This window comes from Pseudomonas sp. LAIL14HWK12:I7 (assembly GCF_000483465.1).
Lineage (GTDB): Bacteria > Pseudomonadota > Gammaproteobacteria > Pseudomonadales > Pseudomonadaceae > Aquipseudomonas > Aquipseudomonas kermanshahensis.
The window spans coordinates 9,382-67,052 of the sequence record NZ_KI519608.1 but is presented as its reverse complement, the minus strand read 5'-3'; the positions used below and the strand labels follow the sequence as shown (position 1 = coordinate 67,052).

44 protein-coding genes (1 of these 44 running past the window's edge) are annotated in these 57,671 nt (G+C 61.8%); 17 read left to right on the top strand and 27 right to left on the bottom strand.

Annotation, left to right across the window (positions count from 1 at the left end; all coding sequences use genetic code 11):
• Both D886_RS0126555 and D886_RS0126550 read right to left on the bottom strand, forming a co-directional pair.
• Window positions 1-1,748, bottom strand: the 5' portion of a protein-coding gene (locus tag D886_RS0126555; protein ID WP_027596786.1) for an AAA family ATPase. The gene continues 166 nt to the left of window position 1, outside the view; only the first 1,748 of its 1,914 coding nucleotides appear in the window; the start codon lies at window positions 1,746-1,748; its stop codon lies off the left edge, out of view.
• Between the two features lie 81 nt (window positions 1,749-1,829).
• Window positions 1,830-2,729, bottom strand: a complete 900-nt coding sequence (locus D886_RS0126550; protein WP_027596785.1) for a helix-turn-helix domain-containing protein — start codon at window positions 2,727-2,729, stop codon at window positions 1,830-1,832.
• Between the two features lie 152 nt (window positions 2,730-2,881).
• Here D886_RS0126550 and D886_RS0126545 point away from each other — a divergent pair, with 152 nt between their 5' ends.
• From D886_RS0126545 to D886_RS0126530, 4 genes are all read left to right on the top strand, one after another.
• Window positions 2,882-4,240 carry a glutamine synthetase family protein gene (locus D886_RS0126545; protein ID WP_027596784.1) on the top strand — a complete coding sequence of 453 codons (1,359 nt, stop codon included), beginning with the start codon at window positions 2,882-2,884 and terminating at the stop codon, window positions 4,238-4,240.
• Between the two features lie 128 nt (window positions 4,241-4,368).
• Window positions 4,369-5,457, top strand: a complete 1,089-nt coding sequence (locus D886_RS0126540; protein ID WP_027596783.1) for a polyamine ABC transporter substrate-binding protein — start codon at window positions 4,369-4,371, stop codon at window positions 5,455-5,457.
• Window positions 5,458-5,471: 14 nt separating this feature from the next.
• The gene (locus D886_RS0126535; RefSeq protein ID WP_027596782.1) at window positions 5,472-6,767 is read left to right on the top strand and encodes an FAD-binding oxidoreductase; all 1,296 of its coding nucleotides are present in this window, start codon (window positions 5,472-5,474) and stop codon (window positions 6,765-6,767) included.
• A 197-nt stretch (window positions 6,768-6,964) separates the two neighbouring features.
• The gene (locus tag D886_RS0126530) at window positions 6,965-7,642 is read left to right on the top strand and encodes a DUF3313 domain-containing protein (RefSeq protein ID WP_027596781.1); all 678 of its coding nucleotides are present in this window, start codon (window positions 6,965-6,967) and stop codon (window positions 7,640-7,642) included.
• 141 nt (window positions 7,643-7,783) lie between these two features.
• Here D886_RS0126530 and D886_RS0126525 read toward each other — a convergent pair whose 3' ends face one another.
• Window positions 7,784-9,160 (bottom strand): L-serine ammonia-lyase, encoded by a 1,377-nt coding sequence (locus tag D886_RS0126525; protein ID WP_027596780.1) that lies wholly within the window; start codon window positions 9,158-9,160, stop codon window positions 7,784-7,786.
• A 146-nt stretch (window positions 9,161-9,306) separates the two neighbouring features.
• On the opposite strand from D886_RS0126525, the gene D886_RS0126520 reads away from it, so the two are divergent.
• Window positions 9,307-10,242, top strand: coding sequence for a LysR substrate-binding domain-containing protein (locus tag D886_RS0126520; RefSeq protein WP_027596779.1), 936 nt, complete (start codon window positions 9,307-9,309; stop codon window positions 10,240-10,242).
• A 32-nt stretch (window positions 10,243-10,274) separates the two neighbouring features.
• Here D886_RS0126520 and D886_RS0126515 read toward each other — a convergent pair whose 3' ends face one another.
• The 11 genes from D886_RS0126515 to D886_RS0126465 all read right to left on the bottom strand — a co-directional run bounded on the left by D886_RS0126515 (window position 10,275) and on the right by D886_RS0126465 (window position 22,424).
• Window positions 10,275-11,690 (bottom strand): undecaprenyl-phosphate glucose phosphotransferase, encoded by a 1,416-nt coding sequence (locus tag D886_RS0126515; protein WP_027596778.1) that lies wholly within the window; start codon window positions 11,688-11,690, stop codon window positions 10,275-10,277.
• A gap of 211 nt (window positions 11,691-11,901) precedes the next feature.
• Window positions 11,902-12,666, bottom strand: a complete 765-nt coding sequence (locus D886_RS0126510) for a WecB/TagA/CpsF family glycosyltransferase (protein ID WP_027596777.1) — start codon at window positions 12,664-12,666, stop codon at window positions 11,902-11,904.
• Entirely contained in the window at window positions 12,666-13,853 is a 1,188-nt protein-coding gene (locus D886_RS0126505) for a glycosyltransferase family 2 protein (protein ID WP_027596776.1), read from the bottom strand. The genes D886_RS0126510 and D886_RS0126505 overlap by 1 nt, the downstream gene beginning before the upstream one ends.
• Window positions 13,850-15,052, bottom strand: coding sequence for a glycosyltransferase (locus tag D886_RS0126500; protein ID WP_027596775.1), 1,203 nt, complete (start codon window positions 15,050-15,052; stop codon window positions 13,850-13,852). Before D886_RS0126500 ends, D886_RS0126505 begins: the two co-directional genes overlap by 4 nt.
• A gap of 49 nt (window positions 15,053-15,101) precedes the next feature.
• A complete protein-coding gene (locus tag D886_RS0126495) occupies window positions 15,102-16,103 on the bottom strand; it encodes a VirK/YbjX family protein (RefSeq protein WP_027596774.1) in 1,002 nt (333 codons plus the stop codon).
• A gap of 7 nt (window positions 16,104-16,110) precedes the next feature.
• Window positions 16,111-17,088, bottom strand: a complete 978-nt coding sequence (locus D886_RS0126490) for a glycosyltransferase family 2 protein (RefSeq protein ID WP_027596773.1) — start codon at window positions 17,086-17,088, stop codon at window positions 16,111-16,113.
• A gap of 5 nt (window positions 17,089-17,093) precedes the next feature.
• Window positions 17,094-17,624 (bottom strand): serine O-acetyltransferase, encoded by a 531-nt coding sequence (locus D886_RS0126485; protein WP_027596772.1) that lies wholly within the window; start codon window positions 17,622-17,624, stop codon window positions 17,094-17,096.
• 8 nt (window positions 17,625-17,632) lie between these two features.
• On the bottom strand, window positions 17,633-18,589 hold the full coding sequence (locus tag D886_RS0126480) for a glycosyltransferase family 2 protein (protein ID WP_027596771.1): 957 nt from the start codon (window positions 18,587-18,589) through the stop codon (window positions 17,633-17,635).
• Complete coding sequence (locus D886_RS0126475) at window positions 18,582-19,199, bottom strand: acyltransferase (RefSeq protein ID WP_027596770.1); 618 nt, start codon at window positions 19,197-19,199, stop codon at window positions 18,582-18,584. The genes D886_RS0126480 and D886_RS0126475 overlap by 8 nt, the downstream gene beginning before the upstream one ends.
• Before the next feature lie 106 nt (window positions 19,200-19,305).
• The gene (locus tag D886_RS0126470) at window positions 19,306-20,772 is read right to left on the bottom strand and encodes an FAD-dependent oxidoreductase (protein ID WP_027596769.1); all 1,467 of its coding nucleotides are present in this window, start codon (window positions 20,770-20,772) and stop codon (window positions 19,306-19,308) included.
• 275 nt (window positions 20,773-21,047) lie between these two features.
• Complete coding sequence (locus D886_RS0126465) at window positions 21,048-22,424, bottom strand: oligosaccharide flippase family protein (protein WP_027596768.1); 1,377 nt, start codon at window positions 22,422-22,424, stop codon at window positions 21,048-21,050.
• Window positions 22,425-22,518: 94 nt separating this feature from the next.
• On the opposite strand from D886_RS0126465, the gene D886_RS0126460 reads away from it, so the two are divergent.
• From D886_RS0126460 to galE, 3 genes are all read left to right on the top strand, one after another.
• Window positions 22,519-24,045 carry an O-antigen ligase gene (locus D886_RS0126460; protein ID WP_027596767.1) on the top strand — a complete coding sequence of 509 codons (1,527 nt, stop codon included), beginning with the start codon at window positions 22,519-22,521 and terminating at the stop codon, window positions 24,043-24,045.
• Entirely contained in the window at window positions 24,045-26,651 is a 2,607-nt protein-coding gene (locus tag D886_RS0126455) for a cellulase family glycosylhydrolase (protein ID WP_371098778.1), read from the top strand. Before D886_RS0126460 ends, D886_RS0126455 begins: the two co-directional genes overlap by 1 nt.
• A 108-nt stretch (window positions 26,652-26,759) precedes the next feature.
• Window positions 26,760-27,728, top strand: a complete 969-nt coding sequence (gene galE, locus D886_RS0126450) for a UDP-glucose 4-epimerase GalE (RefSeq protein ID WP_027596765.1) — start codon at window positions 26,760-26,762, stop codon at window positions 27,726-27,728.
• A gap of 134 nt (window positions 27,729-27,862) precedes the next feature.
• Here galE and D886_RS0126445 read toward each other — a convergent pair whose 3' ends face one another.
• The 7 genes from D886_RS0126445 to D886_RS0126415 all read right to left on the bottom strand — a co-directional run bounded on the left by D886_RS0126445 (window position 27,863) and on the right by D886_RS0126415 (window position 35,208).
• The gene (locus D886_RS0126445) at window positions 27,863-28,669 is read right to left on the bottom strand and encodes a CpsD/CapB family tyrosine-protein kinase (protein ID WP_027596764.1); all 807 of its coding nucleotides are present in this window, start codon (window positions 28,667-28,669) and stop codon (window positions 27,863-27,865) included.
• Between the two features lie 11 nt (window positions 28,670-28,680).
• Window positions 28,681-30,240 (bottom strand): Wzz/FepE/Etk N-terminal domain-containing protein, encoded by a 1,560-nt coding sequence (locus D886_RS0126440; RefSeq protein WP_027596763.1) that lies wholly within the window; start codon window positions 30,238-30,240, stop codon window positions 28,681-28,683.
• A 20-nt stretch (window positions 30,241-30,260) separates the two neighbouring features.
• Complete coding sequence (locus D886_RS0126435) at window positions 30,261-31,376, bottom strand: hypothetical protein (protein ID WP_027596762.1); 1,116 nt, start codon at window positions 31,374-31,376, stop codon at window positions 30,261-30,263.
• A 23-nt stretch (window positions 31,377-31,399) separates the two neighbouring features.
• The gene (locus D886_RS0126430; RefSeq protein WP_027596761.1) at window positions 31,400-31,957 is read right to left on the bottom strand and encodes a polysaccharide biosynthesis/export family protein; all 558 of its coding nucleotides are present in this window, start codon (window positions 31,955-31,957) and stop codon (window positions 31,400-31,402) included.
• 347 nt (window positions 31,958-32,304) lie between these two features.
• Entirely contained in the window at window positions 32,305-32,481 is a 177-nt protein-coding gene (gene eppA / locus D886_RS28440; protein WP_077068395.1) for an EPS-associated small membrane protein EppA, read from the bottom strand.
• 410 nt (window positions 32,482-32,891) lie between these two features.
• Window positions 32,892-34,010 carry a glycosyltransferase 61 family protein gene (locus tag D886_RS0126420; RefSeq protein ID WP_027596760.1) on the bottom strand — a complete coding sequence of 373 codons (1,119 nt, stop codon included), beginning with the start codon at window positions 34,008-34,010 and terminating at the stop codon, window positions 32,892-32,894.
• A 43-nt stretch (window positions 34,011-34,053) separates the two neighbouring features.
• Complete coding sequence (locus D886_RS0126415; RefSeq protein WP_027596759.1) at window positions 34,054-35,208, bottom strand: hypothetical protein; 1,155 nt, start codon at window positions 35,206-35,208, stop codon at window positions 34,054-34,056.
• A 428-nt stretch (window positions 35,209-35,636) separates the two neighbouring features.
• Between D886_RS0126415 and D886_RS0126410 the strand changes: the two genes are divergently transcribed.
• A complete protein-coding gene (locus tag D886_RS0126410; protein WP_256215391.1) occupies window positions 35,637-39,368 on the top strand; it encodes a leucine-rich repeat domain-containing protein in 3,732 nt (1,243 codons plus the stop codon).
• A gap of 20 nt (window positions 39,369-39,388) precedes the next feature.
• Here the strand turns inward: D886_RS0126410 and D886_RS27365 are convergent, their stop codons facing one another.
• Window positions 39,389-40,831, bottom strand: coding sequence for a bifunctional diguanylate cyclase/phosphodiesterase (locus D886_RS27365; RefSeq protein WP_256215390.1), 1,443 nt, complete (start codon window positions 40,829-40,831; stop codon window positions 39,389-39,391).
• Between the two features lie 186 nt (window positions 40,832-41,017).
• On the opposite strand from D886_RS27365, the gene D886_RS0126400 reads away from it, so the two are divergent.
• Both D886_RS0126400 and D886_RS0126395 read left to right on the top strand, forming a co-directional pair.
• Window positions 41,018-42,637 carry an NADP-dependent glyceraldehyde-3-phosphate dehydrogenase gene (locus tag D886_RS0126400; RefSeq protein ID WP_027596757.1) on the top strand — a complete coding sequence of 540 codons (1,620 nt, stop codon included), beginning with the start codon at window positions 41,018-41,020 and terminating at the stop codon, window positions 42,635-42,637.
• A 109-nt stretch (window positions 42,638-42,746) separates the two neighbouring features.
• Window positions 42,747-43,214: a VOC family protein gene (locus tag D886_RS0126395; protein ID WP_027596756.1), complete on the top strand. Its 468-nt coding sequence runs from the start codon at window positions 42,747-42,749 to the stop codon at window positions 43,212-43,214.
• A 132-nt stretch (window positions 43,215-43,346) separates the two neighbouring features.
• On the opposite strand, the gene D886_RS28665 is transcribed toward D886_RS0126395, so the two are convergent.
• Complete coding sequence (locus tag D886_RS28665; RefSeq protein WP_256215394.1) at window positions 43,347-43,565, bottom strand: RHS repeat-associated core domain-containing protein; 219 nt, start codon at window positions 43,563-43,565, stop codon at window positions 43,347-43,349.
• A 317-nt stretch (window positions 43,566-43,882) separates the two neighbouring features.
• Between D886_RS28665 and D886_RS0126390 the strand changes: the two genes are divergently transcribed.
• On the top strand, window positions 43,883-45,064 hold the full coding sequence (locus tag D886_RS0126390) for a hypothetical protein (protein WP_027596755.1): 1,182 nt from the start codon (window positions 43,883-43,885) through the stop codon (window positions 45,062-45,064).
• A 121-nt stretch (window positions 45,065-45,185) separates the two neighbouring features.
• On the opposite strand, the gene ilvA is transcribed toward D886_RS0126390, so the two are convergent.
• From ilvA to D886_RS0126370, 4 genes are all read right to left on the bottom strand, one after another.
• Entirely contained in the window at window positions 45,186-46,748 is a 1,563-nt protein-coding gene (ilvA, locus tag D886_RS0126385) for a threonine ammonia-lyase, biosynthetic (RefSeq protein WP_027596754.1), read from the bottom strand.
• 181 nt (window positions 46,749-46,929) lie between these two features.
• Window positions 46,930-47,361, bottom strand: coding sequence for a PACE efflux transporter (locus tag D886_RS0126380; RefSeq protein WP_027596753.1), 432 nt, complete (start codon window positions 47,359-47,361; stop codon window positions 46,930-46,932).
• Between the two features lie 259 nt (window positions 47,362-47,620).
• Window positions 47,621-48,922 (bottom strand): ATP-binding protein, encoded by a 1,302-nt coding sequence (locus D886_RS0126375; RefSeq protein ID WP_027596752.1) that lies wholly within the window; start codon window positions 48,920-48,922, stop codon window positions 47,621-47,623.
• 6 nt (window positions 48,923-48,928) lie between these two features.
• Window positions 48,929-49,630 (bottom strand): response regulator transcription factor, encoded by a 702-nt coding sequence (locus D886_RS0126370; RefSeq protein WP_027596751.1) that lies wholly within the window; start codon window positions 49,628-49,630, stop codon window positions 48,929-48,931.
• 157 nt (window positions 49,631-49,787) lie between these two features.
• On the opposite strand from D886_RS0126370, the gene D886_RS0126365 reads away from it, so the two are divergent.
• From D886_RS0126365 to D886_RS0126345, 5 genes are all read left to right on the top strand, one after another.
• Window positions 49,788-50,975, top strand: a complete 1,188-nt coding sequence (locus D886_RS0126365) for an efflux RND transporter periplasmic adaptor subunit (RefSeq protein ID WP_027596750.1) — start codon at window positions 49,788-49,790, stop codon at window positions 50,973-50,975.
• A gap of 11 nt (window positions 50,976-50,986) precedes the next feature.
• Window positions 50,987-54,115 (top strand): efflux RND transporter permease subunit, encoded by a 3,129-nt coding sequence (locus tag D886_RS0126360; RefSeq protein WP_027596749.1) that lies wholly within the window; start codon window positions 50,987-50,989, stop codon window positions 54,113-54,115.
• 61 nt (window positions 54,116-54,176) lie between these two features.
• Window positions 54,177-54,752, top strand: coding sequence for a molybdenum cofactor guanylyltransferase MobA (gene mobA / locus D886_RS0126355; protein ID WP_027596748.1), 576 nt, complete (start codon window positions 54,177-54,179; stop codon window positions 54,750-54,752).
• A 68-nt stretch (window positions 54,753-54,820) separates the two neighbouring features.
• Entirely contained in the window at window positions 54,821-56,467 is a 1,647-nt protein-coding gene (locus tag D886_RS0126350) for an MFS transporter (protein ID WP_027596747.1), read from the top strand.
• A complete protein-coding gene (locus D886_RS0126345; RefSeq protein WP_027596746.1) occupies window positions 56,467-57,600 on the top strand; it encodes an HlyD family secretion protein in 1,134 nt (377 codons plus the stop codon). The genes D886_RS0126350 and D886_RS0126345 overlap by 1 nt, the downstream gene beginning before the upstream one ends.
• Window positions 57,601-57,671: the final 71 nt, after the last annotated feature.

The window sequence follows — 57,671 nt, the reverse complement described above, 5'->3', positions numbered from 1 at the left end:
CGGGCGAATTCCATGTTCTTCACGTCCCGCACCCGCCCCAGGAACAGCTTGGGCGCCTTGTCCCAGCGATAACGGCTCTTGGCCTTGGCGAAATGCTCTGGCGTATAGCCCTTGCGCAGCATGTTGGCGACCGCCACGAAGGCTTTGTCGTCGCCCTTGTCCTGCTCCAGCGCCTGCCAGCTGGCGTAGCGGAACAGCATGGGGTGACGCGGCCGGGTGCCGTAGCGGTACAGCTCGATGCAATCTTCGACGAACAGCTCGAAATCCTTGCGCGCACTCTTCAACAACACGAACGGCACCCCTTGGTGCGTAAGGCGCTGGAACCAGCCAAACAGGCCCCACTCGTCATCGACAATCAGTGCCGTGGGCTGCTCTGGCACCGTGACCGTGTCGAAGAAACTGACCCGGGTGTAGTGCTCGGCACTGCCGCTGAATGCCGCCTGGATCTTGGCCGGATGCGCCTGGATCAGCGGGTTGAGGACGTTATCCATGGCAGGCCCGGCGCGCAGCGAATGGTCGATGTAACGCTGGCGGATGAAGCCACCGTGGTGCGGGCTCAGGCCATTGAGGTTCTGCAGCTCGTCGCCCAGGGTGATGATCGACTGCGGGCTGCGGTCCAGCACGGCGAGCATCGGTGCCGACAGCTCGTGGGCCTCGTCGACGATGACGTGGGTGTACCGACTGTCGATCATGTCAGCGGTCAGCGACAGCAGTTTGACCCGGTGGTAATCACGCACCGGCAGTTGAATCTCCCGCGCCGAGGGGCGAATCAGCTCCTGCCAGTACAGCCGGGCCTTTTCCAGCAGCACTTCCTGGTCCAGTGGCGAGGTGCCCGGCCCGGCCCAGGGCAAATGGTGCAGCTGGACCTCTGCATCGCCGCTGCGGCAGAAACTGCGCACGGCCTTGATGCACAAGGCAACCACGTCGCGGGCCGCGAGCGGGCCGATATCGGGGATATTCAGCCACTTCACCACCTGCGCCTCCTGCGGGCGCCAGGACAATTTGGTGCGGTACGGATCACGCAAGCGCCAACCGTTGCTGGTGAGGTCTCGGTTGAGAAGCTCGTCTGCCAGTTGGCCGAAGGTCAGTGCGGTGTAGGCTTGGGCGTCCTTGACGCGTGCCTGCAACGCGCGCAGCTGGCCCTCGGTCAAGGCCAGCAGCAGCGTGCGCTGGGGGTCGAGCAAACGGGCGAACTGGTGGATCAGGAACGTCTTGCCTGTGCCGGCAAAGCCTTGCACCGCCACCGACTCGTCAACACCTGACAGAAACTCGCGCAGCAGGCGGTTTTGTTGATCGCTCAGCAGCAGGTCGCTGGCCAGCGACGGCAAGTATACCGGGTGCAGCGGCGTGACCTGTTGGCGGTAGGTATCGGCAAATTGGAAACTCCACTGGCCTTGGTCATCGTGCAGGTCCTCGACGTCGTATTTGACCTCGACGGACAGCAAACCGATGCCATTCTCACCCAGCATGCCAAGGCCCATGGCGAATGCCTCGCGGTCGAAGTGCTGCGCCACCTGGCCTTGAAAGCGCCCAGGCGCGGCCGTTTCGACCTCGATGGCGATGCGCACGATTTCGGCAAAACGCCGCTCCTGCGCGTCGGCCGTTGCAGTGGCGGGCTGGCGTGGCAGGTTTTGCACGAACAGCACCGCTGCGGCCTCCAGCAAACTGGCAGTCGGGAAAAAGTCGCTGGCGGTGGGTTCGCTGGCAAGGCGGTCGGCTTGGTCGCTGGGCAATGGCAGGTAGAACATCGGGACCTCGGGTGGAAACAGGTCGGCACGATAGCAACTTTCCGTGGGGGGTGCTGGGTTCAATGTGCTGGCTGCCGGCCCTCAGCCCCTGCCCCGCTTCAGGGTCTCGCTTGGCAACTCCTTGAACAGCTGCCGGTAACTCTCGGAAAACCGCCCCAGGTGCCAGAACGACCAGCGCATGGCGACTTCCGCTACCGTTACCTCGCCACCGCGCAACAAGTCCCGTCGCGCACCGTTTAGCCGGCGTAACCGCAGCCAGGTCCCCGGCGGCATACCGGTAAAGGCCTTGAACGCCTGCTGCAACTGGCGCAGCGAAACGCCGGCCACGTCAGCCAGTGCCACCAGGTTGAGGGTTTCTTCGGGGCAATCCGCCGCCCATTCACTGACCCGCCGCATGATCGAGCGCTCTTCACTGCGCCTGCCCAGCGCACCGCTGTCCAGCCGCTGGCAGGCACTGTCGAGGATGAACAGGCAGTCTTCCAGCAACTGCTCCGCCAGCGCCTGCCCCTGCAGCGGGCAATCGGCGTTGCCCAGACGGGTCAGGGTGGCGCTCAGCCAACTGCCGAACAAGGCGTTCTGGCCGCTGCCCAATGGCACCATGAACAAGCCTTCCAGGCGCTGCGTATCCAGGCCATGACGGGCCAGAAACGCCTGGTCGAACACCACGGCCACTTCTTCGTAGTTCTCCGGGGTGATCCAGATATTGCGGCTCTGCTCGTTGAGCAGGTACAGGCTGTTTTCGCTGCGGTCGAAACAGAACGCCAGCGATCCACTGGGGGGGCGAAAGAACTGCTCGACACGGGTATTGAGCCGCTCTTCATAAACCTCCACGCCATCGAGCCCCAGGCAACGCAGTTCGCCGCTGAAATGCCCGGGCGACATTTGCCGGTATTGCTGTTGCCAGCCAGGGGTGGCACGCACCTGCTCGGTGACGTCGGTGGTGTGGAAAGCCTGAACCTGCAAGGCGTTGAGCGTTGTCACGCATTGTCCTGTATGCACTCTTTTGGTGCATTAATTAGCGTAGAAAGTGGATAGATCGCCCCAGGGGGCTGCGACCAAGATAGTCTCCAGCGCGTCACCTGGGAAGCCACCCGCTCCCGCCGCGCACACAAAAACCCAACCAAGAGGTCTGTATGAACGCCCCCTTCGATCAGCTGTCCACGTGGCTGAAAGAACACCGGATCACCGAAGTCGAATGCGTGATCAGCGACCTGACCGGCATTGCCCGCGGCAAGATCGCACCGACCGCCAAATTCCTGCACGAACGTGGCATGCGTCTGCCCGAGAGCGTGCTGTTGCAGACGGTCACCGGCGACTACGTTGACGATGACATCTACTACAGCCTGCTCGATGCCGCCGACATCGACATGGTCTGCCGCCCTGACCCGACTGCGGTGTACCAGATCCCCTGGGCAATCGAGCCGACCGCGATCGTGATTCACGACACCTTCGACAAGCAAGGCAACCCGATCGAGCTGTCGCCGCGCAACGTGTTGAAGAAGGTGCTGAAGCTGTACGCCGACAAAGGCTGGCAGCCGATCGTTGCACCGGAGATGGAGTTCTACCTGACCAAGCGTTGCGAAGACCCAGACCTGCCGCTGCAGGTACCCCTGGGGCGCTCGGGCCGCGCAGAAAGCGGTCGCCAGTCGTTCTCGATCGATGCCGCCAACGAATTCGACCCGCTGTTCGAAGACGTCTATGACTGGTGCGAACTGCAGGGCCTTGACCTGGACACCCTGATCCATGAAGACGGCCCGGCGCAGATGGAGATCAACTTCCGCCACGGCGACGCCCTGGACCTGGCCGACCAGATCACCGTGTTCAAGCGCACCATGCGCGAAGCCGCGCTCAAGCACAACGTGGCGGCCACCTTCATGGCCAAGCCGATCACTGACGAACCTGGCAGTGCCATGCACCTACACCAGAGCGTGGTCGACATCGCGACCGGCAAGCCGGTGTTCGCCAATGAAGACGGCAGCATGAGCGAGCTGTTCCTGCACCACATCGGCGGGCTGCAGAAGTACATCCCTAAGCTGCTGCCGATGTTCGCACCTAACGTCAACTCGTTCCGCCGCTTCTTGCCGGATACGTCAGCACCGGTCAACGTCGAGTGGGGTGAAGAAAACCGCACCGCCGGCCTGCGTGTGCCAACCTCCAGCCCCGATGCAATGCGCGTGGAAAACCGCCTGCCGGGCGCCGATGCCAACCCTTACCTGGCCATTGCTGCCAGCCTGCTGTGTGGCTACCTGGGCATGGTCGAGAAGATCAACCCGAGTGCGCCGGTGCAGGGCCGGGCTTATGAGCGACGCAACCTGCGCCTGCCCATCACCATCGAGGATGCCCTGCAGCACATGGAAGACTGCGAAACCGTGCAGCAGTACTTGGGCAAGCAGTTCGTCCAAGGCTATGTAGCGGTCAAGCGTGCCGAGCACGAGAACTACAAACGGGTGATCAGTTCCTGGGAACGTGAATTCCTGATGCTCAGCGTTTAAACCCAAGGGCACTGCCCGTGCGATGACGCAAGGCCACGCTTTCCTGTGGGGCGGCCTTGCGTCGCGAAAGGGCTGCAACGCAGCCCCCGATACACCGAACCCAAGAACAAGACCAACGAGGTGTCGACATGCGTCATCTGCAATCCCTGGTTCCCGCTGCATTCACCTTACTGTTCGGCGCAGCTGCCCAGGCCGCTCCGACCGTCAGCGTGTACAACTGGACCGACTACATCGGTGACACGACACTGGCCGACTTCCAGGCCAGCAGTGGGATCAAGGTGGTCTATGACGTGTTCGATTCCAACGAAACCCTGGAGGGCAAGCTGCTGGCCGGCCGCACTGGCTACGATGTGGTCGTGCCCTCGAACCACTTCCTCGCCCGCCAGGCCCAGGCCGGAGCGTTTTTGCCGCTGGACCGCAGCAAGCTACCCAACTGGAAGCACCTGGACCCTAAACTGCTCAAACAGCTTGAGCAGAACGACCCCGGCAACCAGTACGCGGTGCCCTACCTGTGGGGCACCAATGGCATCGGCTACAACGTCGACAAGGTCAAGGCCGCGCTGGGCGTGGACCACATCGACTCCTGGGCGGTGCTGTTCGAGCCCGAGAACCTGAAAAAACTCAAGCAGTGTGGCGTGGCCTTCATGGATTCGCCCGACGAGCTGTTCCCGGCCATTCTCAACTACCTGGGCATGGACCCACGCAGCGAAAAGCCCGAAGACTATGCCAAGGCTGAAGCCCGCCTGCTCGAACTGCGGCCCTACATCACCTACTTCCATTCTTCCAAATATGTCTCGGACCTGGCCAACGGCGATGTCTGCGTGGCCTTCGGCTACTCCGGCGACGTGTTCCAGGCTGCCAACCGCGCAGTGGAAGCCAAGAACGGCGTCAAGGTTGCCTACAGCATTCCCAAGGAAGGCAGCAACCTGTGGTTCGACCTGCTGGCCATCCCCAAGGACGCCAGCAACCCGGACCAGGCACTGGCGTTCATCAACTACCTGCTCGAACCTCAAGTTATCGCCAAAGTCAGTGCCACGGTCGGCTATGCCAACGCCAACCCCGACGCCCAGGCCTACATGGATGCGTCCCTGGTGAACAACCCCGAGGTCTATCCCCCCCAGCAAGTGCTGGACAAGCTGTACATCTCCAGCACGCCAAGCCCCAAGATCATGCGCGTGATGACCCGCTCCTGGAGCAAGATCAAGTCCAACCGTTGAGCCGAGAACGCACCATGCCTTTCGATACCCTGCACACTGCTTCGTACTACGCCGCCACGGCACGCGACGCGGCGCCCTACCCCAGCCTGGACGGCGAACTGAGCGCCGATGTGTGCGTGGTCGGCGGTGGCCTGACCGGGGTCAATACCGCACTGGAGCTTGCCGAGCGCGGCCTTTCGGTGATCGTGCTGGAAGCCAGGCGGATCGGCTGGGGTGCCAGTGGGCGCAATGGCGGCCAACTGATCCGCGGTATCGGCCATGACGTCAGTGGTTTTGCCCGCTATGTCGGCCAGGACGGCGTGCGCTACCTGCAACAGGCCGGCATCGATTCGGTCGCGTTGGTGGCCAGGCGCATCGAGCAATACGGCATTGCCTGCGACCTGCGGTGGGGCTTCTGCGAACTGGCCAACACCCCCGCCCAGTTTGCCGCCTTCAAGGCAGAACAGGAGGACCTGGCCGCGCTGGGTTATCGCCACGAAACCCGCCTGGTCAGCCCCGAGCACATGCACCAGATCGTCGCCAGCGACCAGTACGCCGGCGGCCTGGTCGACATGGGCTCGGGCCATCTGCACCCACTGGACCTGGTACAGGGCGAAGCACGTGCGGCCGCAGCCCTTGGCGTGCGCATTTTCGAGCAGAGCCCGGTGCTACGCATCGAGCACGGCCCGACCGTGACCCTGCATACCGCCCGCGGCAAGGTCAGGGCACAGAGCCTGGTGCTTGGCTGCAACGCGCACCTCGATGAACTGGAGCCGCGCCTGAGCGGCAAGGTGCTGCCGGCCGGCAGTTACGTGGTGGCCACCCGGCCACTGCCCGAGGCGCTCGCCAATAGCCTGATCCCCCAAAACATGGCGCTTTGCGACCAGAAGGTCGGCCTGGACTACTACCGCCTCACTGCCGACCGTCGTTTGCTGTTCGGCGGTGCCTGCCACTATTCCGGGCGCGATCCCAAGGACATCGCCGCGTACATGCGGCCGAAAGTGCTCAAGGTGTTCCCGCAGTTGGCCGAAGTACGCATCGACTACCAATGGGGCGGCATGATCGGCATCACGGCCAACCGCTTCCCGCAGGTCGGGCGGCTGCACCAGCACCCTAACGTTTACTACGCCCAAGGCTATTCAGGGCACGGGCTGAACGTGACCCACTGGACAGCCAAGCTGCTGGCCGAGGGCATTGCCGTGGGCCACAGCCAAGGACTGGACGTGTTCAGTGCGGTACCCCACCTGACCTTCCCGGGCGGCAAGGCATTGCGCTCACCGCTGCTGGCGTTGGGGATGTTGTGGTACCGGTTGCGCGAGGTGCTGGGGTAGCGCTCGACTTGAGGGTTGTTGCGCCTTTGAGATCGAGCGCCGCACGGGCGGCGCTCGATCTCAAAAGCGCTAAAAATCCACCGCCGTACCCATCGCAGCCTACCGCCTACACCGCCAAGAAATACACTGCCCACTGGCCAACTGCCCTGCACCTGCTAGCGTTGTTCTGGCCGACCTCTCATGGATGCATCACGATCATGAAATCATTGCCCCGCATCACCTTGTTGTGCGCAGCCTTGCTTGCCGTATCCGCCTGCTCCAGCAACCGCGTGGACCCCAGTGACTACTCCGGTTTCCTGAAGGACTACAGCCGCTTGCAGCCCGCTGAGAGCCCATCCGGCGCGCCGGTAATGCGCTGGATCGACCCCAAGGTCAACGTCAATCAATACACCCAGGTGTTCATCGAGCCCAGCCAGTTCTACCCCAAGCCGCAACCGACAGCGGTCATTTCGGCGCAGACGCTGCAGGAGATTACCCGTTACTTCAACGAAGCCATGCGACGTGAATTGGGCAGCGTGCTGACCCTGGCCAAAGCCCCCGGCCCAGGCACCATCGTGGTACGCCCGGCGATCACCGCGGTGTCTACCAGCAACGAAGGCCTAAAGCCTTATGAGGTCATCCCGATTGCGCTGATCTCGGCGGGCGTCAATACCGCCATGGGCGGCCGTGACCAGGAAGTAGATGTTGGCGTAGAGGCGGCCTTCCTGGACGGTGCCAGTCAGAAAGTGCTCGCTCAGGTAGTGCGCAAGGGCGCGGGTAAGGAGCTGGAGAACGACACCCAGAAACTCACCCTCAATGACGTCAAACCGGTGCTCGACGGCTGGGCCAAAGACATGCGCGCGAGCTTCCTGACACTGAAACAGAAGAGCCGTTGACCGTGTAGGAGCAGCCTTGTGCTGCGAAGAGGCCAGTGACAGCAGCGAAGATTGATGATGTGTTCACTGGCCTCTTCGCAGCACAAGGCTGCTCCTGCCGGGTAGCGTGTCAATGCCCCTGAATAAACCTTGGGCTGCGAATCAGCACTCGACAAAGGCGACGGCCAGGCCGCCGCGCGAGGTTTCTTTGTAGTTGGAATGCATGTCCGCACCGGTGTCGCGCAGGGTGCGGATAACCTGATCGAGCGATATGAAATGCTCGCCATCACCGCGCAGGGCCATTTGCACCGCGTTGATCGCCTTGACCGCGGCAATCGCATTACGCTCGATGCACGGCACCTGCACCAGGCCACCCACCGGGTCGCAGGTCAGCCCCAGGTTGTGCTCCAGGGCGATTTCCGCGGCATTTTCCAGTTGCGGCGGCGTAGCACCGAGCACTTCGGCCAGGCCAGCGGCTGCCATCGAGCACGCCGAGCCCACTTCACCCTGGCAACCCACTTCAGCACCGGAGATCGACGCGTTGGTCTTGCACAGGATGCCGACTGCGGCCGCCGCCAGCAGGAACCTCACCACATCGTCGTCGCAGGCATCCGGGTTGAACTTCATGTAGTAGTGCAGCACGGCCGGGATGATCCCCGCCGCACCGTTGGTGGGCGCTGTCACCATGCGCCCGCCAGCGGCGTTTTCTTCGTTGACCGCCAGGGCAAACAGGTTGACCCATTCCATGGCGCTCAGAGTCGAGCCGATCACGTTTGGTTTGCCCAACTCCTGCAGGCTGCGGTGCAAACGTGCAGCCCGGCGCTTGACCTTGAGCCCGCCCGGCAGGATGCCCTCATTGCGCAGGCCATTGTCGACGCATTCACGCATCGCCGCCCAGATGCGCATCAAGCCTTCGCGTACCTCGGCTTCCGGGCGCCAGACGCATTCGTTGGCCATCATCAGCTGCGCCACGCCCATTCCGTGCGCCTTGCACAGCGCCAACAGCTCAGCCGCACTGGCAAACGGATACGGCTGTTCGACCGCATTCGCCTCGCCTTGGGGGGCATCGATTTCTTGCTGCTCGACGATGAAACCACCGCCCACCGAATAGTAGGTTTGGCTGAACAGGCTGCCCTGCCCGTCCAGTGCTTCCAGGCTCATGGCGTTCGGGTGGTACGGCAGGCTTTGCTCAAGCAGCAGCATGTCGCGGGTGTAATTGAATGCCAGGGGATGGCTGCCATCGAGCATCAGGCATTGCTCCTGCATCACCTGGCCGATGCGTGGCTCGATCGTGGCCGGGTCGATCCGGTCGGGCCACTGCCCCATCAGGCCAAGCAGGCAGGCACGGTCGGTGGCGTGGCCAACTCCCGTGGCCGAAAGCGAGCCATACAGACGCACTTCGACGCGGCAGACCCGGGCCAGCAAGCCACGCTCACGCAGGGCCTGGGCAAAGGTTGCCGCTGCACGCATCGGGCCTACGGTGTGAGAGCTGGAAGGGCCGATGCCGATTTTGAAGAGGTCGAAAACACTGATAGCCATACTAATGCCTGACCGCGTTGGGCAGAATCGCCAATGCGCGGTTCTCTGGGGAAATTGAACACTACTGCGAACTTGAGCGATACTGACCTGCTCCCGCGTGGATGACCAACGAAACTTCCTAAGCAAGCCTTTAGTGGTACTAAACGATGCGACGACAACTCAATGGCCAAATGTTCGTCTGGTTGCATGTGTTCTCCTGTGCGGCCCGGCATTTGTCATTTACCCGCTGCGCCGAAGAGCTGCACATCACCCCTGGCGCTGTCAGCCAGCAAATGCGCCAGCTGGAAGAACGACTGGGCTATCGCGTGTTCCTGCGCCGCGCCCGTGGGGTTGAGCTGAGCGCTGAAGGCCAACGCCTGGCGCAAACGGTTTCAGAGGCCTATGGCAGCATCGAGGCCGAGCTGCTGCGCCTGGACGCCGGCGAGATCCGCGGCACCCTGCGCCTGCGCTCGATCCCCTCCTTCCTGGCCAAATGGTTGACGCCGCGCCTGCCGCGCTTTCAACAGCGGTATCCGGACATCGAGTTGCGGCTGGTGGCCGAAGACAGTGCGCAAGCCTTGCACCCGGGCGACTTCGACCTGGCCATCGACCTGAACGACGGCAGTTACCCTGGCATGTTGTCGACGCCATTGCTGGACGAGCAGATCTTTCCCGTGTGTTCCCCCACCCTGCTGCGCGGTCGCCCGCCGCTGCACGGGCCGGCTGACCTGGTGCATTACCCGCTGCTGCACGACATCACCGCCTGGCGGGGGGCCTCGGAGTACGCTGAATGGGAGTTCTACCTGGAAGGCATTGGCGCAGGTGGCCTGGACGTGCGCAGGGGCCACACCTTCAACCGCAACCACCTGACCATCGAAGCGGCGATTGCCGGGGTTGGCGTAGCAATCGCGCGGCGGACCTTGCTCAACGATGAACTGGAACGGGGGGCGCTGATCGTGCCGTTCGGCGTGGCGATCGCCAACCACAAACGCTACGTGGTGCATTACCCGCCGGGCGGGCTGACCCAGCCGGGTGCCCGCGCGGTGCATGACTGGCTGGTGGAAGAGGCCCGTGGGTTCAGGGAATTGCACCCGTTGGGTTGAGTGCCTGCCACGGGGCCGCTGGTCGGCCCCGGCTAATAGGCCTGCTTGCCGGTAAAAGCATTCAGCGTGCGCACCAAAATGACGAAATCGAGCCACAAGGACCAGTTGTTGATGTACTCGATGTCCGAGTCGACCCGTTGGATCATCTGCTCGATGTCCTTGGTTTCACCCCGGAACCCCCTGACCTGTGCCAGGCCGGTCATGCCGGGCTTGATGTTGTGTCGCGCGAAGTAGTCGACAATATCCTGCGAATACAGCGTGTCGTGCTGAAGTGCATGCGGGCGCGGCCCCACTAACGACATTTCGCCGGTCAATACATTGAACAACTGCGGCAGTTCATCCAGGCTGGTCTTGCGAATAAAAGCCCCTACTCGGGTCAGCCGCGGGTCGTTCTTCTGGGCCTGTTTGACCACACCGTTTTCCGGTTGGTGAACATGCATGCTGCGGAACTTCCAGATGCGGAACGATTCACCGGTCCAGCCCATGCGTTCTTGCCTGAAAAATACCGGGCCGCGACTTTCTAGTTTGATTGCAATGGCCACTGCCAACAGCACCGGCGATGCACACAGCAATATCAGTGCTGCCAGCACGCGATCTTCGAGGTTTTTAAGGAACAGGCTCATGCCGGTCAACGGCGTTTCTGACAACGTCAATACCGGGATACCGGCAATTTCGCGGACGCTGTGGTTGATCAAACGCAGCGAGAAGATATCCGGCACCCAGTTCACTGCAATGCACTTGTCGAGCAACTTCAAATACACTTCGTTAATGACCGCCGAGCCGCCTAATGGCGTCACCAAGTACACCGTGCGAATGGCATGTTTGGCAACGATCTCGTCAAGGTCAGCGACGTGGCCCAGCACAGGCAGGCGTTGCTTTGCATCAGGCGCGCCCTGTTCAGCCACATCGTCTATCAGCACACACCCCAGCACACGCTCACCGAACCACGGGTTGTTGCTGATCTTCTGGTGCAGGAAGTTGGCCAGGTCGCCGGCGCCAATAATCAGTGCGTTGTCCAGCCGAGCGTGCGCAGTAAACCGTTTTTGCAGTTCACGCACTGCAAAATGCAAAAACAACTGCACGACATAACCAATGACAAACAGCTGCACCACCAACAACCGCGAATACGTTTCGCTCTGCTTGGTCAAAAACGCCATGACCACCAAAAAACAAAACGTTGCTGACCAGGCCTTGAATAACCTGAACGCCTTGATGGACAAGCCAACGTTGGTCCGATAGATCGCATAATGATCATAAATAACGGCCAGCGCCCCAATCAACAAGAGCAGCATGATCACATAATCCGAAGTAATGTGACCAAACTGATCGTAGATCAAGTACCAGGCGACGCCGGTGACTGCAATCCCATCAAGGCCGGCCTGAATGGCGTTACTTACGCTGCTTCTTCGTTGAAGTAAGGAACGACTGCTTCTGGGTTCGAGAACCATTTCAGACCTCATTAATTAGCGCGTAGCAAATGCCCGGCAGCTTATTCAGTCAATCAATACCAGCCTTTAAAATATGATCCTGTACACTGAATGGTCTTCGCCGCCCCCCTGGGCGCTTGCTATTACTGTAGCAGTCGCCCGCCCACGCAGCGGGCAGAATCACCCCTGCCCTAGCTTTTGGCCGTTTCAGACGATTCAGGTGGCAGAATCATCAGATGCGCCTTGGGGTGTTTCGGGCCTCGAGCGTCATTGCCTTGGTGCACAACAGGGTGCGCAACAGGAACAGCGGGTTGCCCACCACGTAGCGCATGAACAAGCGCCTGGGCTCCCTCAGCAAGCGGTAGACCCACTCCCCGCCCAATCGCCGTAGCCATTGCGGTGCCCGGCTGACCTTGCCGCCGAGAAAATCCAGAATCGCCCCGCCACACACGATCAGGCACGGTCCCCCACTGGCAGCCAGGCGAGCGGCAACGGCTTCTTGCTTGGGCATCCCCATGCCCAGCACGATCAGCTCTGGCTGCGTTGCCCGCGCAAGCTCCAGGTAGGTGGCCATTTCAGCAAACCCGTCGTGAACCGACACCGGCAACACGCCAAACCGCGCCTCACTGCACGCTACGGCCCGGCTCAAGAAGGGCTCCTGAGTGCCCCAGAATGCCACCCGCCGCCCCTTGAAGGCCGCCAGCAGCTTGGGGATGAAATCCGTGCCATTCATGTTCAGCCCAGGAGCCAGCCCCAGGCGGCGATACAGGATTGACATGCCGGCACCATCGCGCAGCAGCACATCGGCCGAGGCCAGCGATTGGCAGTAATTGGCATTGCCCGCGACAAGGTTCATGGCGTGGGCGTTGACGAAACCCAGCACCGTGGGCGCCTCAGGTTGGCACAGGGCCTCGAGCAAGCGCTGCTCGTGTGCAGGGTCACTCACGGTCTGAAGTTTGCCGATAATCGCTTTCCAGCTGCTTTGCCATTCGCCCATTAGCTGTCATCCCGTTTCGAGCGCACCCACTCCACCTGTCGCTTGATCAAGAACCCCAGGTACAGGGGTATCTTCCTCGCGGCGTAGAACGGGGCGTAAAGCAAGACCGAAAAGGGGATCAATTCACGAGAAAACCGGCCCCACGCCAGCAGAACTGCAACACCCAGCATGACCAGGGCACCCGTGGCGACCCATGCAGGTGCAGTGATACCGAACAGCAGCGCGGCCAGCCAGGCAACACATGCAACCCCTACCAGGGCCATGACCAGCAACGCCAATGGCGGCACCAGCAGGTCCAGGGTCATGGCCAGCAAGGGCGCGTTACGCCGAGTGACCGCGCTCACCAGCAGCTTGGGCACCTCGGCCAGGATCACCCCCAGGTGGCCATGCTCCCAGCGGGTGCGCTGGCTGCTCAAGCCTTCCTGACTAAGCGGAAACTGGCTGGTGACCTGCGCATCCGGGCAAAACAGCGGCGGTTTGCCGATTCGGCAAAAGTCCAAGCCAAGCTTCAAGTCTTCGACGAGGTGCCCATTGGCCAGGTCGACCGCAACCAGGTCGCGCCAACTGAAGGCCATACCCGCGCCCATCAGCTGGCAGGGCAAGCCCAGGCGTGCCCAACCACGCGGGCGAACGAGGTTCTTGACCCGCCAGGCAAATTCCGCGATTTGCACCTTCAGGCCCGCGCCGGCGGGCGCGCGCATCAGGTACAGCGCCTGCACCGGCCGTGAAGTTTCGAGGCAACGGCGTGCCAGCAGGTCAATGGCGCCCTCGCCCACCTGGCAATCGGCGTCAACGATAATGACCACCTCGGGTGGACGCTGCGCCAGATGCCGTACACCAAAGTCCAGCGCATAACCCTTGCCGCGCAACAGATCGTTGTCGCGCTCCACCACCTCAGCGCCCGCGCTGCGTGCCAACTGCGCGGTGTCGTCGGTGCAGTTGTCCGCCACCACCAGCAAGCGGTCATGCGCCAGCAATTGCGGGCCGACACTGGCCAGGGTCGACCGAATGATCAAGGCCTCGTTGTGCGCGGGCACCAGCACCGCCACGCGCGGGCGCCTGCCATCCGCCCCAGGTCGTGATCGCACCGGCAGGCACGCCAGCAGTACCTGCGCAAACAGCACCAGCGCGGGCACGAAGATGCAAAACGCCACCAGGCTCAATAACCACGCCACGATGCTGATCATGCAGATGCCTTGAAGTAGCGGGCCAGCTTGGCGGCCTCGGTGTCGATATCGTGGCGTTGCAGCACCCGCTGGTAAGCGGCTTCACCCATGCGCTGCAACACGTCGGCCGGTTGCGACAGGCAGTCGGCCATTGCCGCAGCCAACTCCTCTACCGTGCCAGCAGGGAACAACCAGCCGTTTTCGCCCTGGCGCACCAACTCCGGGATGCCGGCCACGTAGGTGGTCAGCACCGGCCGGCGCAATGCCATGGCCTCCATGATCACCACCGGCAGGCCTTCGGCGAAACTCGGCAGCACCAACGCACGGGCAGCGAGGATTTCCTCCCGCACCTGGGCGCTGCTGATCCAGCCGGTGATGCGTACCTGCGCCTGCAGACCATACCGAGTGACCAAGGCCTCGATCTGCTCGCGCATTTCGCCATCACCCGCCAACACCAGCTCGAATGCAATGGCTTGGGTGGCCAGCAGGTGGGCCGCCTCGATCAGCAACAGTTGGCCCTTCTGCTCGCACAGGCGCCCGACGCACACCAGGCGTGGCGCCGAGGGTGCGGCAACGGCGGCAACCGCGTGGAAGTCGCGCTCCAGGCCGCAATGCACGACCTTCACCTTCTCCCAGTGCTCGTGTGCCACCCAACGGAACAACTGGCTGCGCCCATACGAGCTGACCGCCGCCACAAACGCGGCGCGCCGGACTTTTTCGCCCACGTGCAGAAACTGTGGTTTGTCGAATTCTTCCGGCCCGTGCACGGTAAAGCTGTAGGCAGGCCCGCCAAGGGCATGGGCCAGCATCACCACCTCGGTGGAGTTGGTGCCAAAATGCGCATGAACATGCTTCGCGCCAAAGGCCTGCAACCAGAGCAGTACCTGACAGGCCTCGGCCAGGTACACCAGGTGATAGGGCCAGGCGCGGTCCGCCCGCTGGCCCAGGCGCAGGGCCAACCACAGGGTGGCGAAAAAGCGTCGTGGCTCGGCACGCAGCACCTGCAGCGTGGGCGCCAACAACCCCTTCAGGCCGTGCTGCAACACGTAGCGGGTCTTGCCCCGCTCGGCGATGTCCTCGTCATCCTGCAGTTCGGCATCCCAACCCCGCAAGGCAATGCGCTGGATCTCCATGCCCTGGCGCTCCAACGCCAGAATTTCGCGTCGAATGAAGCTATGGCTGACTTTCGGGTACTGATTGATGAAGTAAGCAATGCGCATAGGAATCCAGATCAATGCCTGCGTAATGAGCCTTACCAACTGCAACCCGTTACTTCAGGCTGTCGATCGCCGGCGGCGGGCTCCCTGCCGATGCACGTTCAAGCACATCCCCCTTCATCCCTTGTAGCCCATGGACGGGCTCGCTGCCTGATAAAGCCGCTTCAACGCGCGCGAATACCTCATCCAGCAAGGCATGACGCCGGCGGTACATCGCACGTTTCTTGGGCGCGATATCGTCTGCGGCGCGTTTGGCAGCGGCCAGCGGCAGGCTGAAGAAGTCGTCGCGCTCCGAAGGCGTTGCGCCGTTTTCCAGCCAGATGGCATCGTAATGGGCGGCCAGGTCTTGCGCCTTGTCAGCGCCAAAGTAAGGATGGCGATGATGCCGGTGCGCATCGCCAACTGCGTAGATGCGCACCACCCCCAGCGTTCTGGCGATGCACTTGAAGGCCTCCAGCAGGAAGCTGCGCGGGCGCAGGCCCTCGAAGTCCTTGGTCAGGTCACGGTAGATGTTCAGCGAAGTTTCGCTGTCGATGCCTTTGTGAATGCCCTGCACGGCGCCGATGAACACGCACAGCTCACCGTGCTGGCGGCACAGGCTGAACGCCAGCGATGCCACGCGCAAATCCCCTTGGAACAGGTTCAGCACCAGCTCCCCTTCGCGCTTGAACCAGATCGGCCGGTCCAGCACCAGCGCGCAGCCCTTCGAGTAGGCCGACAGGTCACACAGGGTCAGGCGCTCGTCGCGACCGAGCAGCAGCAACGTGGGAAACTGCCGGGCCACTACCTCAAAGTGCGACGCCACCACACCGAGCCGCTCCTGCGCCTCCCAGCCCTTGCTGATGTAGGGCCACTGCACGACGCCAATGCAATCGACCCCAAGCCTTGCAAACCGGTCATCACCCAGCGCTGTCGACATGCGCTGCATGAAGGCCTTCAGCGCGGGCCACTCTCGAGTGATCTGCCGCGTCAGCTTGACCTTGTTGTTCAAGGCCCGCAGCGAGTAGCCGGGCTGCAGGGTGAGCACACTTTTCACTATCGATCTGGCAATCATAGGAATCTCATTTGTACTCGATCAGCACGGCTTTGCCGGCAGAGAACCTGTTCATCAGGAACTTTACCTGCCCAAGCATTTCAGGGAATTTGCCGAGCACCAAAAACACCGCCTGCAGCCAGCGCTCGCGTGTCGGCTTGCCAGCGCGACGCGCCAGGCGCACCGCTTGCAGCGGGTAGATCAGCAACAGCAGCAGCGCCCACACACCCAGCAGGCCACTGGCAAACACGATCGCCAAGGGGATGCCCAAGCCCCAGAGCCAAGCGCGGCGGGACTCTCGCAACCAATGGCGCTCTGGCGCTCGCCCATGCAAAAAGGCACCCTCGGCATAGGCATGGCCGGCGCGCAAGCTGCGCCGCCACCACTGGCTGAAACGCGTCATGGCAGCGTCGTGCAAGGTCATCTCAGCGGCCAGGCGCCAGATTTTCCACCCCTTCGCGCGCAAGCGAACGCACAGCTCCGGCTCTTCGCCGGCGATCAGGTCCGGGCGAAAGCCGCTCACTTGCGTGAAGGCATCGACGCGCATCAACGCATCCCCCCCACAGGCCTTGGCCTCACCGATGGGCGTGTCCCATTCCAGGTCACACAGCAGGTTGTACACCGAGCGTTGCGGGAACCGCTCACGGCGCCGCCCGCACGCCACCGCTACGTCTGGGCGTGCGTCAAGAAAGACCTGGGCATTGCCCAGCCAGGCCGCATCCACCTCGCAATCGCCGTCGACAAACTGCACATAGCGCATCGACGGCAACAGGCGTTGCAGGCGGGTGAAGCCCTCGTTTCGGGCCCGAGCTGCGGTAAACGGCCGGCTCATGTCGAGCGCCAGCACTTCGACCCCTTGGGCCTGTGCCATCTGCACGGAACCGTCGGTGGAGCCTGAGTCCACGTACACCACCCGGTCCGTACCGTGCGCCAACGAGCGCAGGCAGCGCTCCAGGCGCAGGCCCTCGTTGCGTCCAATCACTACAACGCCGATACCTGTGTCCATGGGCCTCACTCGACCGTGCACTGCGCCGCCTCGGTGGGGTTGCGCAGCTTGATGGTCGCAGGCACGCCGACCGCCAACGCGTTGTCTGGCACGTCCACCAGCACCACGGCGTTGGCGCCGATGACCACGTTGTTGCCGATGCGGATGTTGCCCAGCACCTTGGCACCTGTGCCAATATCGACGTTATTGCCGAACACCGGCGCAATCGGCTCGCTGACATTCTTCAGCCCCACCACCACGCCGTTGCGAATCCGGCAGTCATCGCCAAAGCGGGCATAACCGCTGATTACGATGCCGCCGAAATGGTCGATGACGAAGTTGCGGCCAATCACGACCTCGCAGGGCAATTCAACACCCGTAATGATCTGCACGAACTTGAACAGGATCTTGTAGAGGATGGAGAACAGTTTGCGCAGCAGTGCCGGGCGCACGCTATAGCGCCAGCGCCCGAAGCGATACACCAGCAATACCCAAAACCCCTGGGCGCCCCAATCACCACCGTGTGCACGCAAGTCGGCGCGGATATTCTCGAACATGACGTCACCTACCGTGTGGGTTGGCTTGCGAACCGTGTCTTGAACAACAGCGACCAGGTAGTCTGGCAGTGCCGCCAGCACGCCCGGATCGCCGCGCGACCTCGCCCCTTCAGCAGTGCCTTGAGTGCCAGTACCAGGTCACCCACACACACCAGCAGCATGTGCAGCGCCAGCCCGGCAACGCCGTGGTGCTTGCGGAAGTACAGCAGTTCGCTTTCGATCTGGTAGCTGGAAATCTGCCGGCTGGCCGCTTCCAGTTCGCTGACCGACTTGGAGCTTTCACCGCCGATATGCACCACCGTGGTATGGGGATAGAAGACGACCTTCCAGCCCGCTTCCTTGACCCGCTTGCAATGGTCAACCTCCTCGTAATAGAGGAAGTAGCGCGGATCGAACAGGCCCACCTGGTCCAGCACTTCGCGACGCACCAGGTAGAAACAACCGGGCAGCCAATCGCATTCACGTACCGAGCCATGGTCCCAGGTCATCTCATCGACCATTTTCAAGCCTGGGAAGAAACGGCCCAGCCCGGTACGGCCGACAAACACGTTCAGGGGTGTCGGGAAGTAGCGGCAACTGGGTTGCAGGTCGCCATCGCGGCCCTCCAGGCGCACGCCCAGCACGCCGCACTCGGGGTGGTTGTCCATATACTCGATGGTCTTGGCCAGTGAATCGGCCGCCACGAAGGCATCGGTATTCAGCAGCAGTGCGTACTTGCCCTTCAAGTGCGCCAGCAGTTGGTTGTTGGCGCGCCCGAAACCGACGTTCTTCTTGTTGCTCAGCAACAGCGCCTCGGGGCACACCTTGGCCATGCGCTCCACAGAATCATCGACCGAGGCATTGTCGACGACCAGGTAACTGGCGAGCTTTTCGCTGTCGGCCTTGCGCAGCGCATCGAACATGGGCTGCAGCAAGGACGCAGTATTGAAATTGACCACCATCACATCGACGGGTTTTCTATCCATTGCTACCGTCCCCGAAGAAGTACTGCCGTCGTTGCGCGGCAAGGGCAGGCTCCACGGTCGGGTCAAAGGCCCCTTTGCGCTGTTTGACCAGTTCTATCCACGGGTAGCTTTCACAGCGCTCCTCCACCCTCTTGATCAGTGCTTCGGTGGTGCAGATGAATTTGGCCGGGTTGCCACCCACCACGGTGCCCGGCAGCACGTCCTTGGTAACCACCGCACCGGCAGCGACGATCGCATCGGGCCCGATGGTCACGCGGGGCATCACAATCGCGCCATGGCCGATGAAGCAGTTGTCCTTGATGTCGATATAGCCGACCGAATCGAGGTGTTTCCCGTAGCAGAGCTCGATCAATGCCACCACGCCGTCGTGGCCGATCAGTGTGCAATCCGACAGGCCAACGTTGTTACCAATACGCACCAGCGCAGGGTCGGTAACGTTGCACCCAGTATTGATATGAAAGTTGTCCCCTACTGAATGAAACTTACCCCAACGGGCCAGATAGATCCCCCACTCTCGCCCCGTTGGATTACACAACTTCTTGTACGTCGAGCTTCCCCGCCCGGTCGAGTTGACATAACGCGTCAGTGCACTCCGTATCCATCCATTCATTCTGCGAGCCTCACAATCAATGCGATTCTGAACTGTCCCTGAGGCGACTTCGGTCTCATTCTTCTTGGTGCTGACCGCATCGCACTCAACCCGTTTACAACGTGCGTTACACCGCGGCACCCGTAGCCGATTTCAACTTTTCATTGAGGTGGTCCGCCAACCTGACGGCAAACTGCAACAACGGCATGGTCGGGTTGGACGCGCCGCCCTTGGCAAAGATACTGCTTCCCGCCACATAGAGATTCTGGGTACCGAACACTTTGCAATTGGCGTCGACCACACCGAACTCAGGTGACGCAGCCATGCGCGTGGTGCCCATGTGATGGGCATGCGGCGCCATCTTCAACGGCACCGATGTGTCGTAGACGAAATCGTTGAGCTTGACGAAGCCCAGGTCCATGTCGGCAAATTGCTTGGCCAGTTCGGTGCCGATGCACTTGATGGTGTGCCTGTCACTTTCGCTCAGTGCCCAATGCACGTTGACCTTGGCCACCCCCAACTCGTCTTTTTCGTCCAGCAGTGAAATGCGGCTTTGCCGGTTGGGAAACTGCTCGATCATGGTGCCGATCACACCGTCGCCCGGGCAACTGAACTTGGCGACCAAGGCGATCTTGTCGGCAACGCCCATGTCACAGGCAAGGTTTTCCAGAAAGTGTTTGACCTCGGCCGTGCGGCCATACGTCTGCACGTCCGAGAGCAGTGCAGCGGTGATATTGCCTTTACCGGCCTGGTATTCCTCAACAAAGGCGTCGGTGGTGTAGTACTGACGCATCTGGGTGTCCTGGTCCGACTTCAGGATGAACGTGCCCATGTCGATGTTCAGGTGCTCCATGAAGCAACACCCGGTCAGCCCTTCCTTGTTGACGATACCCGCGGCCAACAGGGATTCACTGTTCAATAACTGCCGGGCATTCTCGATGGCGCCCGTCGCCAGGATGAAGTTTCTGGCCACCACGCGCTGACGATGACGTTCGTAATCGGACACCACCGCAGCCACCACATGGCCCGACGCTTTGTCGAACTCCAGGTCGACGCAGTTGCAATTGATGAATACGTCCAGCCCGTGGGTCTCGTTCAGTGCAGTCGCGTACTTCTGCGCAAAGCGCGTTGGAGGGCTCAGCAGGAAGCGGTCGGGTTCGAAGTCATCACCCGCAAGCCCGGTGTTCATCGCGTGAAACTCCGAGCCTGGCGGCAAATCGACGATGTCCATGGCCGCCGCCAGGTAGCCCTCGATCTCCGAGTAGGGGATCGGCCAGCCGGGCAAGTCGCCGGGCGGCGCCACGGCGAAGTCTGAAGGGGTGAACGGCCGGCATCGCCCTGCCCAGTGGTTGGACGTGCCGCCCAGGTAACGCAGGCGTGTTTCCTCGGCGTACAGTTCGAGCCCCGTCGAGGCGCACTTATACAGCCCTTGCGAGTGCGGCGAATATTCACGCCCACCGCCCTCGGCCAGCAGCACGTTCCAACCCGCAGCTGCCAGCCGCAGGCCCAGGGTAATGCCAGCGGGGCCAGCCCCGATGATGCAAAAATCATAGTCGTCACGCAGCGTTTTCTGCTGCTGATAGTCCTTGATCATGCTGGCTCGTTCCGGAAGTACAGAGAAGGCAACACCCAGCCGTTGATCACCACGAACCCGGGTTTTTCGACGGGTTTGCGTGCAACGTCTGCGGCCACGCCAAACACCGCGCCGCCAACGCCCAGCAGGACACAGCTCTGGAGAAAACCCCTACGACCCAACTGCGGAGTACACAACGTAAGCTTCCCCATGATCCCCAGACCTATCTCGATGAAGTGTTAACAATCAGTCACTCGACCGCCCCCACATTGCACCATCGCCCGCCTCTGGCCTCATCACAGCCATTCGAAGAAACGGGTCGCCAACAGCCCACAGAGTGCCCCCACGGCCACCATCGGCAGTACCACCAACTCGCGTTTGACACTGAAGATATCCAGCTTGCAGTTAACGTAGACCACCAACAGCAGCGTCGGGAAGGTATGCAGGGCCACCCCCCAGATTGCGTAGTCGACACCGCCAATGGCCAGCAGCAGTGGCAACAACCCCCATAACGAGACTAGCCGGATGATGTTGTCCATGGCCTGGTATTTCGTCAGGCCCAGGGCAATCCATATCTGATGTGCCAAGGTATAGCGCAGCGTGAAGAACGACAGCGAAAGAATCGCAAGAATCGTACCCGCCTCGGTGTAGCGCGCGTCGTACATCCAGCCGATCAACAACGGGCTGGCGGTCAGGAACACCCCGCAGGCAAACAGCATCACAAGGTCGACCAGCAACCTGAAACGGTAGTACAGCGCCTTCAGGCGTGCCTTGTCACCTTCCCGAGCGGCTTCGCTGAACGCGGGCAGCGCTACCGAGCCCACCAGTTTCAGCAACCCGGTCTGCACGGACCCGAGGATCAGCACGGCAATCGAGTACACCCCCAACTGCCCCGCTGTCATGCTCGCACCAAACCAGATTCGGTCACCGTACATGGCCAGTACGCCGACCATCGACGACAGCAGTATCCAGCGGCCAAACACGATCAGCTCGGTCAGCGCGCTTCGGTCCCACTGCAGGCGGTTGTTCGGCCCTTCCAGCGCCAGGTGCCCCAGCAAGGTGCCCGCCAGGGCACTGACTAGGCCGGCGATCACCAGCGACCAGATCGACCGGGTGAAATAACCAATCACCAGCATCGCGATCAAACCGACCACTTGCGAGGCGAGGTCCACCAATACCACGCGCTTCTGTTGGAAAGTTCGTACGGCGACATCTATCTTGGTCGATTGGAATCCCCAGATGATGGCCGAAAGGCCGGTCACCGCCAGTACCATTGGCAGCTCGGGGGCGGCGTAAGTGGAGTCCGCCGGCCACAGGTTGGCCAACTGCGCGAACCAGGAGGCGGCGGCCAGCAGCAAGGTCAGGGCAAACAGGACGAAGCCGCGGATGATCTGGACGGTCCAGGCGGTATTGAGAAACTCGGGGTCGTCGCCCCGGTGGCTCTGGATGATGTTCTGGCGCAGGCCAACATCGGACAGCAAGTGCAAAAGTACCGAAACCGTGGTGGCGATGACCATCACACCGAACATTTCCGGCAGCAACAAACGGGCCATGATCAGGTTGCCGCCCAGGCGCATGACCTGTGACGCCACCAGCGACACCAGGTTCCATGACCCGGCCTTCAGTGCGCGCTTGCGCAGGCTCGCGGAGGCTGACACATCAATCGACGGCATGACTTCAATCTCTGACTGATTGGCTAAAAGTCACTATAGTTTCAATTAGCCATGATGCTAGCCGTGCCCACCAAGGGAAAGGTGTCCTTAGCCAATGCCTGAACATTTTCGTGCGTTGATCGTCATTCTGTTTCTGGCAGGCGTCGTTTTTGTCATGGCGCGCCGCCCGGCGACAGACCTCATCCCCTACAGCGACTTCAAGCGCCGGCGTAACCTGTGGTTCGTCCTGACGCTGGTGGCCTTCGCCTCCCACAGCTTCTGGGTGTACGTGGCCGCTGCCGGGCTGATCATGTACATCGCCGGGCGGCGCGAACGCAATGCCATGGCGCTGTTTTTCATGTTGCTGTTCCTGATTCCGCCGGCCTCGGTGCAAATACCTGGGTTTGGCGTGGTCAACTACCTGGTCGACCTCAACCATGTTCGCCTGCTGACGCTGTGCGTGCTGCTGCCGGCGGCGCTGGCCCTGAGCAGGCAAAGCGATACCCTGCGCTTCGGCCGCACCTGGCCCGACAAGCTGCTGGCGGCCAGCCTGGTGCTGATGAGTGTGCTGTACCTGCGTGAAACCACCCTGACCGACACCTTGCGCCAGGCGCTCTACCTGTATGTCGATGTGTTCTTGCCCTACTACGTCGCCAGCCGAGGGCTCAAGGAGATCAGTGATTTCAAGGACGCCATGCTGGCATTCGTACTGGCATCCTTCGTCCTGGCACTGATCGGCTTTGCCGAGTTCGTCCGCCACTGGCTGCTGTACAACGCCCTGATCGATGCCATGGGCGTGCAGTGGAGCATGTCCAGCTACCTGAGCCGTGGTGGCTCGCTACGGGCCAGCGCCACCACCGGGCAGGCAATTGCGCTGGGCTACGTGATGAGTGTGGCCATCGGCCTGTACCTGTTCGTCCAGGGCTATGTGCGCAGCCAGCTGCAGCGGGTGCTCGGCGCCCTGCTGCTGGCTGCCGGGCTTTTCGCGCCGTTGTCCCGCGGCCCCTGGATTGGCGCTGTGGTCATCGTCGTGGTGTTCATTGCCATGGGCAAAGGCGCCATTAAGCGCCTGACCGTGCTTGCCCTCGCCGGCGTACTGGCACTGCCGCTGCTGACCGTGCTGCCTGGGGGCGACAAGGTGCTGGACCTGCTGCCTTTCATCGGCAATATCGAAAAAGAGAACATCACCTACCGGGAACGCTTGATCGACAACTCCTGGATCGTGATCCAACGTAACCCCTTGTTCGGTTCGTTCGACTTCCGTAACACCCCTGAAATGCAGTCGATGATTCAGGGGGAAGGCATTATCGACATCGTCAACACCTACGTCAGCCTGGCCCTGCGGGTCGGGTTGGTCGGGCTCGCGCTGTTCGTGGCGTTTTTCGTCACCGTGTTGCTGGGCATCCGCAAAGCCATGCGCGCGTTCCCCGACAAGGATGACGAGCAACGGCAACTGGGCCGGGCGCTGTTGGCGACGCTGGTGGGGATCTTGGTGATCATCTTCACCGTCAGCAGCATCACTATCATCCCCACCGTGTACTGGTCGGTCGCAGGGCTTGGGGTGGCCTACATACAGCGGGTGCGCAGGCTCCGTTCCAGCCAGGCCAGCGACCTTCCCGCTGCCGGCCTTCAAACCAGGTGATGCCCATGAGCCGTTTCCCTTTGCGCCCCTTCATGCGGGCATCCCTGTTCGTTGGCCTGGCCGTCATGTCCCAGGCTGGCTGGGCCTCCGGGTGGGTCGTCAGCGTCGAAGAACAAAACGGCCTGCCCAGCGTGACACGCGGTGGCGGGCAGGTGATGAAAGCCAAGTTCGACTTCTGGGCGGCTAACTGGAGCTGGACTGGTTTCTACACCGCCATGAAGGTCAATGCGCCCTACAGCTACACCCTGCAGGGCAAGAACAAGCAGTTGGACTTCGACCTGACGGCGGATATCCGCAAGCCGCAAACACAAACCTTGACCTGGGCGTTCGACCTGACCGCACACAGCAGGCAGTCCAACGTGATGGGCGGCGGCATCGTTTTCCAGTTCGACCCGGCCCTGTTCAATGGGGAGATGGGCGCGCCCGTGCTGTTGCCCGACAACCGTGGCTGGTCCTGGGGCAAAGATGCGCAAGGCAGGCGCATCGAGATGCGCTTCGAACCTGCACTGGCAAAGGTGTACTTCGAACCGGGTAGCAATGCCGAGATCCGCGCGTTCTTCTACAAAGACCCCATCAGCGCCGGCCAGCAGCAGATCAAGGCGACGTTGAACGTGACGGGCGATATCGAGCTGGGCCCAACCCCCACCGAGCGCTTTGGCCTGCAAGACCCCGCGCAGTGGCCCGATGACCAGCTTGACTGGCAAACCTCGCCGGTCGACCTGTCCTTTCTCAATGCACCAGAAAAACCGGCTGGCAAACGCGGCTTTGTAAAGTCTTCCGGCGAGCAACTGATGTTCGAGGACAACACCCCCGTGCGTTTCTGGGGCACCAACCTGTCTGCGTACTCGCTGTTCAAGACGCCAGACGAGGAAATCATCAAACAGGCCAAACGCCTGTCGGCACTGGGTTTCAACCTCGTCCGGCTGCACCACCACGACTCCCCATGGGTCAGCCCGAACGTGTTTGGCGACGGCACCTTGATTCGCGATACCCAGCAGCTCAATGCCGAGTCGCTGCGCAAGATCGACCTGTGGGTCAAAAGCCTCAAGGACGAGGGCATCTACGTCTGGCTCGACATGCACGTACAGCGCGCCCTCACCGCCAATGACAACATCGATGACTTCAAGGAGCTGGCCAAGGGCGAGCCCAGGGTCGACCTTAAAGGCTACGCCTATGTGAACCAGAGCATTCAACAGGCCATGAAACGCTTTACTGAGCAGTACATGACCCATGTGAACCCCTACACCGGCCTAGCCTACAAAGACGACCCGGCCATTGCTGCGGTTTTGATCACCAACGAAAACGACATCACCCAGCACTACGGCAACGCCCTGATGCCGGACAAAAAAGTCCCCGCACATACCAAGCTTTACCAGGAGCAGGCAGACGCCTTCGCCAAGCACAATGACCTGCCTGCAGACCGCACCTGGCGCGCCTGGGAACATGGCCCGTCGAAGCTCTTCTTGAATGATCTGGAACGCCGTTTCGATGTCGACATGATTGCGCACCTGCGCAGTCTGGGGGTCAAGGTACCCATTGCCACCACCAGCACCTGGGGCGGCAATGGCCTGAGCGCGCTGCCCGCGCTGACCTCGGGCGATGTGATCGATGCGCACAGCTACGGCGCCATCGGCCAGCTCGAGAAGAACCCGCTGACCAGCGACGGGATGATCAACTGGATTGCCGCGGCCCAGGTCGTCGGCCTGCCTCTGACGGTCACCGAATGGAACGCTGAACCCTTCCCCCTGCCCGACCGTCACTCGCTGCCCCTGTATGTGGCGGGCACGGCCAGCCACCAAGGCTGGGACGCCATGATGCAATATGCCTATAGTCAGCAGGCCTTCAACAGCGGTTGGCGCACGGCAGACAACTGGCACGCGTACAACGACCCGGCCATGCTGGCCACGCTCCCCGCGGCTGCCCTGCTCTACCGCCGTGCGGACGTGCAGCAAGCCACCACCCGTTACGTCTTCGCGCCAACACCCGCCACCTTGTTCAACCAAGACATCACGCCGCGCAACTCGCTGCTGCTGCGCACCGCCATGGAAAAAGGCAGGCTGCAGATCGCCATGCCGCAGACGCCGGAGTTGCCCTGGTTGAAACCCAGCATCATCCCGGCCGATGCCCAAGTGCTGCGTGACCCTGCCCAATCGTTGCTGCCCCCTGACGCCACCGAGTCGGTAACCGATACCGGGGAGCTCAAGCGCAACTGGCAACAAGGCCTCTACACTATCGATACCCCCCTGACCCAGGCGGCGACCGGCTGGCTGGGCGGTCGAACCCTCAACCTTGGGCAGGTCGAGGTACAGGCAAAGACGCCTTATGCCAGTGTCGTCGTGCAGAGCCTGGATGCCAAACCGCTGGGCCAGGCTCGCAGCCTGCTGATCTCACTGGGCACCCGGGCTGTGCCCAAGGTCGACGACAAGACACCGTTCAATGTCGAGCCCTTCGAAGGCACCCTGGCCATCCAGGCGGCGGGCGGTCTGAAACTGTTCGCGCGCGATGCACACGCGCAGCTCAAGGAATTGTCAGTGGCGTACCAGAACGGGCGCTATGTGATCACGTTCGATGGCCAGTACATGTCCAACTGGCTGTTCTTGAAATAGAGCATTTGGCCATCTACAGTCTCAAGAGACCTGTAGCTGATACTCCCACCTGTTCGATCCAGGGACGACCCGCGGCGTCTGTACAACAGCAGAGTCCAGGAGGCACGGATGAAGTTTCTGGTTGTCGGTGGCGCAGGTTATATCGGCTCGCACATGGTCAAGCACTTGCTGGCCGCGGGCCATGATGTGGTGGTGGCGGACCTTGTGTCGCCAGGGCCTGGGGTGCAATGGGCCAAGCTCGACATTGCCGACGAGCCGGCGCTGGATGTGCTGTTCGCCGAGTGCCACTTCGATGCGGTCTTTCACTTCGCATCGTTCATTCAGGTGGGCGAGTCGGTTTGCGCCCCTGGCAAGTATTACCAGAACAACGTAGCGGCCACCCTGACATTGCTGCAGGCGATGGTGAATGCGGGCATCAAGCGGCTGGTGTTTTCCTCCAGCGCAGCCGTTTACGGCAACCCGCTGTATGTGCCCATTGACGAGGCGCATGGCAAGGCACCGATCAACCCCTATGGGCTCAGCAAGTGGATGGTCGAGCAGATACTCGAGGACTTCGACCGTGCTTACGGGCTGAAGTCAGTGTGCCTGCGCTACTTCAACGCCGCAGGGGCTGACCCTGACGGGGAGCTGGGCGAGCGCCATGAGCCGGAAACCCACCTGATACCGTTGATCCTCCAGGCGGCCGCAGGCAGGCGTGAGGCGGTCACGGTGTTTGGCCGGGATTACGACACCGCCGATGGCACCTGTATTCGTGATTATGTGCATGTCGCCGACCTGGCTTCGGCACATGCGCTGGCAGTGGACTACCTGGTCGCTGGCGGCCCCAGCACGGCGTTCAACCTGGGCAATGGCCTGGGCTTTTCAGTGCAACAAGTGATCGATACCGCCCGCACAGTGACGGGCCGGCAGATCCACACACTCGATGCACCCCGCCGCGCGGGTGACCCGCCAGGGTTGGTGGCGGATGCTGGCAAGGCGATGACTGTGTTGGGCTGGCGGCCAGCGTATGCATCGCTGGAGCAGATCGTGGCGCATGCCTGGAGATGGGAGTTGCAGTACCCGTGGCATCGGCCGTGATCATGCGGCTATTCACTATCGGGTGTAGGAGCAGCCTTGTGCTGCGAAGAGGCCGGTGACAGCAGCGAAGATTCGCTATGTTTTCACAGGTCTCTTCGCAGCACAAGGCTGCTCCTACACTCGATAGAGAATAGTCAGTAATAGGTGCGCGGCTTCTCATCCGCCTTGTTCAACACCGTGCCAATCAGGTTGACCGTCGCCAGGTGGTGCAGGCATTCCTCGATCTCTTGCTTGCTGTTCATGCCGTTGCCGACGACCAACAACACACAGTCGAACTTGGGCATCACGGTGATTGCATCGTCTGAGCTCAACAACGGCGGCAAATCGAAGATGCAGATGCGCGACTCATAGCGGCTGCGCAAGTCGCTGATCAGGTTGTTCACCCGGGGGGAGGACAGCATTTCGGTAGACATCGGAATAGGCACCCGCGTCGGCAGCACGACAAAACGCGGCAACGTGGGGTTGACCAACACCTCTTCGAGCCCGGCCTGGTCAGACAACAACTCGTTGAGGGCCTTTTCCATCGGCAAGCCCAGGCTGCTGCCGACCTTGGGGCGACGCAGGTCGAAGTCCACCAGCAGCGCCGTCTTGGTCGTATGGTGCGCGATACTCATGGCCAGGTTGATCGCCAGCACCGTCTTGCCCGCCTCGGGTGTTGGCGAGGTGATGGCCAAGGTACGCCAGCCGTTTTCCTCCATCGCCTGCAGCACCTGCGTGCGCAACAGGTCGATCGGCCCACTCATGTTCGAGTTCTTGTTGAACGCGACAATCCGATTGCGCTCAAGGTGCTCCGCACGCAACGGCACCACCTTGGTCTTCACGTAATCGAATTGCCCTGGCACTTCTGGAGGCTCCGCCCCGTGGGCGGTTTGCGGTGCCTGGGCAGCACCTGGAGAAACTTGATGAATACCATTGCCAACTACCGGCTTGATCCTGTCCATCACTGCTTTCCCTATTCAAACCGCGCCATAGCCTTGAACAGCAACACATCCAACGGCATGTAGAACACGTGCACCAGCACTACCATCATAGCAATCAGCACAAGCACCGCCAGGATCAGCAGGTTGCGCCAGCGTTTACGCTTTGCCAGTTCCGCCTGGGTGGTGATGAAGGGCACCGTCACCAGCACACGCTTGCCCAACACGCTCTCTAGCGCCCCTACACCCCGTACCCGTTGATTGAGCATTTCCAACAGCATCACCAACGCGCCACCGCCTGCCGGTGCCAGCACCAGGCCCAGGGCGGCGATTTTCTTGCGGTTGGGTTTGATCGGCTTTTCGGGCAGCAGCGGTGGCTCCAGCAGCACAAAACGCTCTGCCTTGTTTTCCTGTTCCAGGCTTTCGGTAATTTTCGCGCCCATTTCCTTGGCACGGATCTCTTCATACTTCTTGCGCGCGTTGTCGTGGTCGCGCATCAACGTGACCAGGCCACGCTCCACTTGCGGGGCTTCAAGAATCTCCGCCTCGTAGCCTTCCATTTTCTTCACCAGCTCACGCTTTTGCTCCGCCAGTGAGGTGATGCGCTCCTGGGCCGCGCCAATCCGCGCACGCACCCGCGCCACATCGAGGCTGACCGACGATGCAGCCTTGCTGCCGCCGCCGCTGGCCTGCAGGGCATCGATCTTGCGCTTGACCGCAACTACGTCCGGGTGCGCGTCCTTGTATTTGGTCAGCAGCCGGGCGTACTCGGCCTTGAGGCTGGGCAGGTCTTGTGGCTGGTCGGCACTGGACGGCCGGGTACCGTCAGCCTTGGTGGTCAAGCCGGCATTGGCCGCCGACAGTTCAAGCTCCAGGTAACGCAGTTCCTCTTGCGCGGTCTTGTAATCACGGTCGACCTCCCTGAACTCCAGCTCCGAACGCGACAGCATGCTCATGCGCAGCGACTGGTGCTCAGGCAAGGCATTGGCGTGGGCTTGCTTGAAGTCCGCCAGCTGGTTTTCCAGGCTGGCAAGCTCGGCACCCAGCTTGTTGGCTTCCTGGGTCAGGAATTCGGTGGTTTCGTTGGCGCGCTCGGTGCGCTGCTTGAGGTTTTCGTTGAGGAACAGCGTCACCAGTTCGTTTGCGACATCCTTGGCCACCTGCGCTTGCTTGTGCTCGAAGGACACATTGAATGCGACTGTGGCCTCACCCCGCCCTCTGACGAACGTGCTGAGGGTCGCGACCACGATGGCATTGCGCATCTGGTCGATCTTGTCACTTTCGCTAAGCCGCTTGTCTGCGAACAGGCTGTACTTTTCGATGATCCGCAGCAGGTTCTCGCGGGTCATGACGCGCTGGCGAATGACCTCGATGCGCTCATCGGCAAAACTGTTGTTGTTCGCCGATACCAGCTCGGGGGAAATCTGTTGCGACTCCACCAGAATGGTCCCGGTGGACTGATAGATCGGTGGCACGCTGACCGCGACCACCACGGTCGCGGCAAGAATGACTACGATACTGATCCCTAATAACAGGGCCCTATCCTTGATGATGGCGATGTAATCTTTAAGGGAAAGCTCGTAGTCAGACTTCATAAAGGCCACCAGGCTGAAGTTCAGAGGTCGGGGTACCTATACGTCAACGTCAAACCAACAATTGTTGCGTCCGCAGTGGGTGCATCGTCCTGCCGCCGCTCCTTGTACATCAACGATAGGCGCAGATCCCAAAAAGGCGAAAATTCCCGGCTGGCCCAGACACTGTACATTTGCAGTGTGTTGGGGGTTTGCCCTTTGCTGTCTTGCCAGGTGGCATCGGCGCCGACGCGGGTCAGCTCGTTGACCGCGTAACTGTAGATACCGCGCACCATGTCGAGCTCGGCAAAACCACCCTCCGCGCTGGCGACCGTGCTGCGTTCGGCACTCAAGCTGAGGTCGGAACGCACCCCGGTATACAGCAGCGAGACCCCGCCCTCCCCGCGCCGACCGCCTTCAGAGCCGGACACCTGGTTGACGCCAACGTGCGCATCGGCACTCAGGCGCTCGGAGAACTGATACTTCACCCCAACTGCAGGGGTGTAGCTGTTAGAGGCGGTCGCAGTAAGGTCCTGTTCGGGCTCATAGCGCCTCACCCCAAACCGGGTATACACATCGGCCCGCTCGTTCCAGGCGTAGGTCCAGGTCGTCACGTTGCCCAGCTCGTTGTAGCCGGTCAGCGTGTTGATGTCGTATCGCGCTCGGCTGTACTTGGTTTCGTTGGACAACGTACTGCGCGCGGTGATGGCGCTGCTCCAATTGCCTGCAAGCGTATACAGCTTCTGCGTGCCGTCGGTGGTTACCACACCGGTGTCCTGGACAATGCCGGACAACGTAGAGCTTTCGTTGTACTGAGCCACCAGGCCAAAACGCCCTTTCTCGGTGTCGCGTTGCCAGCCCAGGCTTACATTGGGGTCTTCGCGGTCGTCGACGATGTCTGTGTCTGAAGAACGCAACACGTGCATGCCAAGACCCAACCGTAATTCGTCGCGGTCGAAGGTACCGACAAGGGTGTAGTCGGGCGCAATGATGGTGCGCGTCACTCCCTTTTCTTCAGACGACAGCAACAACGGGTTGCTGTCGTATTCGACCGAGGTCGGTACCACCACCGATGACTGCCAATTTGCTGCCTGGACCGCGTCCGTAAACGGCAAGACCATGATTGCCGTTGCAATGCTAGTTGTTCTAAGAAGAGGCATTAAGTGTTCTTATTAAGGCAAGATCAAGGAACGACCAGCGTATCGCCAGCCTGAAGTTGAATGTTGGTGGACATGTCACGCCCGGAAACCAGGTCCCTATATCTCACGGGCAGAATCCGTTGGGAAGCCCCCTGGCCGCGAACCACCTTAATGTCGCTTTCGTCAGCGAATTTGTCCAAACCACCCGACATGCTCAAGGCCTGCAATACGGCCGTGGGCCCCGCCATTTGTACGGGCCCTGGCTTGATCACTTTGCCCTGCACGTACACAAGGTTGCCGGCGATGCTTTTGACGACAACGCTGACGTTCGGGTCGGGGAGGAATTTTTCGAGTTTGGCAGCGACCTGTTTTTCAACGGCCGTGACATCAAGGCCAGCGACATCAATCCGCCCTGCCAAGGGGAAGGTGATACTGCCATCGGGTAGCACGGTGGCTTCTTGACGCAGGCTCTCCTCTTGCCAGACGGACACCATCACCACATCGCCAGGGCTGAGCCGATAAGCTGCGCTATTTTCGACCGCGTTGCCGGTACCAGACCACAGCATCAGCACGCAAAAAGCGGAACACAATGAACGTACCATGAGGGTCCCTCCGGCCTACTGGCCTGACAAAGAGCACTGAATGAGAACGGCACACCAACTCTCGCTCCACTTCGCAACCGCACTGCCTGCTGCGATGGCCTCAACCTTCCTGGAGGCCCTGTACCTTGACACCTCGACACCCTGCCTGACCCGCCCGCTGCGACACCCTACGGCTAATGGCGATGAGTCGCCACTGGAATATAGCAACAGTTGGAAAATTGACAAGCTGTCAGCGGCTGCGAAGCCATCAACAACAAACCTCAGACGTCAATTTACCGACAGCTCAAAAAAGCCCCGTAATTGATCAACTGTTAAAGCCCCCTATTACCCTTGCCACGCGAGAACGTTTAAATCTTTCTTCTGTTGGCAACGGCAACAAAACCGATGACTGCAAAGGCGAAGAACCACCCTGCCGTTGCGACAGGAATGACACTGTTTTGATTGACATACGAATCAGCAGCGCGCGCCGCGCCACTTAAAAGCACCAACAAGAATATTGATTTAATGAACAGTGTCGAGCGCATAACCCCCTCCTATAAAGAGGATAATAAAAATATTTATTGGTGGGTTTAGCGGGAGACTTCCTCGCTGTTGATTTGAGCTTATGGGCACAATGACACTACGTCAATGATCCGACACCATAATAAAATTCAATGAGCAAGGGGTGGCTTCGTCAAAATGCCGTCACACATAAACTGCAGGCGTTTCTCGGTACTGCCAGATAATGGTCAATTAAGTGTAAGGCGCTGATATAGCGAACTTTTCTACGGTAGAAGCCGCACAGGAGACCCCGGCGGCAGGCGCTATCGTGATTGCTGATCAATCGAAGACGTGAAGGAAGCAAGCCCTTGCGTTTCATCGCTGAGAAACCAAATGCTAATGGTTGGCCTTCCGAACCGAAATCTGGCGCGTTTACCTGAGGCTTGGCCGGTAGCTACACCGGCATCAAATCCAGGGTGCGCTCCACCTCATCGATGTCGATCCTGAACCCATCGCCTTCCGGCATGCCCACCACAAAGCCAAAGTGCTGCTGGTCGCGGTCCGTCAGGTATTTGTAATAACTGACAAAACGGTTCGGTGGCTGCAACGTCAATACTGAGCCACCGGCCTGCAGCACGTTCACGCCATGAACCAGCTGGCTACCTTCGACCCCAGCCACCACCCTGGCGCCGGCGCACGCCGCGATAATGCTCGGCACGTCGGTTTTCAGCGGGTCGACAATGCGAAAGCCCCTGTGCGTGCGCAGGTGCTCTGCTACGGCCATTTCATTGCGCAGGAAGCGCAAGTCGCCGTCGCCACCACGCAATATGAACACACCGGGGTGTGGTTCGTGGGGCACATGCGACAGCAGCTTTTCGCCCATGGCTCGGTAGCGCAAGTGGCGGCTTTGGTTGTTGCTCTGGTCGTCGAACAGCACCAGCTCACGGAAAAACGCACTGCGCAAACGAAGGGGCTTCATGCCCAGCCAGTCTTCATAAGCCGGCGCCTGGGTAAACAGTGGGTAGCGCGCAGAGGGCGCAGTGGTCACCGGTACGCCCTCGTTGCACGCCAGGGCATAGGTGACGCAGTCTTCCATCAACCAGGTGCCAAACCAGGAGTTGCCATTTTGCGTGCAGTAGATGGCCGCGCGCTCGATCTCGTGCTCCACCACAACCCGCGGGAAGGTGCTCGGTTTCAAGGATAACCAGTGGCTGGCCTTGCCTTTGTAGAGCGCGCCATCGACCAACCACACGTCCTTGATCAGGTACCCACGTGTAGGGCCCTGCGCCACGCTGAGCCCACCCTCCATCGTGCGGGCGGGATGCACGTAGGGGTAAAAGCGCTTTGCCTCCCACCCCGTCACCCGCTCCAGCTGATTGGGCAAATAGAAGGCGGCCGGGGAAACCGTTGTTTCACCAGGCGCGATATCCCAGCTTTTTGACGCGATGCTTTTCAGGTCGATGGCAGAATTACGTGCGAGCCGCTTGCGCGCCATGTATTTGTACGCGGCAAGGGTCCACTTATGCCGTTTACCGGCAGACGGTGCGCTGAATTTGGAGATATCGCTGCCCATGAAGTGCTCCCCGAGGTGGCGTGGTCACTAGCCTTTGAACGACTCAGTTGGATGTGATCCTTTCCATCGTCGGCGGCGACTGTAAATTGGCGTAACGCGTGCGCAAGGTCTCGATAAACGACTCGCCCGAACGTTGGTCACCATAGAGGTAGATCTTGTGCAGGCCGCCAAAGACCATCTCGTGGTACCGGCTGGCAACCTCTTCATCGCTCGGCCCGTCCGGCAAGCCCAGGTGCAGTGTCAATTTGTCGCCTTCAACCGCGAACATTGGCGTTTCCCATAGAAATTTCGCCGTCCCGGTCTTGGGTAGCCGCACGAACAGGTAGGCATGATTACCTAACGAATCAATGTCGCCACCGCGCCTTCTTTTCCACTTCAGCAAACCGTCATCCGGCCGCGCCAGGCACAGGCCAATGTCGTAATAATCGAAGCCATGTTGCAACGCCCACTCCAGCGCCATGAAGGTGGTGATGGAGTTCACCTCACGCAGTTTTTTCGCATCTGAAAACACCGCTTCGCTATAACCAAAACGCAGCGTGCTCCAGTAGCGCTTGCCACCGCGCGTGACTTCACAACCCAGGTGGCAACCGATCACTTCGTCGCCCAAGGTGATGAGGTCCAGCCGCCCGACGCTCTTGGCAATGCGGAACACATCGTCCGTGGGAAACTGCGCAGCATGAATACCCTGCCTGGCCGTGGCATAGGGGCGCAGTAACTGGCTGTCAGCCATTGCGATTTCTTCATCCGACAGCGTCTGCCTCATCTGATAAAGCGGCCGGTTCTTGCGAATGCTACGGCGCAACTCGCTGTCGTAGCGGGCGGTAATGTCATCCAGCGTTCGCCCCAGTGGTACCACGGCACTCAGGTAGTGCGGCACGGACAACGCCCCTGTGGTGGGCATTTCACTCACCACCACCACATGGTTCGACGCGTCTGGCTCTGCACTGCTGCCGGCAACCGGAGCATTGCCCGGAGCCTTGCCACCAATCAGCAGCTTGGCCATCTCGCGCTGCTGCTTGCGCCCGATGTAGAGGATTTCGTAGGGGCTTTCCTGCTGCAGCCTGAACCTGGCGACCTCCCACCGCCAGACACAGGCTCGGCCAAGCACTTCGCGGACTTGGCTGGCAAGCAGCCTGATCTCGTAGCGCGTCGAAGGAGAGATGAGTTTTCGTGCCACCGCTGCCAAGTGCTGTTTCATTCTTCTTCGACGTCCTTTGATGTTGTCTATGGGCAGATCAGAACAAGATGATAATTAGCTGTAATAAACACACCCAACGCACTGATATACAAAAGATTACTATCGAAACTTCACTCTCACATTCAGTAACAATTTAAGATGCCAGGCAACGGTTTGGCAAGCGGCACTTTGACAGCATGCCAATCTATTTTATGACGTCAAAAAACGCTTTTTATTTTGATGATCGTGTGACGCTAACACATGACGCCTGTTGAGTTGCAGGCAATACCGGGTTACCACCTGGTTATTAACCAATACCGTTTGATGCTCTCTCCTCATAAAGGAGCATCGACATGCCAACCCTTTCAACGCTCGAACCGCATCAAACGCTACTGGAAACACAATTGCCCACCTGGGCACACTCAATAGCCCCGTCTCAATGGCACAGTTTGAGGCAAAGCCAACTACCGGCCTATTACACGCAGGCTTGGTTTGCCAACGCCGCCCCCGATCTTCGCCAGGCCGTGCAGCGTAGCCAGTCGCGCCTGCTGCGCTCGCAAAGCACCTTGGCCCGGGCCCTTGAGGGGCTTGAGCAAATCACTGCGTTCGCTGAGCCCCGGCTGACGGCACGCCTTGCCGAACACGGGTGCAGCGCCCCGCTTCGTGGCACCGAACTGCTTCGGGTAGAAAGCACCTGGCATTGGGCAGGCATGCGTTACCTGAACAGTCATCGTCGTGACACGCTGCTGCAGGCCGCGCTGCAGAACTTTGCCGATGACGAACGCTTCAGCGCCCAGAGCGCCATTGCACCAAGCCACACGATCCAGGTCACACCCGTTCAGGTACGGGGCACCACAGTACTGGGCCCGCAAACACCCCCAGCGCACTTCCCGCTGGTGTCGGAGCGCTACCAGGTGGAGCGGCTGCCGCTCACACCCGCTGGCTTCGCCGCACTGTGCCGTTCGCTCGATTTGGGGCAGCAATACCAGGCCCATCTGCAGCAACATTTCGCTAAGCCACACGTACGCGAACAGGCGATCGCCGTGTACAAGGATAGGCTGCGCCTGGCCGCCGACCTGGCTTACATGCGTCATGTGCTCACCGGCACCGCGCGCGACCAAGTCGACCTGTTTCTGCAGGGCAACGAGATGCCTTGCTGGCAACTGGCACTGTTCGGTATCACCTTGCATGAGGTGATGCTGATAGACACCGGCATCAGCGGGCTGCTGCTCTATTTGCCAGGCCACGACCAGGCCCTGCGTCAATGCGCCGACCTTGAGGCTGTACACGAGGCACTGGCGGTCCTGCTGCTGGAACCCACAGACCGGCAAACGTTCATGGCGTACGTGGAGCAGGGTCAGCAGCAGCACTTTCTCGACTTGCTGCACCAAAACCTTGACGCCTCAGGCGCTTCTGACGACGACAAGGCATGGCAGCGGGCCCCTGAGGCGGATTTGCGCCCCACTCGGCTGGCAATCACCGAGGAACCCTTTGCTTATTATCAGGCGCTGCACCTTGACCGCCTCAAACGCGAAGCTCGCCAGCTGGCGGTGCCGACTGCCGAAGCCGACGCTACGGCCCGGGCAAACCGCCTGCAAGCGTGGGAAGACCTCGGCATGGACGCGCTCAACCTGGCCGGCTTCTTCATCCCCGCCGTGGGCACGCTGATGCTGGCGGTGACGGCGTGCCAACTGCTTGGCGAAGTGTACGAAGGCTATGAGGCCTGGCATCAGGGTGACCGCCACCTGGCATTGCGTCACCTGGAGGCGGTCGGCCTGAACCTGGCCCTGATCGGCGGGTTGGTGGTCGCTGGCCACGTGGTGCCGAAGTTGTTCAAAAGCCCGCTGCTGGAGAGCCTGCAGGAAGTTCGCAAGCCCGATGGCCGCTACCGGCTCTGGCAGGCAGACCTCACACCCTATCGCAGCCCCCTTGACTTGCCGCAGAGCGTGCACGCCAATGCTCAAGGCCAGTACCTGCACGATGGCCGGTATTTCATTCGCATGGATGGCCACCTCTACGAACAGCGCCTGGACACGCAGACACAGCAGTGGCGGCTTGTGCACCCACACGCGCAGGACGCTTGGCAGCCGCCTCTGGAGCACAATCAACAGGGTGCCTGGCGCGCAAGCCATGAACAGCCATCACAGTGGTCCTTCGCAATACTGGCTCGCCGCTTGGGGGAAAACTACGCAGCGTTCACACCCGAACAACTTGAGCTGGCTGGCCGCATGTGTGGGACCGATGCCGCGTACCTGCGCCGCGTGCACCTCGAAGGGCAGCCGCCACCGGCTTTGCTGCTCGACACCCTGCAACGTATGGCCGCGCAAGCGAAGGTGGTTGCGCTGGGCAACGACGCGCCGGGCAACCTGTTCGAACGGTTGTATAACGGCGATGCGCCCATCGAACCGGCAACACGCAGATTGCTGGAAGCCTACCCTCGCCTGTCGGCCGTACTCGCCAGGCGTCTGCTGGCGCCCCTGAGCGCCGCGCAATCCCTCGCCTGGGAAAACGACGCGGTGTTACCGGCCTGGCTGCGTCAGCAGGTTGAACACACGCACAGCGAACTGCCGCTGGTACGTGCCGTGGAAGGCGTGCTCGTTCCCGCTCGGGCCGATGCCGGTAGCGAACGCCTGCTGTTCAGTGCCCTTGATGGCTTGCCCGACTGGCCGCGCGATGTTCGCCTGGAGCTACGTGCGGGGAGCCCCGAAGGCCCTCTGCTTGAACATATCGGCAGCAACTCAGCAGGCCGTACCTGCCGAGTGATCAAAAGCGCAGAAGGCTATGAGGCTGACCTGGGGCAGCGCCCTGCCCCCGCCACGCGGGACATGGACCTGTGCCGCGCTGTGGAGCAGGCACTGCCGCACATCCAGCGCGACGCGCTGGCGATTGTCCAGGCCGATGGGCGTACGTTACGCCAGCGCGTCCTGGCTTGGGTCAACGACAACCGAGATGACCTTGCACAGCGCCTGTGGGGGCCTCGCGCCAGGCGTCGCGCCCGCTCAGTTCAACTGCGTGGAGGTCGCCCACTCGACCCGCAAGCCCCGCACCCGCGCCACACAGGTTCACTGGCCGGCGCCTATCGCCGCCTGTACCCCGATGCCACTGATTCGGAAATCGAAGATGTACTCGGAAGCGACCCTGAAGACAATGACCTTCGCTCACCGACACAAAGGCTGCGCGACCTGCAACAACGCCTGGATACCTTGCGCCGCAACCTGCAGGAATGGGCCCGCCCCGACCCTCAACGCCCGCACCAACGCCAGCGGGCGATCCGCCCAATCATCAACGCCTGGCGGCGTCTGTCGAGCGTGCCACTCGCAGGCGGGGGCCGGATTGCCAGCCTCGACCTCTCCGGCCTCGAACTGGAAAACCAGGACCTGGCCAGCCTGGCTCTGCCGGACGACTTCACCCATGTGGAGCACGTATCGCTGCACAGCAACCCTGCACTCAGTCAGCTCCCTGCAGAGCTCCTGGAGCGCTTTCCCAAATTGAAACGCCTGTTGCTGTCCAATTGCCGTTTCGACGCCCTGCCCCGTGTGGCCAACCCCGATCGATTGACCTGGCTTGATCTGGACAACAACCGCATCACCTGGGACAACCGCAACCAGGTAACCCTGAACCAGTGCGCCGGGCTTATCGTGTTGGACCTGTCGGGCAACCCGCTGCTGGAGGCGCCAGACCTGCACGGGCTTGAACACCTGAAAACCCTGTTCCTGTCCGAGTGTGGGCTGACCGAGCTGCCCCTTGGCTTGGACGTCATTACCGAACCGCTCGTCCTGGACCTGTCTGGCAACCAGTTCCAGCGGCTGCCGGTAGGTTTCAACATCCCCGGCCCGTCCGCCGAAGCCCTGTGCCTGGAAAGTGAGTGGCTGAGCGAAGGCATGCTGGCCCAGGTCGATGCTTACAATGTCGCCCATGAAGTCGATTTGCTGGTGTGTGAGGGGGACTATGCAGAGTTCTTCGAGGGGACGGGCCCGGAACAGGCTGCGCTGTGGCAACGCTTGCCACTTCAGTACCGCCGCGACCTCAGGCCGTTGCTGGAAAACGATTTTTTCATAGCTCGCCCGCAACAAGCCCGCGCGGAGTTCTGGCGGCGTCTAGCAGCCATCGATGCTGACCCGGTACTACGCCAGGAGTGGTTGACGCACCCGCCGCACAATCTGTTCCGCCTTCCCCTGTAGCGAGCGGCGAAAAGCGCCTGTTACCCAAGTGACAGGCGCTGCCTACGCGGGTTACGCGCTATCCAGCTTTGCAACTCGGCGGCCGGCATCGGCCGCCCCATCAGGTAGCCCTGCCCCTGATCGCAGCCGGCATTGCGCAGAAAATCGTACTGTTCCTGAGTTTCGATGCCTTCGGCAGTAATGCGATAACCCAAGGCATGCCCCAGGTCGATGATGGCACGGGCAATGGCCACCGCATCATCGTCTGCAGGCAGGTCCTTGATGAACGCGCGGTCGATCTTCAGGTGGTCGATAGGCAGCGCCCGCAGGTAGGCCAGCGACGAATAACCGGTACCGAAGTCATCCACCGCAGTGGCCACACCCATGGCCTGCAATTGCGCGAGCACCGCGCAGGCTTGCTGCTGGCTTTCCATCAGCAGGCTTTCAGTAATCTCCACCTCCAGCAGATTGGCGGCCAGGCCATGACGCTCCAGGGCCATCGCCAGGCTCGACACATAGTCGCTGCGCTCGATCTGCAATGCCGCGACATTGATCGCCAACGGCCCGGGCAGGCAGTCATCCCGACGCCAGGTTGCCAGCTGCGCACAGGCCAGCTCCAGCACACGCTCGCCCAACGGGATGATCAACCCGGTACGCTCTGCCAAAGGGATGAACTCGGCCGGTGACACCAGGCCTGCTTGCGGGTCGCGCCAGCGCAGCAGCGCCTCGACACCTTCCAGCTTGCCGCTGAACAGGTCCACCTTGGGCTGGTACCAAAGTTCGAATTCATCATTGTTGAGCGCACGCCGCAGGTTGCGCTCCAATTCCAGGCGTTGCTGCAAGCGCGCAGTCATGTCCGGGTGATACGCCCGCCAGGTATTGCGCCCGCTTTCCTTCGCGGCGTACATGGCGGTATCGGCGTGGCGCAGCAGGTTGTCGACATCCTCGCCATGCTGCGGGCACCAGGCCAGGCCAATGCTGCCGGTAACCAATGCAGCGTTACCTTTGAGGTCGAACGGCCGCTGCAGGCACCGCAGCACATGGCGCAACTGGTGGGTTATCTGGCCCTGTGTGCCCTGGAGCATGAACACGAACTCGTCACCGCCCAGGCGGCAGACGCGGTCGTGCAGGTCCAGCTCCTGCAGGAAGCGCGCGGTCGCTTGCTGCAGCAGCAGGTCGCCCATCGCGTGGCCAAGGCTGTCGTTGACCTGTTTGAACCCGTCGATATCCAGCATCAGCACGGCGAGGCCATGCCCCTTGTCGATGGCCTCGGCCAGTTGCCGCTGGAACAGCACCCGGTTGGGCAACCCGGTAATGGTGTCGTAGTGCGCCAGGCGTTCGAACTGTGCCTGTGACCGGCGCAGTTCGTGGTTATGCAGCTGCAGCTGGCGCTGCTTGCCGTTGAGCCGCACGACACAGAGGCCGAGCAGGCCGATGGCGGCCAACGCCAACCAGAACAAGGGCGAAGCCAGCAGTGCGGCCATCTGTGTATCGTCGCTTGGGGGAATGGAAGTGATCATAGGCCTGCTGACGCACCGGGTTAGCTCTGTATCGGCGCAGCGCAGGCAATGTTGAGCCAGACTGGTGTTTTTCCTGTGACCGGTGCATGCTCGAAGCTGAAGCGTTTCACCTGGCACCAACTCCGCTCAGATATGTGAGGTGCAGTACCCATGGACCGTCTGCTCGATTCACTTTTCCCGACCGCCGAGAACATCCCCGACACCTGGCGCCTGGAAGCCCCCCTGGAACAACGCGACTATTTGGTGAACGGCCAGCTCAGGCGCTGGGACGGCCCTCTGGCCACGGTGCGCAGCCCGGTCTGGCTGAAGGAAGCCGACGGCGAGCGCCAGGTCATTCTCGGCAGTGCCCCGCTGCTTGACGCCGACACCGCCCTCACCGCGCTCGACGCTGCCGTGCAGGCCTACGACAAGGGCCGTGGCGCCTGGCCGACGATGCGCGTTGCCGAACGCATACAGCACGTCGAACGCTTCCTGGCGCGGATGCGCGAGCAGCGCCAGGCCGTGGTCAAGTTGCTGATGTGGGAGATTGGCAAGAACCTCAAGGACTCGGAAAAAGAGTTCGACCGCACCTGCGACTACATCGTCGACACCATCAATGCGCTCAAGGACCTCGACCGCCGCTCCAGCCGCTTCGAGCTCGAACAGGGTACCCTCGGCCAGATCCGCCGTGCCCCCCTGGGCGTGGCATTGTGCATGGGGCCCTACAACTACCCCCTGAACGAAACGTTCACCACGTTGATCCCGGCGCTGATCATGGGCAACACCGTGGTGTTCAAGCCGGCCAAGTTTGGCGTATTGCTGATCCGCCCGTTGCTCGAAGCCTTCCGCGACAGCTTCCCACCGGGGGTGATCAACGTCATTTATGGCCGCGGCCGCGAAACCGTCAGCGCGCTGATGGCCAGCGGCCTGGTCGATGTGTTCGCCTTCATCGGCACCCACAAGGCCGCCAGCGACCTGAAAAAACTACACCCGCGCCCGCACCGCCTGCGCGCGGCCCTGGGCCTGGACGCCAAGAACCCCGGCATCGTGTTGCCCCAAGTCGACCTGGACAACGCGGTCGAAGAGGCCGTGACGGGCGCCCTGTCATTCAACGGCCAGCGCTGCACGGCGCTGAAAGTGCTGTTCGTCCACGAAGACGTAGTCGACGCCTTCCTGGAAAAATTCCAGCGCAAACTCGCCGCGCTCAAACCTGGCATGCCATGGGAACCCGGTGTGGCGCTGACACCACTGCCGGAACCGGGCAAGGTCGACTACCTCGATGGCCTGGTGGCCGATGCCACAGCCAAGGGGGCACGGGTCATCAACGAAGGCGGTGGGCAAAGCCGCGGGTCGTTCTTCTACCCCGCCCTGCTGTACCCGGTGAGCCATGACATGCGCGTGTACCACGAGGAGCAGTTCGGCCCAGTGGTACCAGTGGTGCCCTATCGCGACCTGGAAACCGTCATCGATTACGTGCTCGATTCCGACTACGGCCAACAACTGAGCCTGTTCGGCAACGACCCGGCGACCATCGGCAGCCTGGTGGACACCTTTGCCAACCAGGTCGGCCGCATCAATATCAACGCGCAGTGCCAGCGCGGGCCAGATACTTACCCGTTCAACGGCCGCAAGAACAGTGCCGAAGGTACCTTGTCGGTGCATGACGCCCTGCGCGTGTTCTCGATCCGTACGTTGGTGGCGACCAAGTTCCAGGAGGCCAACAAGACGCTGATCAGCGAGATCATCCGCAATCGCCAATCGAGTTTCCTGACCACCGATTACATCTTCTGACGGCCGCCGTTATAGAAAATCGGTCTAGCGCCACTGTCGATTTTCCATCTGTGCAAACGACTCTAAGCAAAAAGGCGCCAACCGGCGCCCGTTTCAAAGGAGAGCGAACATGGCAGCCAAACCCATCCCCGAAGGCCAGCACAGCATCACCCCCTACTTGGGCATCAACGACGCCGCCAAGGCCATCGAGTTCTACAAGAAAGCCTTTGGCGCGGTCGAGATGTTCCGCCTCGACGCCCCGGGCGGTCGCGTGGGGCATGCTGAATTGAAAATCGGCGATTCGTCGCTGATGCTCGGCGACCCCTGCGACATGGAAGGTGGCCTTACCGCCAGCCAGAAACTCCCGGGCGCGGCGGTAGGCCTGCACCTGTATGTCGAAGACTGCGACAAGGTCTATGCCCAGGCCCTGGCATGCGGCGCCACCCAGCTGCGCAAAGTGACGGACCAGTTCTATGGCGACCGCAGCGGCACCCTCAAGGACCCGTTCGGCAATATCTGGTTCGTCTCGACCCACAAGGAGGACCTCAGCCCTGACGAGATTCGCGCCCGCGCCGCGCAGATGTTCAGTGGTCACTGAGCGGCGCGTTTTGTACCCGCTCTGATTGGTCGCGCCTCTGTCTTGTGATGCGCCTGCGGGAAACATCCGGTGGAGGGCCTTTTGCCCTCACCGGATACAGGCGAACAGGCCACGATGAAGTGTCCCGACGGATCAACGCTGTTCATTGGGTCTTTCTGGCGGTATGCATGCATTCCTCCCCCCTTTGCCAAAAGGGCTAAGCCCGTCGGGGCTTGTAAACCGCATAATCTGAGGGCTGTAGTTTCGGTAGCCGTTGCCCAGTGGATAACGTTCCGTCACCCGGTCCGAGCGTTCACCGTTGTAAGCCTGTAAAAGATTTACAGATGGCCAAAGCCCCCCGTAAGCAAGCATTGCTGTTTTTTTCATTTGGCCATACGCCCCTCATAGCGTTCGTTTATCGTCCAATCGGAACTTCGCAAACGTCTCCGATTAGTTTCTTTGCTTAGGCCGCATGCTGAAGCGTCACCCGCTCATCTTCAACTCGTAGAATTGACAGTACCCAAATCTGAAGCTAAGCGGCACTGAACTGCTACTGGCTTGTTGCGAGGCACTCCGGCCAAAGGAAGATCCACCGCAACGCCAGCCAGGCTAGCAAACATGACTCAACTGGTTGAAAGCGGCTCAACTTTGCTTGAAGCTTGAGGCTCGTAGCTTGGAGCTGCCCCTTAATGCGAATCATCGATAAGACCGCCGCGCAGGTCCGCAGCCTGACCCCCGCTGAAGAAGAGCTGCTGGTCGGTTTCAACACAGGCACGCTCGCTGGCCCTCGCCTGCTGCAGGCCAACCAGTTGCTGATGAAGGTGCGTAACGCCAACCAATGGCTGGCCTGCGACTGCCGCAAGGACGCGCTGCCGGTGCTGAACGTGACCCTCAACGGCAACACCGGCACGCTGTTCCTGAAAAACAACCCAGGCACTGCCGAGCATGCGCCTGGCTGCCCGTTCACCAAGGACGAGCGTGAAGCTGCAGAACGCGAAGACGACCCCGCCCCACCTGCGGCCTGGCTGCCACCTGATACGCCATTGCGCCTGATCGGTGACTTTCGCCCGGCCCAGGACAACAGTGGCAGTGAGGGCACTGACCGGCGCGAACAACAACGGCTGTTGTCGCTGCTGCTGACCTGGATCGAGATCAGCGGCTTGAACCTCTACGCCACCCACCTGAAAAAAGACCTCACCGGGCAGTTTGCCGAGCTGCGCAGCGTCGCCAGCCGCTACCCGCTGCTAGAGCGGGTACCGGCCAGCAACTACCTGGAAACCCGGCTGGATATGAAGCACATGATGATGCTCAAGGCCCGCCTGCGCGAGGCGACGGTGTTCGGCAATCATCGTCGACATGGCCTGATGCTGGACTGCGTCGACCAGATCAAAGGGCGCAAGCTGTTCAATAGCCGCAGCGAGGACGGGTTCGACTTCCAGGGCCACCACCTGTATTGGGGAGGCAGCCGTGCAGCCGGGCCGCTCTTGGCGTTGGCGCTGTATTCGCCTGCTAGTGCTGGCAGCCACTTTTACGAGCTGATCCATGTCGCCAGCGTGCCCGTGCTGTCACGCGCCCACCTGTTCCCGGTGTACCGCGATGAAGAGCGTGAGCCACTCAAGGCGTTGGTGTCGCTGATCGACTGGATGGCCAGCAAAGGCGTGAAGGTCCAGATGCGTCGACCGGTGATCGGCGGGCAGGTGATGGATGAGCTGGTGCTGACCTCGGATCAGGACCGGGTGCTTTCGGTGTCGCTACTGGAGCAGCCAATTGGCCCGGAGCCGGATGCCGAGAACTTCAAGCGCTATGCCGACTTCAAGAGCCTGGAAACCTTCCGCAAGTATGTGGCGGGCTTCTTTATGCGTGAGCGCTAAGCACCCCAGCGCTACGCGCAACCTGTAGGAGCAGCCTTGCGCTGCGAAGAGGCCAGTGAACATAACCAAGATCAAGGGTGCTGTCGCCGGCCTCTTCGCAGCGCAAGGCTGCTCCTACAGGTCACCCCAGAAATAGCTTGTATGCTGGGTTTTCGGTCTCATCCCAATAACGGTAGCCCATCTCATCCAGCGTCTGCGGCAACGTCGCCAGCTCATCCCCTGGCACTTCCAGCGCAGCAAATACCCGCGCCTCCGCTGCACCATGGTTACGGTAATGGAACAGGCTGATGTTCCAGCGTTTGCCCAACCGCTCCAGGAACCCCAACAGCGCCCCTGGCCGCTCCGGGAACTCGAAGCGCAGCACACGCTCATCCGCCCCCGGCGCAGCATGCCCACCCACAGTGTGGCGCACATGCAGCTTGGCCAGTTCGTTGTCGGTCAGATCGAGTACGCTGTAACCCTGCTCGGCAAGGTTGGTCAGCAGGTTTTCCCGAGGGTCGTGCAGCGGGTGCGTCTGCACCCCGACAAACAAACGCGCTTCCTTGCCCGGGTAATAGCGGTAGTTGAACTCGGTGATCTGGCGTTTACCCAGTGCCTGGCAAAATGCGCGGAAACTACCTGGCTGCTCAGGGATGGTCACGGCGATGATCGCCTCGCGCTGTTCACCCAGCTCGGCCCGCTCCGCCACATGGCGCAGGCGGTCGAAATTGACGTTGGCCCCGGAGTCGATCGCCACCAGGGTTTGGCCCTGCACGCCTTCGCGGGCCACGTATTTCTTGATGCCGGCCACGGCCAGGGCACCGGAAGGTTCAGTGATCGAGCGGGTGTCGTCGTAGATGTCCTTGATTGCTGCGCACAGTTCGTCGCTGTTGACGGTGATCACTTCATCGACGAAGTGCCGGCACAGCTCAAAACAGTGAGCACCGACCTGCGCCACCGCCACGCCATCGGCAAAGGTGCCGACTTGCGGCAGGATCACCCGCTCGCCCGCGGCCAAGGCCGCCTGCAGGCAATTGGAGTCCTCCGGCTCGACGCCGATCACCTTGACCTCGGGCCGCAGGTATTTCACGTAGGCCGCAATGCCCGCCACCAACCCACCACCGCCCACCGGGACGAAGATCGCATCCAGTGCACCTGGGCGCTGGCGCAGGATCTCCATGGCCACGGTGCCTTGACCGGCGATCACGTCTGGGTCATCGAACGGCGGTACGAAGGTGGCACCTTCGCTGTCGGCCAATTGCAGGGCGTGGGCCAGTGCATGGGGGAAGCTCTCACCGTGCAGCACCACATGGCCACCACGCGAGCGCACGCCCTCCACTTTCAACGAGGGCGTGGTGGTTGGCATGACGATGGTGGCTTTCAGCCCCAGGTGCGAAGCCGCCAGCGCCACGCCTTGGGCATGGTTGCCGGCGGACGCGGTGATCACCCCGCGCTCGCGCTGGGCGGGCGTCAGCCGTGACAGGCGGGTGTAGGCACCGCGGATCTTGAATGAGAAGGTGGGTTGCAGGTCTTCACGCTTGAGCAACACCTGGTTGCCCAGGCTGGCGGACAGTGCTGGCGCTGCCTGCAGCGGCGTTTCGATGGCCAGGTCGTACACCGGTGCGGCGAGAATACGCCGTACCTGTTCCGACAGCAGTTGCTGTGGCGTGACAGGGGTACGCAGGTTGGCGCTGAAGCTGGTCATCGATGACTCCTTGGCTATTTTCACGTTGCCCAGGAGTCAGAGAGTAAAAACCCGCCTCCAGGGCGGGTTAGGTGCACGTACGCGCTAGCCCGCCAAACTGATAATGGCGGTAATAATAATGGCGTTCACATGCGGGAAGGTATTCATGGGGTAGGAACTTATCCCGCCGCAGGGCAGCAAGTCAACACTTTGCCTGCTGCGCCGAAAGCGGCACATCGAACACCTTGTCGAACCCCCACTGGAAAACGAACGCATACACGAAGAAGAACACGAACAGCGCCAGGTTGGTCAAGAAGGCCGCCCACAGGCTGACATCGAGCCACCACGCCACCAGCGGCAGCAGAATCACCACCAGCCCGCCTTCAAAGCCCAAGGCATGCAAGACCCGGCGCATGAAGGTGCGTTCGCGTTGCGGCTGACGCGCCTCCCAACGCTCGAAACCCCAGTTGAATGCCATGTTCCAGCTCATGGCGATCCCCGACATCAGGACGGACAACACCGCCGACTGAGCCATCCCGGCGCCAAACGCCAGTTCCAGCGCGGGTGCCACGCAGGCAACGGCGATGGCTTCGTAAAGAATGGCCTGGACGATCTTGCGGGCCTTGCCTTGCATGTTCAACTCCCTGAAATACGATCTGCCAAACGACACGATTTGGCCCACAAGAGTACCAGTGCGATGCGCGCGGGCAAACCGGCACTGCGGCGCATGGGCGTGAGGCTAGCGGCAAGGTTTGGTTCGTGCTGTGGACGAGTCGTTTCGCCGAAAGCAGCAGCTAGCAGGCTAGGCCTTTCGCGGGCAAGCCCGCTCCCATAGGCTCGCCGCCTCACTTCAAAAGTGTGCGTTCCTGTGGGAACGGGCCGGCACAGCCAACCTACCCACCCGCCGGCAAACGAATCCTGAACTGCGCCCCACCCAGCGCCGATTGCGCCACCGTCAGTGTGCCCCCCTGCCCTTCGATGGCGCGTCGACTGATTGCCAACCCCAAGCCAAACCCACCGGTATTGCGATCACGGCTACGGTCCAACCGGTAGAACGGCTGGAAAATCCGCTCACGCTCCTCGACCGGGATACCAATCCCGTCATCCTCGACCGTCAGCAGGCAGGCACCGTCATCCTCGAGCCGCAACCTCAGCAGCAGGCTTTCGTCGCAATATCGCATGGCGTTGCGAACCAGGTTCTGCACGGCCCGCGCGGTCAACCGGGGGTCGAGTACAAAGCGTGGCAGTTCACGCTCGGCCCGCACTTCCCATTGGATGCCACGGCTGTCGAGCTCTTCGGCAAAACTGCCCAGCACGCTGTCTACCAGCTCCAGCAGCGATACCTCGACCCGCTCGCGCGCCTGGTCGGCGTTGTACAAACGGCTGTAGGACAACAGCTCCAGCACCAGTTCATCCAGTTCACGCACATGGCCAACCAGCTCCAACAACCGCTTGCGGCTGGCAGCCGGCACTTCGTCGAACAACAGCACCAGGCCGAAGTCAAGGCGGGTCAGCGGGGTACGCAGCTCGTGGGACACGGCATTGAGCAGCTCGCGCTGCTGGTTGACGTGGCGTTCCAGGTCGCTGGCCATGGTGTCGAACACCCCGGCCAGCTCACCGATGTTCGAGTGCGGCGAGATGTGCGTACGTTCTGCCATCTGCCCCTGACCCAGGCGTCGAGCGGTTTCCTTGAGCCGCTCCAGGTCGCGCCAGTGCGGCCACACCCACAGCAACAGGCAGCCGAGCATGGCTGCACCGATCAACACCGTCACGCCCCAGGACAGCACGTTGATGTCCAGTGGATCAGGCGGCGCATGCAGGCGCACCAGCCAGTCCTTGTCGAGCGGTGCCAGCACCGTCTCGTAATAACCCCAGTCTGCGATGCGCACGGCGTACAAGCCATGTTCCAGCCGGGCCTGTTCATCCGCGCTGAGGTCGGCCTGGTCCATGCGCAGCAGCTTGACCTCAAGCGGTGCGAAGGCATTGGCCAGGTCTCGCTCCACCGCTGGCCACTGCTGTTGCGGGGCCTGGTGGAACTGGCGGACGATCAGCGACTGCACGCCTTTGGTCTGGTCCAGGTTGTACGCCATGAAGCGTTCATGGAACAGGCCGACGATGGAGTCAGGGATGAACAGCAGCGCACCGGCGTAGGCGACGATGATCAACAGGTACAGGCGCACCAGGATCTTCAGCATGCTCGGTCAGCACTCCCACTCGACACGGCTGAACAGGTAGCCTTTGCCCCACACGGTCTTGATCTTGCGCGCCTCGCCAGCACTGTCGTCGAACTTGCGGCGCAGCTTGGAGATGGCGACGTCCACCGAACGGTCGGTGCCGTTGAACTCGATGCCGCGCAGTTGCTGCAGAATGCGGTCGCGGTTCAGCACTTCGCCCGCGTTGCGCGCCAGCACCACCAGCAAGTTGTACTCGCCGCTGGACAGTTCCACCTCTTCGCCGCGCCAGCTCACGGTGCGCTCGGCCAGGTCGATGCGCAGGCCACCGATCTGGATCAAATCGCTGTCCAGGCGTGGCTCATTGACGCTGCTGCGGCGCAACAACGTGCGCACACGGGCCAGCAGCACACGGGGCTCGCAGGGCTTGGTCACGTAATCGTCCGCGCCCATCTCCAGGCCCAGCACCTGATCGTGGCTGTCGTCACGGGCGGTCAGCATAAGGATCGGCAAGCTCTGCGATTCCTGGCGCAGCAAGCGGCACAGTTGCAGGCCATCGATGCCGGGCAGCATCAGGTCGAGGATCACCAGGTCGGGCTTTTGCCGGCGAAACGCGTCCAGCACGTGGTCGCCGCGGGCGATCACCTGGACATGGAAATCATTGCGTTGCAGGTAGCTGGCGATCAGTTCGGACAAGGCACTGTCGTCTTCGACCAATAAAAGGTTTGGCATAAGCGCTTTGACACAAGAGGAAGTCCAGGCAGGATATAGAATCCTACGCCGAGGCAGGACGCTTCTTCACACTTTTTCACACTCGCCCTACAGGTATTAACAGCCACCAAGGGAACGCCTGCCGTAGCATACACCGCGTCATCATCGGAAGATCCGTATGCCTACTAGCCTCCCCCCTCGCCTGCGCCCCGTGGCGCTTCTGGCGTTTCTGAGCATATCCCTGGCCGGCTGTGGCGACAGCGCCGAGCAGGACGAAAAAGAGCCCACCCCGCAGGTGCGCGTCGAAACCCTGCAACTGCAGCCGCTGGCCATCAGCAGCGAACTCAGCGGCCGTATCCTGGCACCGCGGACTGCGGAGGTGCGCGCACGTGTAGCTGGCGTGGTGCTCAAGCGGGTCTACCGCGAGGGTAGCGACGTCAAGCAAGGCGACGTGCTGTTCCTCATCGACCCGGCGCCGTTCAAGGCCGACCACGACAGCGCCCGCGCCACCCTGGCCAAGGCCCAGGCCAACTTGTATCAAGCGCGCCTGCAAGAGCAACGCTACCGCGAGCTGGTCGACGACAAGGCCGTGAGCCGCCAGGAATACGACAATGCCCGGGCCAGCTTCCTGCAGGCTGACGCCGAAGTTGCCGAGGCCAAGGCTGCCCTGGAGCGGGCCCGCCTGAACCTGGGTTATGCCACGGTGACCGCGCCCATTTCCGGGCGCATCGGCCGCGCGCTGGTAACCGAAGGTGCACTGGTCGGGCAGAACGAGACCACACCCCTGGCCACCATCCAGCAACTGGACCCAATTCATGCCGACGTCACCCAGTCGACCCGCGAGCTCAACGCCCTGCGCCGTGCCCTGCGTGCCGGCGAGCTGCAACAGGTCGGCGACGACCAGGCTCGCGCCACGCTGATTCAGGACGACGGCAGCGCCTACCCGCTGCCCGGCAAGCTGCTGTTCTCTGACATCAGCGTCGACCCGAGCACCAACCAGATCACCCTGCGCAGCGAGTTCCCCAACCCGGACCTCGACCTGCTGCCGGGCAGCTACGTGCGCGTGCGCCTGGAACAAGCGGTGCAGCCCAAGGGCCTCAGCGTGCCGCAGCGCGCCATCCTGCGCGACAGCGCCGGTGTGCCGAAAGTACTGGTGGTCGACCCGCAGGCCCGCGTCAGCGATCGCCAGGTCGTGCTGGGCAGCGCCCAGGGCGACCGCTGGGTGGTCAGCGAAGGCCTGGCGCCCGGTGAACAAGTGGTTATCGAAGGCCTGCAACACGTCAAGGCCGGCGACCAGGTGCAGGTCGAAGCGAGCCAGGGCACAGCGCCCGGCGCGCCGCCGATCGCACAGCACAACCGCCAGTGAGGGGCTGATTGATGCCGCACTTTTTCATTGACCGCCCAGTGTTCGCCTGGGTAGTCGCGTTGTTCATCCTGCTTGCCGGCGCCTTGGCCATCCCGCAACTGCCGGTGGCCCAGTACCCCAACGTGGCCCCGCCGCAAGTGGAAATCTACGCCGTGTACCCAGGCGCCTCAGCGGCGACCATGGACGAGAGCGTGGTCAGCCTGATCGAGCAGGAACTCAACGGCGCCGACAATCTGCTGTATTTCGAGTCGCAAAGCAGCCTGGGCAGCGCCACCATCACCGCCACCTTCGAACCTGGCACGCACCCGGACCTGGCTCAGGTCGATGTGCAGAACCGCCTCAAGGTGGTCGAGTCGCGCCTGCCTCGCCCCGTGACCCAGCAAGGCCTGCAGGTGGAGAAGGTGTCCACCGGCTTCCTGCTGCTGGCCACCCTGACTTCGGAGGACGGCAAGCTCGACGAAACCGCCCTGTCGGATATTCTCGCGCGCAACGTGATGAACGAGATCCGCCGCCTGAAGGGCGTCGGCAAGGCCCAGCTGTATGGTTCTGAGCGTGCCATGCGGATCTGGATCGACCCGAGCAAGCTGATCGGTTTCAACCTCACGCCTAACGATGTGGCTGATGCCATTGCCGCGCAAAACGCCCAGGTCGCCCCTGGCAGTATTGGTGACCTACCCGCCCGCGGCACCCAGGAAATCACCGCCAACGTGCTGGTCAAGGGCCAGCTGAGCACGCCAGAGGAGTTCGCGGCCATTGTCCTGCGCGCCAACGCGGACGGGTCTACAGTGACCGTCGGCGATGTCGCCCGGGTTGAGATCGGTGCCCAGGAGTACCAGTACGGTACGCGCCTTAACGGCAAGCCCGCGACCGCGTTCAGCGTACAGCTGGCCCCCGGCGCCAACGCCATGGAAACCGCCGACCTGGTGCGGGCCAAGATGCAGGAGTTGTCGCGCTACTTCCCGGAAGGCGTCAAATACGACATCCCGTATGACACCTCGCCCTTCGTCAAGGTGTCGATCCAGCAGGTGATCAACACGCTGTTCGAAGCCATGCTGCTGGTGTTCGCGGTGATGTTCCTGTTCCTGCAGAACCTGCGCTACACGCTGATCCCGACCTTGGTAGTGCCGGTGGCGCTGATGGGCACCTTCGCCGTGATGCTGGCCATGGGCTTCTCGGTCAACGTGCTGACCCTGTTCGGTATGGTCCTGGCCATCGGCATTCTGGTCGACGACGCCATCGTGGTGGTAGAAAACGTCGAGCGGATCATGGCCGAAGAAGGCCTGCCGCCCAAGGAAGCCACGCGCAAGGCCATGGGCCAGATCAGCGGGGCGATTGTCGGCATTACCCTGGTGCTGGTGGCCGTGTTCCTGCCGATGGCCTTCATGAAAGGGTCGGTGGGCGTGATCTACCAGCAGTTCTCGGTGTCGATGGCGGTGTCGATCCTGTTCTCGGCGTTTCTCGCCCTCAGCCTGACCCCAGCACTGTGCGCGACTTTGCTCAAACCGTTGGGCAAAGGCGAGCACCACGAGCGCAAGGGCTTCTTCGGCTGGTTCAACCGACGCTTCGACAGCATGAGCAACGGCTATCAGCGCTGGGTGGTGCAAGCGCTCAAGCGCAGCGGTCGCTACCTGCTGGTGTACGGCGTGCTGCTGGCCGTGCTGGGCTATGGCTTCAGCCAACTGCCCACGGCGTTCTTGCCCACCGAAGACCAGGGCTACACCATCACCGACATCCAACTACCGCCAGGCGCCAGCCGCATGCGTACCGAACAGGTGGCGGCGCAGATCGAAGCGCACAATGCGGAGGAACCCGGTGTCGGCAACACTACGCTGATCCTCGGCTTCAGCTTCTCTGGCAGTGGGCAGAACGCGGCACTGGCGTTCACCACGCTCAAGGATTGGTCCGAGCGCGGTGCCGATGACAGCGCCCAGTCGATTGCCGACCGCGCCACTATGGCCTTCACTCAGCTCAAGGACGCCGTGGCCTACGCCGTGCTGCCACCACCCATCGATGGCCTGGGCGAGTCGACCGGTTTTGAGTTCCGTCTGCAGGACCGTGGCGGCATGGGCCACACCGCGCTGATGGCCGCCCGCGATGCGTTGCTGGCGGGTGCAGGCAAAAGCAAGGTGCTGACCAACGTGCGCGAAGCGTCGCTGGCCGAAAGCCCGCAGGTGCAACTGGAAATCGACCGTCGCCAGGCCAATGCCCTGGGGGTGTCGTTCGCCGACATCGGCGCGGTACTGGATACCGCCGTCGGCTCCAGCTACGTCAACGACTTCCCCAACCAGGGCCGTATGCAACGGGTGGTGGTGCAGGCCGAAGGCGACCAGCGTAGCCAGGTCGAAGACTTGCTGAAAATCCATGTGCGCAACAGCAGTGGCAAGATGGTGCCGCTGGCGGCCTTCGTCCAGGCGAAGTGGGTCAGCGGCCCAGTGCAGCTGACCCGCTACAACGGTTACCCGGCGGTGTCTATTTCCGGTGAACCGGCGGCGGGCTACAGCTCGGGTGAAGCCATGGCCGAAGTCGAGCGCCTGGTCGCGCAACTGCCGGCCGGCGCAGGCCTGGAATGGACCGGCCTGTCGCTGCAGGAGCGGCTGTCCGGCAGCCAGGCGCCGATCCTGATGGCGCTGTCGCTGCTGGTGGTGTTCCTGTGCCTGGCTGCGCTGTACGAGAGCTGGTCGATCCCCACCGCCGTGCTGCTGGTGGTGCCGCTTGGGGTACTCGGTGCGGTGCTGGCAGTCACCCTGCGGGGCATGCCCAATGACGTGTTCTTCAAGGTCGGCCTGATCACCCTGATCGGCCTGTCGGCCAAGAACGCGATCCTCATCATCGAGTTCGCCAAGAGTTTGGTGGACCAGGGTGTCGATGCCGTCGATGCCGCGGTACAAGCCGCCCGCCTGCGTCTGCGGCCGATTGTGATGACCTCGCTGGCGTTCATCCTCGGCGTGGTGCCCCTGGCGATCGCCACCGGCGCCAGCTCGGCCAGCCAGCAAGCGATTGGCACGGGTGTGATCGGCGGCATGCTCAGCGCCACCCTGGCGGTGGTGTTCGTGCCGGTGTTCTTCGTCGTGGTGATGCGCCTGGCCGGGCGCGGTCGCGGCGCTAAAGCCGAGGCGACTCCAGCGCTTGACGCACGCTGACTGGACAAGCACCGCATGACATGGGAGGGTTCCTGGCATTGACTGCCCGGAACCCTTTTTCATGCCTGCTGCCCTGCCCCCCTGTTCCATTCTCATCCTCGCCGGTGGCCGCGGCCAGCGCATGGGCGGCCGCGACAAGGGCTTGCTGGCCTGGCAAGGCGAGCCATTGGTGGCGCATGTGCAACGCGTGGTACGCCCGCTGAGCGATGACCTGATCATTTCCTGCAACCGCAACCAGGACGCCTATCGAGCCTATGCTGACCAGTTGGTGGGCGATGCAGCCCCCGATTTCCCTGGGCCGTTGGCCGGGGTGATCGCAGGCCTGGCGGCGGCGCGGCACGCATGGGTGGTGGTGCTGGCCTGCGATGCACCGCTGATTGATCGGCCGTTGATCGAGGACCTGCTGCGGCTGGCGGTGGCCGGCGACAGTGCGGCGATGGTGCGCCAGGCAGGCTACTGGCAGCCGATGTTCAGTGTGCTGCCGCGCAAGGTGTTGCCGGTGCTGGAGCAGGCGTGGGCGGCCAATGAGCGAAGCTTGCAGAAGGCCCTGCTGAAAGGGGCTGTGCAAGCGCTGGTGTGTGCCAAGGATGATCCGCGTTTGAGCAACTTCAATAGCCCGGAAACTCTGCAAAACTGACGCACGCCGCACGGCAAACTTGAGCCCAGACGGTGTTAATGCCCCAGCCCCTCACGTAAAGTCTGCCCATGGACAAATACGCCCCCCGCCAGTGGCTCCCCCACGAAAAACCCAGCCTGCCCGGATCGCCGTCCACGCCTTTGCACTCGCCCGCCAAACGCCTGGCCTTTGGCCTGGTGGGCCTGTTGGTGGCGATCACCGGTGGGTTGGGCAACGCGCTGGTAACAGCCAACCTGGTGTTCCTGCAGGGTGCGCTGGGGGCGACCACCGCCGAAATGGCCTGGCTGCCGGCCGCCTATGTGATGACCAACGTGTCCATCAACCTGCTGCTGGTCAAGTTTCGCCAGCAGTTCGGCCTGCGTGCCTTCACCGAAGTGTTCCTGGTGCTGTATGCGCTGGTCACCTTTGGCCACCTGTTCGTCAATGACCTCAACTCGGCAATTGCCGTGCGCGCCGCCCATGGCATGGTTGGCGCCGCGCTGAGCTCGCTGGGCCTGTACTACATGATCCAGGCGTTCCCCGCGCAGTGGCGGCTCAAGGCTATGGTGCTGGGCCTGGGCGCCTCGCAATTGGCCTTGCCGCTGGCGCGACTGTTCTCTGAAGACTTGCTGCAGATCGCCGAATGGCGCGGGCTATACCTGTTCGAACTCGGCTTGGCGTTGGCCGCACTGGGCTGCGTGCTGATGCTCAAGTTGCCACCGGGCGACCGCTTCAAGACCTTCGAGCCACTGGATTTTCTCACCTTCACCCTGATGGCCAGCGGCACCGCCCTGCTCTGCGCCGCGCTGTCGCTGGGGCGCATTGACTGGTGGCTGGAAACGCCCTGGATCGGTGTGGCACTGGCCGCGTCGATTGGCCTGATATTCAGTGGGCTGGCCATCGAGCACAATCGCCAGAACCCGCTGCTGATGACCCGCTGGCTGGGCAGCGGCACGATCATCCGCCTGGCCCTGTGCGTGATTCTGATCCGCATGGTCACCTCGGAGCAGTCCACCGGCGCGGTCGGTTTTCTGCAAGTGTTAAACATGGGCAGCGAGCAGATGCGCACGCTGTACGCGATCATGTTGTTGGGTGCGGTGGCGGGCCTGGCGACCAGCGCCCTGACCATCGACCCCAAGCACTTGGTGATCCCGTTGCTGGTGTCGCTGCTGGCGATGGCCACCGGGGCGTTCATGGACAGCAGTTCAAGCAACCTCACGCGCCCGGCGCAGATGTACCTGAGCCAGTTCTTGCTGGCCTTCGGCAGCACGTTCTTCCTGGGCCCGTCGATGGCCCTGGGCATCAGCCATGTGCGCGCCAACCCGCGCAACCTGGTGAGCTTTTCGGTGCTGTTCGGCATCTGCAACAACCTCGGAGGCCTGATTGGCGCGGCGCTGCTGGGCACCTTCCAGACCTGGCGCGAGAAATTCCATTCCAGCCACCTGATGGACCGCCTCAGCTACCTCGAACCCCTGGTCAACGCCCGGGTGCAAAGCGGCGGTGGCGGCTATGCCGGCCTCCTTGCCGACCCCGCGCTGCGCAGCGAGGCCGGCATGCGCGTGCTGGCCAGTGCGGCCACCCGCGAGGCCAACGTGATGGCCTACAACGATGTGTTCATGCTGATCGGCAGCATCGCTATCCTGACCATGATCTGGATCTGCATCCGCAGCACCTGGCTCTGGTACACGGCCCGCAAGGCCACCTCCCCTGACTCTAGCCGCGGCGCGCCTACCTGATGACCGACGAAACCCGCACGACCACCACCACTGCCCTTGCTGAAACCCCAGAGGGCACGCCGCCGCCCAGTGAACCGACCAGCCCGGTACGCTCGCGCCGGATGCGCATCCTGTCGTCGATCAGTTTTGCCTGTGTGGCCCTGGCCGGCATCCTGCTGGTGCTCTACGCCTGGCGCCTGCCGCCGTTCGGCAGTGCCATCGAGAGCACTGAAAACGCACTGGTGCGCGGCCAGGTGACGATCATCGGCCCGCAACTGAGTGGCTACATCGTCGATGTGCCGGTGCATGACTTCCAGTTCGTCAAGGCAGGCGACCTGCTGGTGCAACTGGACGACCGCATCTATAAGCAACGCCTGGCCCAGGCCATCGCCCAGTTGCAACAGCAGCAGGCGGCACTGGCCAATAACCTGCAGCAACGCAACAGCGCCGAAGCCACCATTGCCCAGCGCCAGGCGGCCATCGGCGATGCAACGGCCCAGGGGGCCAAGGCCAAGGCCGACCTCAGCCGTAACCAGGCGCTGGTCAGCGACGGTTCGGTGTCGCGCCGCGAGCTGGACCTTGCCCGTGCCAGCCAGGCGGCTGCTGTCGCCAGCCTGGCCCAGGCCAAGGCTGCCCTGGAAATCGCCCGGCAGGACCGGGAAACCGTGGTGGTCAACCGGGCCGCGTTGCAGGCCTCGGTGGAAAATGCCAAGGCCGCCGTCGAGCTCGCCCGTATCGACCTCGACAACACCCGCGTGACCGCCCCGCGCGATGGCCAGCTGGGGCAGATCGGCACCCGCCTGGGGGCCTACGTGAATTCCGGTGCGCAACTGATGGCGCTGGTGCCTGATACCCTGTGGGTAATCGCCAACATGAAGGAAACCCAGATGGCCGCGGTGCGCATCGGCCAGCCGGTGAGTTTCACCGTGGATGCGCTGAACCACCAGAAGCTGTACGGCCATGTGCAGCAGATTTCGCCGGCCACCGGCTCCGAATTCGCCCTGCTGCAGGCCGACAACGCCACCGGCAACTTCGTCAAGATTGCCCAGCGGATCCCGGTGCGCATCACTGTGGATGCCGACCAGCCAGAGGCGAAGCGGTTGCGGCCAGGGATGTCGGTGGTGGTCAGTATCGACACCCGGGATGCGCAGTAGATACCGTGTAGGAGCAGCCTTGTGCTGCGAAGAGGCCGGTGAAAACACAGTAGATCTTCGCTGCTTTTACC

Bases quoted from the DNA above. Each gene is read 5' to 3' on its own strand.
- D886_RS0126545 (WP_027596784.1), top strand. From the start codon at position 2,882: ATGAACGCCCCCTTCGATCAGCTGTCCACGTGGCTGAAAGAACACCGG.
- D886_RS0126540 (WP_027596783.1), top strand. From the start codon at position 4,369: ATGCGTCATCTGCAATCCCTGGTTCCCGCTGCATTCACCTTACTGTTC.
- D886_RS0126535 (WP_027596782.1), top strand. From the start codon at position 5,472: ATGCCTTTCGATACCCTGCACACTGCTTCGTACTACGCCGCCACGGCA.
- D886_RS0126530 (WP_027596781.1), top strand. From the start codon at position 6,965: ATGAAATCATTGCCCCGCATCACCTTGTTGTGCGCAGCCTTGCTTGCC.
- D886_RS0126525 (WP_027596780.1), bottom strand. From the start codon at position 9,160: ATGGCTATCAGTGTTTTCGACCTCTTCAAAATCGGCATCGGCCCTTCC.
- D886_RS0126520 (WP_027596779.1), top strand. From the start codon at position 9,307: ATGCGACGACAACTCAATGGCCAAATGTTCGTCTGGTTGCATGTGTTC.
- D886_RS0126515 (WP_027596778.1), bottom strand. From the start codon at position 11,690: ATGGTTCTCGAACCCAGAAGCAGTCGTTCCTTACTTCAACGAAGAAGC.
- D886_RS0126510 (WP_027596777.1), bottom strand. From the start codon at position 12,666: ATGGGCGAATGGCAAAGCAGCTGGAAAGCGATTATCGGCAAACTTCAG.
- D886_RS0126505 (WP_027596776.1), bottom strand. From the start codon at position 13,853: ATGATCAGCATCGTGGCGTGGTTATTGAGCCTGGTGGCGTTTTGCATC.
- D886_RS0126500 (WP_027596775.1), bottom strand. From the start codon at position 15,052: ATGCGCATTGCTTACTTCATCAATCAGTACCCGAAAGTCAGCCATAGC.
- D886_RS0126495 (WP_027596774.1), bottom strand. From the start codon at position 16,103: ATGATTGCCAGATCGATAGTGAAAAGTGTGCTCACCCTGCAGCCCGGC.
- D886_RS0126490 (WP_027596773.1), bottom strand. From the start codon at position 17,088: ATGGACACAGGTATCGGCGTTGTAGTGATTGGACGCAACGAGGGCCTG.
- D886_RS0126485 (WP_027596772.1), bottom strand. From the start codon at position 17,624: ATGTTCGAGAATATCCGCGCCGACTTGCGTGCACACGGTGGTGATTGG.
- D886_RS0126480 (WP_027596771.1), bottom strand. From the start codon at position 18,589: ATGGATAGAAAACCCGTCGATGTGATGGTGGTCAATTTCAATACTGCG.
- D886_RS0126475 (WP_027596770.1), bottom strand. From the start codon at position 19,199: ATGAATGGATGGATACGGAGTGCACTGACGCGTTATGTCAACTCGACC.
- D886_RS0126470 (WP_027596769.1), bottom strand. From the start codon at position 20,772: ATGATCAAGGACTATCAGCAGCAGAAAACGCTGCGTGACGACTATGAT.
- D886_RS0126465 (WP_027596768.1), bottom strand. From the start codon at position 22,424: ATGCCGTCGATTGATGTGTCAGCCTCCGCGAGCCTGCGCAAGCGCGCA.
- D886_RS0126460 (WP_027596767.1), top strand. From the start codon at position 22,519: ATGCCTGAACATTTTCGTGCGTTGATCGTCATTCTGTTTCTGGCAGGC.
- D886_RS0126455 (WP_371098778.1), top strand. From the start codon at position 24,045: ATGCCCATGAGCCGTTTCCCTTTGCGCCCCTTCATGCGGGCATCCCTG.
- galE (WP_027596765.1), top strand. From the start codon at position 26,760: ATGAAGTTTCTGGTTGTCGGTGGCGCAGGTTATATCGGCTCGCACATG.
- D886_RS0126445 (WP_027596764.1), bottom strand. From the start codon at position 28,669: ATGGACAGGATCAAGCCGGTAGTTGGCAATGGTATTCATCAAGTTTCT.
- D886_RS0126440 (WP_027596763.1), bottom strand. From the start codon at position 30,240: ATGAAGTCTGACTACGAGCTTTCCCTTAAAGATTACATCGCCATCATC.
- D886_RS0126435 (WP_027596762.1), bottom strand. From the start codon at position 31,376: ATGCCTCTTCTTAGAACAACTAGCATTGCAACGGCAATCATGGTCTTG.
- D886_RS0126430 (WP_027596761.1), bottom strand. From the start codon at position 31,957: ATGGTACGTTCATTGTGTTCCGCTTTTTGCGTGCTGATGCTGTGGTCT.
- eppA (WP_077068395.1), bottom strand. From the start codon at position 32,481: ATGCGCTCGACACTGTTCATTAAATCAATATTCTTGTTGGTGCTTTTA.
- D886_RS0126420 (WP_027596760.1), bottom strand. From the start codon at position 34,010: ATGGGCAGCGATATCTCCAAATTCAGCGCACCGTCTGCCGGTAAACGG.
- D886_RS0126415 (WP_027596759.1), bottom strand. From the start codon at position 35,208: ATGAAACAGCACTTGGCAGCGGTGGCACGAAAACTCATCTCTCCTTCG.
- D886_RS27365 (WP_256215390.1), bottom strand. From the start codon at position 40,831: ATGGCCGCACTGCTGGCTTCGCCCTTGTTCTGGTTGGCGTTGGCCGCC.
- D886_RS0126400 (WP_027596757.1), top strand. From the start codon at position 41,018: ATGGACCGTCTGCTCGATTCACTTTTCCCGACCGCCGAGAACATCCCC.
- D886_RS0126395 (WP_027596756.1), top strand. From the start codon at position 42,747: ATGGCAGCCAAACCCATCCCCGAAGGCCAGCACAGCATCACCCCCTAC.
- D886_RS28665 (WP_256215394.1), bottom strand. From the start codon at position 43,565: ATGCTTGCTTACGGGGGGCTTTGGCCATCTGTAAATCTTTTACAGGCT.
- D886_RS0126390 (WP_027596755.1), top strand. From the start codon at position 43,883: ATGCGAATCATCGATAAGACCGCCGCGCAGGTCCGCAGCCTGACCCCC.
- ilvA (WP_027596754.1), bottom strand. From the start codon at position 46,748: ATGACCAGCTTCAGCGCCAACCTGCGTACCCCTGTCACGCCACAGCAA.
- D886_RS0126380 (WP_027596753.1), bottom strand. From the start codon at position 47,361: ATGCAAGGCAAGGCCCGCAAGATCGTCCAGGCCATTCTTTACGAAGCC.
- D886_RS0126375 (WP_027596752.1), bottom strand. From the start codon at position 48,922: ATGCTGAAGATCCTGGTGCGCCTGTACCTGTTGATCATCGTCGCCTAC.
- D886_RS0126370 (WP_027596751.1), bottom strand. From the start codon at position 49,630: ATGCCAAACCTTTTATTGGTCGAAGACGACAGTGCCTTGTCCGAACTG.
- D886_RS0126365 (WP_027596750.1), top strand. From the start codon at position 49,788: ATGCCTACTAGCCTCCCCCCTCGCCTGCGCCCCGTGGCGCTTCTGGCG.
- D886_RS0126360 (WP_027596749.1), top strand. From the start codon at position 50,987: ATGCCGCACTTTTTCATTGACCGCCCAGTGTTCGCCTGGGTAGTCGCG.
- mobA (WP_027596748.1), top strand. From the start codon at position 54,177: ATGCCTGCTGCCCTGCCCCCCTGTTCCATTCTCATCCTCGCCGGTGGC.
- D886_RS0126350 (WP_027596747.1), top strand. From the start codon at position 54,821: ATGGACAAATACGCCCCCCGCCAGTGGCTCCCCCACGAAAAACCCAGC.
- D886_RS0126345 (WP_027596746.1), top strand. From the start codon at position 56,467: ATGACCGACGAAACCCGCACGACCACCACCACTGCCCTTGCTGAAACC.